The sequence below is a fragment of the Candidatus Saccharimonadia bacterium genome (genome assembly GCA_035544015.1).
Lineage (GTDB): Bacteria > Patescibacteriota > Saccharimonadia > UBA4664 > UBA4664 > UBA5169.
On record DATKIP010000093.1, the window covers coordinates 1 to 55076 of the forward strand.

Sequence of the window (55076 nt, forward strand, 5' to 3'; positions counted from 1 at the left end):
GGGCGCCGTTGAGACCCACGAAGCCGCCCTGCGCCAAGCCCCGGTCGAAAAAGCCCGCAACGACGCCTACAACGCCACCCACGCCCGCGTCAAAGCCGCCGCCATTGCCGCCGGCCGAGACATCAAAGACGCCGAAAAGGAGGCCGCCGAGGCTGGCACGCGAGCCGGCAACGCCGCCTACGCCGCCAAAGAGAAGAAGGTCAAGGACACCCTCGAGACCGGCACCCCGGCCGAAGTCGCCGCCATGCGCGCCGAAATGGAGCAGTCGGCCATTACCGCCCAAGGCACCGCCGCCTACGAGTCGGCCGTCGACCAAGCCGTCGCCGCCGATGCCAAAGTCGCGGCCTTAAACCAAGCCGCCGCCTCCCCCAACCGCCTCGAGGCCGCCCAGCGCCTGGCTGTGAGCACCGAGTCCCAAGTGGCGTCCATCGCCGCCCAGCAAGGCGCCGACCGCGAGCGCTACGAGCTCACCCGCCCCGGCCAGGCGCTCAACCGGAGTTTCCAGCAGGCGGAGGCCGCCAGCCGCAACAAGGCCCGCAGTCAAATCATCGCCACTCGCGCCACCGAGGCAGCCAACGACGACTTCATCGTCTACGATTACGAGCTCGACAAAGACAACAACCGCATCCCCATCTATGAAATCGATACATCCACCGGCAAGCCGGCACTTGATCCCAGCGGTCCCAACGGCTTTAAAATTAAGGGCTACAAAGTAAAGGGCGAAATCCGCGACCGCATCAAGAGCCACGAAATCAACCCCACCACCATACCTCAGCTCGAAGAATTGGTGGAAAAATCCCTCACCGGCACCGAGTTTCGGCCCGATGTCGCCATTGCGGCGATGGATCGCCTCCACTACACCAACGCCGGCCGTGAGGCCCTGCGCCGCATCCAATACCGCGTCTTTGGCCGCACGGCCGACAAAGCCGTAGACGGTAGTCGCTTCGACGGCCTCGCCAGCGAAATTTGGGAACAGGGCATAGCCAATGTTCCCTATTCACAGGCCCCGGACCTCCATTCGGGAACCTCCGGCGCCTACGACGGCATCTCGGCCGAAGACTACGCCGTCGCCGGCTGGACCAGCAAGCGCGACTACCACGACGAGGTGCTCAGGCAGTACGGCAGCAATCCGGAACTCACCCAGGCCGCCATCGATAACGCTATGCAAATGCTCACCAACCAAAAACTCAGCAGTAAACTCGACGCCGACAACTGGCAAGAAATGTACCGCTTCATGCAAGATCCGCGGGTGGCCACCGCCGTCAAGGATTACCAAGGCGAAGATGCGCAAGGCAACAAGATAGAGGGCGTTGATGTACTCGAACGAGTCTACAAGGAGGGCAACAAGCAAAAAGCCGCCACCAAGACCCGCATCCAGCTTGTCACCGATGCCGAAGTGAAAGACTACAATGCCAGATTCACCCCCTGGCCGCCCAAGCGCATCCACGACTGGGTGAATGGCATCAGCGAAGATCAGGCCCGCACCTACAATGCCGCTCACCCCGGCGCCCACAAGCAGGCCGGCGATGACCCCCCATGGCAGCGCGGTCCAGGACCCCGCCGCCTCGATCGTTCCATCGACGAAATTCGCAAAATCCTGGAGACGGCCGGTCGCAAGGTGGCGTAAAATTGGCTACCGGCTGCCTAGTAAACCCGTCCCATTTGTGCTACTGTAGTTGAGCTATGCTACGTAAATTCGCCTTGCGCGTGCTCGTAAACTTCCTGGGCCTATGGGCCGCCGCCGAACTCATGAGCGGCAGCATCGACTACAACGACAAACTCCGCGTTCTCGTGGTAGCAGCGCTCATTTTCTCGATCGTCAACGCCGTTCTCCGGCCCTTGGTTGTCATTTTGTCACTTCCCGCTATTGTGCTCACGCTCGGCCTCTTTACCCTGGTCGTCAATGCCTTCATGCTGTACCTCGTCACCAAGATTTATCCCGCCTTCCATCTGCGGTCGTTCTGGACGGCGGTGGTCGCCACTGTTATTATCTGGATCGTGAACTATCTCTTAACCGAATTGCTGGAACCCAAGCATGCGCAACCTGTTTAATGCCATCACCATCATTTCCGCCATCTTCCTCACGCTGTTCATTCTCATTCAGTCCCGTGGCCAGAGCCTAGGGGCTACCTTTGGCGGTGACACCAATTTCTATCGTTCCCGCCGGGGCGCCGAGGCGGTGGTCTTTAACGCCACCATCGTATTCGGCGTGGTATTTGTGCTGTCGGTGGTTCTGAGCATTCTCCTCAAAAAGTAATGTTTAGTTATGTACGGTTCCGGTATCGGCGGGCCCTGCGCCGCTTGCGCCGAACAGTCCGCACCAGCCACAAACTGACCGCGGCCTACATCGAGCGCCACCTCTGGGGTAAATGGCATCAGCTGCGCGTAGTGCGCCGATTTTTGCTGCTGTGGTGGCTGGTGGCGGCCATCGGTCTGGTAGGTTTGCTCCAACAATTGGGCGCCATCGCTCAGATCGCTCAGATCGCGGTGTCGCTACCAGGAGGAACCTACAGCGAAGCCGCCGTGGGCACGGTTCAGACCCTCAACCCCGTGTTGCCCGAATCCACTACCACCGGCGACATCAACCGCCTCATATTTAGCGGTCTCACGCGCTACAACTCCCGGCGGCAGCTCATTCCCGATCTCGCCACCGCCTGGGAGGTCTCCAGCGACGGCAAGAGCTACACCTTTCACCTCCGCCACGGTGTCAAATGGCACGACGGCGTGCCCTTCACCTCGGCTGACGTCGCCTTTACGCTCGCAGCCATCCAAAATCCCGACTCGCGCTCGCCGCTGGCTTCATCGTGGGACGGCGTGAAGGTAGACGTCAAAGACGACTTTACCGTCACCTTTACCCTTCCCCAAGCCCTAAATTCGTTTCTCGACTCCACCACCGTTGGTATTGTGCCTCGTCATTTGCTCGAGTCTGTAGAGCCCTCGCTGCTGCGCGAGGCCGCCTTCAACCAGAATCCTGTGGGCACCGGCCCCTTCAAAATCAAAACTTTTGCCCCCTCGGCCAAAATCATCGAGCTCGCCGCCAATCCCAAATATTACTTGGGAAAGCCCAAAATAGACGAATTCCAATTTAAACTATATGACACTCCCGCCAAAACGCTCCAGGCGTATGCCCAGCGCCAGGTGACCTCGCCGGGCCGGATTTACCCCGAGCTGGCCGCCGAGGCTGGCCGCCAAACTGGTCTATCCGAGTACAACCTGACGTTACCCGACGCCCAGACTCTCTTTTTTGCTACCGCCGACCCCATTTTGGGCGACAAAGATCTGCGGCAAATCCTTTCCCGCTCCATCGACCGCGAGCTTGTGCTCGATGCCGCTACCGGCGCCCAGGGCACCATCGTGACCCAGCCGCTGCTGCCCGGCCAGCTGGGCTACACCAACAAATACGCGCCGGCCACACTCAGCCCCGCCGCCGCCCGCCAAGCGCTCGATGCCGCCGGCTGGACCCAAACCGGCGGTTCGCGCGCGACTCGCCAAAAAACCGGCACCAAACTCAGCCTCAAACTCGTCACCCTTAGCGGCGGCGAGCTGGAGCAGGCCGCCCGCGAGATCAAACGGCAGTGGGCTGAGCTAGGCATTGAACTCCAGGTGGTGGCTGCCAGCCGCGAGCAGCTTCAGCAAACCTACATGCGCCCGCGCAACTTCCAGCTGCTGCTCTACGGCATGAACCTCGGCTCCGACCCCGATGTCTACTCATTTTGGCACTCCAGTCAGGCCAAAGACCCCGGCATCAACCTCTCGGCCTACACCTCGGCCGACGCCGATCGCGCGCTCGAGGCCGGCCGCATCAAGAGCGACCCCCAAGTGCGCCAGGGCAAATACGATGCCTTCCTTAAGGCCTGGAATACCGACGTCCCCGCCGTCGTGCTCTACGAATCCGGCTACACCTATGCTACCAGCAATACGGTCGCTGGCCTCACCGCCCACCGACTCGTCGTCCCAGCCGACCGCTTTTACGGCGTCGAGCGTTGGACCGTCCGCCAACGCTTCACCCCGGCGCGCTAACCCTTCCGCCCAGGGGCAAATTATGCTAATGTAGTCCAGTTACAAACCCACTCGCGCGAGTGGTGGAATGGTAGACACGCTAGATTCAGGTTCTAGTGCCGGCAACGGTGTGGAGGTTCGACTCCTCTCTCGCGCACCAAGGTCTGATCCAATTTATTCCGTGAATAGAAAAGCCCCAGAAATTCTGGGGCTTTTCTATAACCCTGACGCCAGCGGCGCCCTTGCGCTAGCCGCAATTACCCCATGGACTGGTGTAGCTTGTGCCACCATGGTAGCCAAAGAATCGCACGCATTTACCCTTGCCATACTGCTTAACTGGACCGGCATAGTATTTGTAGTCGCCGGTGTCATAGGCCCAGCTTGAACCACTCGTTTGCAACCCTGCCGTGGTACGGGTTGGGGTGCCGACTTGTGTCGTCTTAATAGTAACCACACAATTATATGAGCCGTTGTAAAGTTGATAAACTACAGCGCCACTAAGTGCATGTGAACGTTGTACGGTGTAGCCAGAACCACAAACCCCTTGAGGCGTGTAGGGATTGGCCGCGGCTTGTGCCGGTCCCGCCAACAAGGCAGCGGGGAGAACAGACATGAGGGCGCTTATACCCAAAGTCCTTAGCTTGGTAAATGCGCGTATCTTCATGGATACCTCCTTTTTTATATTTGCAAAGAGTATGGCAAAACTTGCAGCAAATCATAGTGACTATCTCCAAAAATCTGGCACATCTCACCGAGGCTTGATGTTCGGGTGAGTCCATTCTGATACAATTTAATCATGGCACGCATCCAAGACATGGTTTGGCAGTCGCTCGCCTGGCCCAGCACCGTGGTGCACCGGCAGGTCGTCACCGCTCAGGCGATCGAGGAACACGGCATTGCCGCCGGCAAGACCGATCAGGGCGCCGTGTTCGCATACGAGTATAAATTGCTGCTCACGCCCGCGTGGGAGATCAAGAGCGCCAATATCACGTCGCTTTTGGATGAACGAACCATAGCCCTGCATCACGACGCCGGCACCTGGCGTGACGCCGCGGGCAAAACGCTTCATGAATTCGACGGCATACCCTACATCGATCTCTCTTTTTCGCCCTTCACCAACACGCTGCCCATCAAGCGCGCCCCATTTGTGGACGACGAAGAACTCACCATCGACACGCTCTACTTCGACGAAAACAGCTTCTCGCTCACAAAAGTGCAGCAGCGCTACCGCCGGCTCGGCCCCAAAAAATATCGCTACCAAGACGTCGAAACGCCCGATTTCACCGCCAATATCGATGTAGACGACGACGGACTCGTCACCGATTACCAACACCTCTTCGCCCGAATGCGCTAAGCTTGTCCTCAGATGCTTTTGGTTCTATCGTAATAAGGTTTTATTGAATTGAAAGGAGCCCTCGTGGCCACGTTCCTTGCCCGATGGCGTTCCGCCTTGCCGACCCGTCGATTCCCGGCTGGCAAATTAGTCGCCTCCACCGCCATGCTGTCGCTCCTGCCCACGCTCGCCAGCTTCTTGGGCAACCGCTACCAAGTGTCGGTGCAAGACCTATTCCTGCCGGTAATCGTCGACCTCCTTACGGCTGCCCTGGTGGTGGCCGTATTTTACCGCTCGTGGCGCAAAGACGCGCTGGCCGCCGGTCTCGCGGCTGGGCTTTTGGTGCTAGTGCTGGTTTCAAATTACGACGGCCGCCTGAGCACGATCTCCCCGATCTTTGACGCCGTTTCACCGTTTGTGGGCGTCGGGTGGGTCTACAGCTTGGTGTTTATGGTGCTACTCGGTGCATTGGCAGCGGCGATCGGGCGTCTCGCGAGTCGCCTCGTGCGGCTGCGCGGTTGGTCTTCGCGCGAAATCGTTCGCGCCGCCACCATCGCGGTGAGCGTCACATTCGCCATCCAGGTCGCAACCGTCGTCCAGGAGTTCGCCGTTGAATGGCCACAATTCTTCTACAAAGCCCCGGCCTTAACCACCACAGCAGCCGCCACCCCCGCCAGCCCCAAGCCCGATATTTACTACATTGTGCTCGATCGCTACGCCAGCCAAGACGTGCTAGCGAGCCAGTTTGGCTTCAACAACGACGAATTCATCCAATTTCTCAAAGACAACCACTACTACGTCAACCCGTCCGCTCACAACAATTACCCGTACACCACCATGTCGATAGCCTCCACGATGAGCGCCGACTACAACACATCCATCGTGCAGCAATTCGAAAACTCCACGAAACAAACGGTCATTCCCTTCAATGAAACCATCCGCCAAGCCCCCGTGGCGCAGACCCTGCAAAAGCTGGGCTATAGCTACAATCTCGTCGGCAATTGGTACGAGACCTCAAATGAATCCCCTGTCGCCGATCATACCTACCAGCAAACCGGCATTTTCACGCTACTCGGCCACACGTTTACTCTCGATAATTTCCCCAAGATCATCCTGAGCCAGAGCATCTTCAGCCGGTTTATTCAAGCTAGCCCCAGTATCGGGCAGTTTCAGGCCCTGCGTTACACCAATTTGGGCGATGTCGACATGGCGCACTACCAGCTCCAAACACTCAAGGATCTCGCGGCCGCACCTCCCGGCGGGCGCTTCATTTTTGCGCACATTTTGGTCCCCCACGACCCTTACAACTTTAATGCCGACGGCTCAATCTCCACCACTACCAACAGCGACAACATAGGCGCACCGGTGAAGCAGAAATATCTCGGCCAGGTGCAATACATTAATGGCCAAATGAAGACCATTTTGAGCAACATCCAATCCGCCAGCCGAGGTCAGGCCGTAGTCGTACTGCAATCGGATGAGGGGCCGTACCCCGCGCAGCTCAACGACGAAGATTTCGATGCCAACGATCTGGACGGACTCCTGCAGGCCGGCGACATGCGGCAGTGGTCCGACGCCAACCTGCAGATGAAGTTTGGAAATTTGGCCGCCTACCACATCCCGGCCGCCGATTGGACTCGCGACACCGACGCGGCCGACTCCGTAAACATCTTTCGGCTGATTCTCAATTCATATTTTGGCGCCGGCATGTCATATTTGCCCGATTGCTATTACGCGTATCCCAATGGTCGGGACAAACCACTCAGCTTCACCAGCATCACCACCCGCTTGACCGGCGCGGCCGAGGATAGCCGCTGCGGCGCCAATGGCGGCCTGAAGCCTTAGCTGGTATCATTTTGGCTGATGGTAAGTTTTTCCGGAGATGAACTCCTCACGCTAATCTTTCAGGTGGTGCTGGCCGCGTTATCGATCACACTAATGTACTTCGCGTTAAGGACGGGAAGATCCCTCGCTGTCTACAAGATCAACCTCGGTTTGTTGATAGTTGTCCTATTCGGTTTCGCAGTGCTCGCTCCCGATGATTTTAGTCTGAATGAATGGCCGGCGATACTCGCCTTTATGGCTGTAATTGTATCGCTGTTCGCCATCCTTGTAGGTAGGCGCCGCAAACGTGGAAGCCAACGGCCTTAAATGCTGAAGGATAATAAATAATGTCCGACGGCTTCACATTACCGGTTGCGTTTGCGCTTATTGCGGGCGTACTTGTACCGACGCTATCAATAATTCTCGTATTCGTTTCGATACTTTTCAAACGAGTATGGCCGTACGCAGTATGCCAAGGCGCACTAGTCGTTGCATTAACATACTTGGCCGTATATTGGATGCAAACGGATATTGATCCGTGGAATAAGTATTGGTCAAACGTCTTTGTTTTGGTTGGTTGGATTGCGGTGCTACTAGCAACCGGCATATTTTTTGCCAGAAGGAATCGCCAAACTCGGCATTAGCAGCATGGGAGCAAACTTCACCAATCTCGAATCAGCCCTCTTGCTGGCTATGATTTCCCTGCCTGCACTATCGATGTTGCTAGTGATCGTCGCCCTATTCATCAAGAAGACGCTCTGGCCCTTCGCGGGCACTGCTGGCGTGGTTTTATTGGTGCTTGTATGCTTGGCTTCGCCATGGCAGCAGGATTTTTCAGTAAGTAGCCTCGCATGGCATCAATACTGGACCGCTTGGCCAGTGCAACTGGGCTGGGTGGCTATTGTGCTGTCGATAGCGATAATACTTCGGAGAAAGCCTCGAGCACAGAGATAGTTGAAACAGGATATGGATATCGGTACGTACACATTTATTATTTGGCTCTTGCTGCCTGGGTTGTCGATTCTCTCGATCTATTGCGCCACAATCAGCCAGGTTAAGCTCGTCCCTTACTTTGTCACGGTTGGGCTAACCCTCATTACGCTTATAGGCTTGGGGATGCAGGATGGTTTCGGCCTAGACTATTGGCAGGCCGGGACAACGGTGCTTGGCTGGCTGTCGGTAGGAATTTCAAGTGTTATGGTGCTCGCAAAGAAGTTCCGCGTGCCGCGAAAATGACCCAGAATTTCACTGACCTCGATTGGCTGCTGTACTTTACCACATGGATCTTTTTGCCAGCACTCTCCGCTGCGATGGTGTACTTCGCCTTAAAACCGGGAAAATCGCTTGGTGCTTACAAAATAAATCTCGGTCTCGTAGCGATCATATTGCTGGCGCTAATACCTGCGCTAGATTCAGCCATCGGCTACTGGAACGCGGGCTCGCCAAAACTTGCGCTGCTAGCCATCGGACTGTCTTTGGCTATATTGCTCATAAGAAAGTTCCGCACACGGCACTAATCGCATAGAATCGACCCAAACTGAAGCCGCGGAGGGTTAGATCGTCGGGGTCCAACCCTCCGCCGCAGCCGCTAGTCAGCCTCGGCTGGCCTCGCCGTTACTCGGATGGCGGTTCCGCCGGGAAGCGTTTGATGTAGGTATACGCTCGCTCCCAGGGTAGGTATGGAAAATACTCCGGTGGTCGGTGGTTGTTCTTGAGGGCGTAGCTCGGCAGACCCTCCTCCACTACTATCCGCTCGTACTCCCAGCCAGGGTGTTTTTGCCGATACGCCGCACCGTATACTTCGAGTAGTTCTTCCTCGCGGGTCCAGCCGTTGAAGTCAAACACCCACACCCCATTGCTGGCGTACATATGGTGACCTGGCTGCTCTCCCCTGGGCTTGATATGGATGAGCTTGTAGCCTTCCCCGGTATGCAGCTCCAAGAACATATGCGCCAGAATATGGCATGCCCCGGCCGCAAAGAAAGCCCTATCCTCCCGCTTCCAGGCCAAAAATGGGTCCCGGTACTCTTCGGGAGTACGCTCGTACACGATTCCGGGTTGGTACACGATGTTCCCTCCTTGGTTGGCTGTGAGTTCTCACAAAATAATGTTAGCATAGTCTTGCCAAACATAAACCGAACATATATCATAGACCCATGAAGCAATTCGGCCTCAATCTCGATGATATGATCCAGTTCTCTCAGCTCATGCTGCGGCTGCAGGCTGTCGTGCGGGCCATCCATGTGCCCGGCCGCGACATTAAGGAAAATGACGTCGAGCATAGCTATCATTTGGCGATGATGGGCTGGTATCTCAATATCTCCGGCCGGCTTGGCTACAACACCGACAGCCTGGTGCGCTATGCGCTCATTCACGACCTGGCCGAAGCCTACGCCGGCGACGTCAGTGCCCTCGATGCCGCCGGACGCGTGGGCAAACGGGAGCGCGAAGCCGCCGCCCTCGAGCGGATCGACGCGGAATTTCCGCTCGCCGAAGAGATTATTGCCGCCGTCCACCGCTACGAAACCCTGGCCGACGACGAGGCCAGGTTCATCTACGCCCTCGATAAGCTCATGCCCATGGTCATGGTGTATCTGGCCGACGGCCGTACCTGGCGCGAGGAACACCAGGGTTTCAGCGTGATGCACGAGTGCCAGGCACCCAAAATCGCCGTATCTGAGCCGGTCAGCCAGCTCTATGAGCAGCTGCGCCTGATGCTCGTGCATCGCCCTCAGCTCTTCGGCGCGGCCGCTTAGCCGTAAGCATTTTGTAATTTTGCGGCGGCCACCGTATCATAAGGACATGAAGCAGGCCTACCTCAAAGAACTCGCCAGCCGCCTCCTCGGCAGTGTCACCGATACCGCCGACGCCCTCGAGCATTTTTCCACCGACCAAAGCATTTTTACGGCTACCCCCACAGCGGTCATTTATCCGCAAAACACCGCCGACGTGCGCAAAACCGTGCAATTTTCCGCCGAGCGCGCTGCCGCCGGCCGGCCCTTGCCGCTCGTGCCACGCGGCAAGGGCAGCGATCAGAGTGGGGGAGCAGTGGGGGAGGGCTTGCAGGTAGTGTTTCCCGCGCACCTGAACAAATTGCTGCGACTCGACCGCGACGCCGTTACCGTGCAGCCCGGCATTCTGTTTCAGACCATGCAGCAAACCCTCTACACCCACGGCCGGTTCGTGGCCCAGCAGCCGGCCGGCGCCGAATACTCCACGGTCGGCGGCCTTGTGGCCACCGGCTCGGCCGGGCAGTCCGCGGTCAAGTACGGCTCCCTGCGCGAGGCCGTGCGAGGCCTGAAGGTGGTGCTAGCCGACAGCTCGCTCATCGAGACCAGCCGCATCAGCGCCCGCGAGCTCAATCGTCGCAAGGGCTTCACCACCCTCGAAGGCGAAATCTACCGCCGTGTCGACAGCCTGCTGCTCGACGGCGCCGACCTCATCAAACGCCATCACCTCACCGGCGTGCCCAACACCGCCGGCTACGATCTCTGGTCGGTGCGCCGCCCCAATGGCTCGTTTGACCTCACGCCGCTGTTTATCGGCTCGCAGGGCACGCTCGGTATCATCACCGAAATCACGCTGGCCACGCTGCCCTACGCTCCTCGCACCACGCTAGCCGTGGGCTTTTTCGCCACCGTGGCCGGCGCCGGCGAGGCCGTAGCCCGTCTGCGCAGCCTCGGCCCCTGCGCCATCGAGCTGGTCGACCGCCATGTGCTCGATTACTACCGCGAACTCCGCCCCGATGACCTCACTGGCCTCGTCCCCGACCCCACGCCGGCCATCACCCTGCTCGTCGAATTCGACAACCACTCGCAGCTGGCCCAAAAAATCCGTAGCACCCGCGCCGAGCGCATAATGCGCCGTCACGGTGCCACGGTGCGAATCTCGACCGACCCGGTCGAGCAAGTCGCGCTCTGGAAGATTCGCCGCAGCACCGTCGCCACCTGGCTGTCGCATGGTTCCAAGCACGCGCTGCCGTTTATCGAAGACGCCGCGGTGCCGGTGGAGAAGTTGCCCCAATTCATCGACAAAACCTACAAACTCCTGCGGCAGCACGACCTCGAGCCCGCGCTCTGGGGCCACGCCGGCAGCGGCAACCTGCGCCTCCAGCCTCGTCTCGACCTCTCCAAGAAAAAAGACGTCGACAAACTCTTCACCCTCGCCCGCGAATACGCCGAACTCGTCATATCGCTCGGCGGCACGCCCTCGGCGTCCCATGGCGACAACCTGTTGCGCGCTACCTTCCTGCCCAAGCTCTATGGCGAAGAATTATACGAAATTTTGGCTTCAGTAAAGCATATATTCGACCCCCAAGATATCTTCAACCCAGCCCAGCTCACCGGCGCCACCGAAGACTACGCCCGCGCCCATCTGCGCACCCATTTCACCGCCAGTCAGCTGCACGATTACCACGTTTACACCTAGCTCGTATTAATCACAAGGAGACCCCGCCGTGCTCGTATCAAACTTACTCCGCCGTCACAAAACCCCCGCCCCCACCTTCGCCCCCGGTCTGTTTCTGGGCCTGCTCGTAGTCTTCACCCTGCTCGGCCAAAGCAAGCCGACCGTTGGCCTGGTAGGCATTGGCACCACGCTCATCGTCACGGGCACGCTCATCATCCTGAACCGCCAGCGCATCTGGGACGATTACCGCAAGGGCTATCGCAAAAGTAAAGGCCTCGCCGCCCTCTGGGCCAAACCCAACCCCGTGTATTACACCCTCAACGTGCTCTTTTTATGGCCGTTTATCGTCTTCTTGGGCATCGTTTGCCTGTGGGCCGCCTACATGCTAAGCTAACGCAGTTACAACCCAGCTCTGCGCGAGTGGTGGAATGGTATACACACTAGTCTGAGGGACTAGCGCCGCAAGGCTTGGAGGTTCGACTCCTCTCTCGCGCACCAAGGTCTAATCCAATTTATTACAGATAGGAATGCTTCCGAATTTCGGGGTATTTTTATTTTTTGCCAAGTCCACTTAGCTACAGCTCGCTATTCGCGGGAGCTGTAGCTGCCTTATATTCACGGCGGCCGCCAGTAACTGCCACGATTACGCTAAACGTAGCCAGCGCTAGTACGAGCAAAAGCGCAAAACGATACCGCCCCAGCCCAATGGCGGTGCTACTGGCAAACAAGGAAGCGACGACTGCCAGGATGATGCCGCTGCCAATCTGGAAAGCCGAGAGCACAATGCCCGATGCTAAACCGTGCTCAGACTCACGCGTTTGGGCCAGCCCCTTGATGTTGATCGATGGAAAAGCCATCGCAAAACCTAATCCTATAAATAGCTGAAGGATAGCCACCAATACCAGGTTCGGAACAGAATCGAGCAGTATAAACCACGCAAAGCCAAGCGTTTGCAAGAGTAACCCGGCAATAATTAACGGTATCGTGCCAATACGGAAGCTAAGCTTGGCGAATTTGGTGGCGCTCAGTGCTACAATGCTGCCTCCAAACGCAAACGACAATGCCGACTGGAATGGCGACCAACCGAGTACGTTTTGCAAATATAGTACGGCCACAAATTGAAACGCCACGTAGTTGCCTTGCATCAGGAAGGCCAGCAGTGACGCGTAGCTCAGGCCTGGTCGCCGGAAGATAGCTAGGGGTAGCAGCGGTGCAGCGGCACGCGTATGTTCGTGGTGCAAAAACAATCCGAGCAGCGCCAGTCCTGCGCCAAGCGGCCCAAGTGCGGCCATCGAAATCCAGCCATAGCTGGCAGCCTGGGCAGCACCAAACACGATTAACAGCAGCGCAACCGTGCCCATAACCGAGCCCGGCAAGTCAAACCGCTTACTTTTTTGGCTTGGCTTGTCGCGCTCTAGAGCCAAGGCGCCAATAGCTACTACTACCAGGGCAATAGGTGCCGGCAAAAGCATTGTGTAACGCCAGCTGAGGTTGCCTACCAGCCCCCCAATAACCATGCCGAGCGCAAAGCCTGCCGCCCCGGTAGACGAAAATACACCCAAGGCATGGGTACGCTTAGCTGGCTCCTGATGCAGACCCAGTAGCAGCGACAGCGCCGCTGGGCCGGTAAAGCCGGCGCAGATGCCCTTGATAATGCGTGCCGCTATGAGCAGCCAAGGTTCGCTTGTCAGGCCGGCAACCAGGCTAGCCAAGGCAAACAACAACATGGAAAGCAAAAATACCCGCCGCCGTCCAAACAGATCCGCCACCCGGCCACCCAGAAGCAGGAATCCACCGTAGCCTAGGACGTAGCCAGATACAATCCATTGCAGGCTCTGAGCATCCATGCCCAAAGCGTGCTGAATTGCTGGTAGTACGACCGCAGTGCTTGATATGTCCATGCCATCCAAAAACTGTGCAATACAAAGCAGCGCCAAAATGCCGCCGGTCGACAGTGCCAGCTGAGGCTTAGCCAGAACAGTACTCATACTTTTATCCCTCATTTACATTTTACCCACCTACATATACGCAAAAGCTCTCTTTATTGCAAGAACTGACTAGTTTGTTATATACTAACCAATTAGAGAGTCATATATTTAATGAACAACCCTCAAAACTATAAGCCCGAGTACGCACTCGAATTAATCGGCGGCAAATGGAAGATGCCCATTTTATGGCGGCTCGACCGGCCCGAGCCCTGGCGCTACAGTGAGCTCAAGCGTGATCTGGGCAACGTTTCGCACAAAATGCTATCGCAGCAGCTCAAGGAACTAGAGCGCGACGGCTTTATCACGCGCTACGCCTACCCTGTCGTGCCGCCCAGGGTCGAATATGCACTCACAGATAAAGGACGCTTGACCTTGCCTGCGCTCCAGGCGCTTTGTCAGCTCAATGCAGCTTTGCAAGATAGAGAGTGTAACCCTATAGTCATCGCGCCTTCCGGTGAGGTTGTCCTCGGTTAATGCAAGGCCTGTCGCACGTCTTCTCCGAAGGCTTGGAGAAGTTGGGTATCTGGCCGGATGGCGTTTGCTTCAATAGACATCAATCTTTCAAAAGTAAAGCCCAAATCCGTCATTTTACGGCAGAACAATGTCAAACTTGCCTCTATCGAGTTCCACCTAACGTCGCATTGGCGCACCATTTTTGAATAACAGATAGGAAGGCTCTCAAGATGCGAGGCCTTTTTATTTTGAATCGCATTTCTAATCTGTTGCATTGGTTTGATATACTTTAAAAAATGCAAAGAATACTCATTGTTGGCGTCAGCGGGACCGGCAAGACACGGCTGGCTCGGCGCATGTCTATCAAGCTGCACATCCGGGCAGTTTTACTCGACACGATATTTTGGAAAGAGAACTGGCAAGAAGAAGATCCAAAGGTTGTCGAGTCAAAAATCCGCCGCGTTATTCAAAAGGATACATGGATTATCGAAGGCTACATTGAGCCATTGGGTGCTGAGCGGGTTAAAAGAGCGGGCAAAGTAATTTACTTGGATTATCCAGGTTATATTGCATTTTGGGGAGGCCTGAGGCGTTGGCGTGAATTTCGGGGCAAGACGCGCCCTGAAATGCCTGCGGGAAATATTGAAGCGTTTGGCTGGAAGTTCCTTATGACGCTACTTAGGCGTGACGAGCGACCGGAAATAGAGGCAGCCGTACGAGGGCACGAAGACAAAGTTATCCGCCTAAAATCTTGGCGGGCAACAGAGGCCTATCTTAATCAGGTGGCTTGAAGTCGAGATCCTTTAATTTTGATACAGCAACAAAATACTGGGCTCAATCTGGTTCCACCTAACGTCGCACTGGCGCACCATGGTCTGATCCAATTTATTCTTTTTGTAGTAATTCCATATCTGTTTTTTTTGGTAAAAGAACTCTTAGCTTCGCTTAGGTAGTTTGATAATACTCATCTTGGTACCGATGTAGCGAGAAATTGACATTCTCGTACCATTTTGATACCATTTTGGTACTATGACTACCAAGTTACAAATCCCGATCGATCAAGACGTTCGCGAAGGCTTTGAGCGCCGCGCACACAGCTTAGGCTTTGATTCTGCTCAAGCCTATCTCCGCGTGTGGATGAAGGCCGAAGCCGATGGGCGCAAGCTCGACTTTGATGGCAAAGCCGTGGTACTCAGTCCCGAAGCCAATGCCCGCTACGAGCAAATGATCGTTGATCTCGACGAAGAAAAAAAGTCAGGTAAGGCCAAGGAATTTACCTCTGTGGAAGACTTTATGAAAGACCTGTAGGGCGTGAAGCCTATACGCCGCCACCGTAAGTTTGAAAAGAACTTTCAAAGTCGCATTTCCCCGAATCCAAAGCTCAGAAAGCAATTCATAGCACGTTTAGAGTTATTCAAGGAGGGTGTTCGCGATTATCCCTTGGATGACCATCCACTTGCCGGGACGATGAAAGGGTTGCGTGCGTTTTCAATTGGCGGCGATTTGCGGGTCGTGTATCGAGAGACCGAAGAGCATTATGAATTTCTCGACGTCGGCTCGCATAATCAGGTATATTGAGTAGCTTCTTGTAGGGCAGCAAAAATGCTGTCGTAAATGGTGTTCCACCTAACGTCGCATTGGTGCACCGAGAGATTATTACAGATAAGAAAGCGCCCCAGGAATGGGCGCTTTTTTGTTTGATCTAAATTTCGCATCTGCTGCTATGATGAAAGCATGACTGAAGATTTTACAGACTTGCTAGCGGTTGGCGGTAAAGCAAACTCACTTGGCAAAGTGAACGAAGTTATAGCGCTTGTACTAAACGACCGAAACCGACTCGATGAATTGTATAGTCGTCTATTCAATGAAGACGCATGGATACGCATGCGCGCTGCAGATGCGCTCGAAAAAATCTGCCGCCAGCACCCCGACTGGCTCCTGCCGTATATAGACAAATTCGCCAGCGACCTAGCTACCAGTAGCCAACCGTCCATTCAATGGCATCTGGCGCAGATCTATCGTGCAGTTGACCTAACGACTGAGCAGAAACACTTCGCCATAAACTGGCTTAAGCATTTACTTGCTACCAAAGATGTCGACTGGATCGTTGCAGCAAATGCCATGGATACATTGGCTCAATTTACCAAAGACGGTTCTTGTTCCGTGGCCGATATCGTTCCATTGCTTAAGATTCAGCAAAACCATAAATCGAACGCGGTCATTAAGCGTGCCAACAAACTAATTACGGAGCTGCCAGCGAAATAGTTTGGGCTACCCGGCTAATAACGGGAGCTCGTTGCCCTTCTTGTCCACGATAATTTTATCAAAGCGCTCCTCTTTACCGTCCACGATAACTACGCCGCCGGCGGCCGCATCGCGCTTGATTTGGATAACGCGGCCCAAACTATCCGGCGCCGGCTCCCGGTGATCTGCCAGAAACCGCTCCAGCACCGGCAATCGGTGGGCCTTCTTCGCCTCTGCCGATGCCGCGTCTGCTTGGCTTAGAGCTCCCGGTTGGCCGCATTCGGCGTATCCACCCGTGAGCGAAGATACGCCCAAGACTACCTCAGCGGACGGGCTGGTGGTGTCCGCCCCGCAAAACATTATTGTCCCAAATTCAACACCAGCCCGGTTCACGAATACTTCGGCCAACGGCGCCATGACCAAGGCCGGTTCGCCCTCTGCGTTCGTACCGGTATAGGTGACCTGCGTGTTTGGCAGAGCCCAGGCAAATTCGTCGCCGCCCTGGCGAAACCCCCCTCTGTCTGGCGGGATCAGCTGCTTGCGACCACGTCCGGCCGGCTCCCCAGTTGCTGGTGCGGCGCCAACTGGTTCGCAATGCTCGTTGCACCATTTGGCTGCTCTCCTGAGCGAGTCGCCCGCCCGCTCCAGGAGGCTATCTCCGACGGTATGGCCCTCAATATTGTTCGGCAACGTCAGGTTGCCGAGATCAAAGACACACACTGCCATCCCTGCACCTTCTGGGCTCTCGAACCGAGCTCTCGCCCCCGCAAAGGCATGCGGATTTCCCAGCCCGGTAAGCTTGTCTACCTCGGCTTTTTTTCGCAGATCCTCAGAGTGCTGATCCGCGTCCCCAGTATCTTTCATGATGGCAGTGGTTAGTTGAGCGACGTAATCATTTAGATCTGCAATCTCCACCTTTGCTGAGGCAAGCAATTCCTTAAGCTCATCGGCAGTGAGTTCTCGTTCAGGAGCCTTTAGCTCACCGTGTTCGGCGGCTGCGGGCGCGGGTAGATCAAGGCCAGTAGACCACCCCTCAGCTCCCCGGCTAGACGAAAATGATTCGTCCGGTGGCCGGGACAATGATTCAGATTCAATCATAATAACCTTAAATACCGTAAAGCATCATAGCATTTTATATAGCTCGACTTTTGAGCATAGTGGCGCATTTTAGCTTGAGTTCGCCCTAATCTGGAACAAGGCAATTGAACTACCGTAGCGAAAGCGCTATGGTGACATCACTATGACTGCCTCCCTCACATCGGCACGCAGGCGCAGCAACGGCTTCACGCTGGTCGAACTCGTGATCGTGATTGCCATTTCCGGGAGCCTGTTGCTCATCGCCTTTCTCGGCCAGGGCCAGTTGCGCAACCAGGCGCGTTTCGATTCTAGTATCAATAAGGTGATGCAAGATATCGCCTACGCTCGCAATTTTTCCCTAGCCAACGTGAATGAGTACGGCCTCGGCAATAACCGCACGTCGCAGCTCGCCGGCGCCGTGCTCGAATTCGACAACAACCACCCCGACAACAAGCTCACCGAACTCGAACCCGTTTACGCCAACACTGATCCCGCTACGGGCGCTATCTCCCACTCCAATCTACCCGCCTCCGGCAGCTGCCCGGCCATGGCCGACAACGAATGTTTCGAAATCTTTTTCAACTCGCCCGACCCACTGCAGCTCACCACCGCCACCGCCGGCGAGATAGCCTTCCTCAATACCGACGCCGGCCTTACCGTGTGCAGCCACCTGGGCGGCGGCTTTATGACCATCGACACCATGTGCTCGTCGGCCAACCCGGCCTTTGGCCACCCCATCAATGTCGTGCTGCGCGGCCTCACCGGCCTCACCGCCACCATCCAGATCGACCCCAACACTGGCCTCGCCAAGCGGCTCTAAGCGAGCGCCGGGCTCCGCGCGGCTTGCCGCCCGCCCCGCATTTGCGTATAATTTCGGGGCTTGGGCAATTAGCTCAGTTGGTTAGAGCACCTCGTTTACACCGAGGGGGTCAAAGGTTCGAGTCCTTTATTGCCCACCAGTCTTAATCTGCGCTCAAAAAGTGTTCCAGAAATGGGTGCTTTTTGTTTTATCCCAAATTTACGCCGGCACAGCAAAAACGACTACTCGGAAGCAAGCCCTAACTTGTGGCTCCAGCCTACTGGATGGGGGTCCGATTCATAATACCTTGACAGTCATAGTAATGTGATATACACTGCTCTCATGACAGATAAAAAAATCTCATCAGATCTGCTCCGCGGACACACCGACACTATCATCCTCAAGCTGTTGATGGGTGGCGACAAATATGGCTACGAAATCACCAAACTCGTGCACGAATATTCAAATCAACTCTATGAGCTGAAAGAGGCTACCATGTATTCAAGCCTCAAGCGCCTCGAAAATGACGCCCACATCACCTCCTACTGGGGCGATGAGACGCAAGGCGGCCGGCGAAAATACTACCGCATCACCGGCAGCGGCCACGAGCTCTACCAAGCCAACCGGCGAAACTGGGATTATGCCAAACAAATTCTTGATAAGTTATTGTAAGAAGGAATCATGATGAAAAAGAAACTACAAGAATTTTTAGACAAAGCCTTCGCACCGTACGGTGAATTTCCGGCCCGAGCCGATGTGACGCACGAACTGCTCGCCAATCTCCAGGAGAAGTTTGATAACCTAAAAAGCCAAGGCAAGAGCGACGACGAAGCCTATCAGGCTACGGTTGACTCATTTGGCGATGTTGCCGAAATCATGGAGCATGTCCCGCACGACGAGGTAAAGCACCAGGCCGAGTCCAGCGTACATCGGGAATTCAAACACTCAGTATTGGTGCAGGCCGACCTCAGCAGCACCGAGTTGCCGGGAGCAGATTTTAGCGGCAGCGCCATCACAGAGGCCTCATTTGATGGATCGAACCTGGCGGAAGCCAAGTTTAAAGGCACTGCCCTCAAAGGTGCATCCTTCGCCGGCGCCAACCTCACGCATGCCATGTTTAATGGCAGCGATCTGCACAATGTGCGCTTTGACGGCGCCAACCTCGCGGGCACGCTACTCAAAGGCTCTGCCTTGCAGGGCGCGACCTTCGTAGGCGCCAATCTCACCAATACCGATTTTACCCAGTCCGATGTCACCGGCGTCTCCTTCGATGGCCAGACCCTCGAAGGCGTGAGCTTCAATAGCGCCTCGCTCAAGAAAACCTCGTTCAAGAACGCCGTATTGCGCAATGTGTCATTCCATCACACGGCCGTGAAGCACGCCATTTTCGATGGAGCAACCATGGACAAAATTTCGTACGCTATCTTGAAAGGCGCCAAAGCCACATTAAATAACATCACGGTAATATAAGGATAAGTATGGAAAAACGCCCCACAGCCATAACAGTCAATAACCTGCAAAAATCATATAAAAAAGTCATCGTACTGAGCGACGTTTCGTTCGTCGTCGAAAAGGGAACCATCTTTGCCCTGCTTGGCTCGAACGGCGCCGGCAAAACCACCACCATCAATATTCTCACGACCCTGCTGAATGCCGACGGCGGTACCGCCACAGTCAGCGGCCTTGATGTAGCCACCCAAGCCGATGAAGTCCGCAATCACATCAGCCTCACTGGGCAATTTGCGGCCGTCGACGAAGTGCTCACCGCCAGAGAAAATTTAGTTCTCATCGGTGAACTCCGCCATGTCGACGATCCGGCTCAAACCGCCGCAGATTTGCTGAAGCAATTTGACCTCGTCGACGCGGCCGATCGCCGCAGCGCCACCTTCTCGGGCGGCATGCGCCGGCGGCTCGACATCGCCATGAGCCTCATCGGCGACCCGTCGGTCATCTTCCTAGACGAGCCCACCACCGGACTCGACCCCCAGAGCCGCAACATGATGTGGGAGACCATAAAAACCCTAGCCAAGGGAGGCACCACCGTGTTCCTGACGACCCAATACCTTGAGGAGGCCGACCAGCTGGCGGACAAAATCGCCATTTTGAGCCAAGGCAAAATTGTCGCCGAAGGCACAGCTCAGGAGCTGAAAAAACTCCTGCCGCACGGCCACATCGAGCTCAGGTTTTCGAACCAGAAGCAGCACGACGCCGCCGCCAAGCTACTTGAGAGCTACGACCCAGCGCGAAACGACGATGCCCGCTCGCTTACGATTGCCACCGATGGCAGTGTGGCGCAGATCGCCCACCTCTTCAACCAGATTCAGGCCGCGCACATCGACGTTGCCGAATTTTCCCAAAAGCTACCCACGCTCGATGACGCCTTTTTGAAAATCATTAATGAAAACGAAAACGAGGAGAAGAACTAATGCACGCCCTGCACGATACCCTGGTGATGGCTAAGCGCAGTCTGCGCCACACCATCCGCAGTCTTGATACCATCATCACTGTGGCCGCCACCCCGATCGTTTTGATGCTGCTGTTTGTGTATGTGCTTGGCGGCTCGTTTGACACCGGTTCGGTTAAGTACATCAACTTTGTGACGCCAGGTATCATCATCCTGTGCGTCGTGAGTGGCATCGCCTATGCGGCGCTGCGGCTCAACAACGACATGACCAAAGGCATGATTAACCGCTTCCGGTGTATGCCGATCGCCCCGTCGTCCATCTTGGGCGGCCACGCCGTTTCATCTGTGCTGTCCAACCTCTTTTCGGTCGCGTTGGTGATGATTGTGGCGCTGCTCATTGGCTTCCGGTCCGGTGCCGGCCTCGCGCAGTGGCTGACATTTGGCGGCATCCTGCTACTCTTTACTGCCGCCACCACCTGGCTCGCGATTGTATTTGGCCTCCTTGCAAAAAGTGCTGAGGGCGCCGGAGCGTTTAGCTACATTCTGTTCACGATGATTTTCATCAGCTCGGCCTTCACCCCTACGGCCACCATGAACCCGGTAGTGCGCGCCTTTGCCGAGAACCAGCCCATGACACCCATCATCGAGACCATGCGCTCGCTCTTGGTGAATGGTACCGCCGGAAGCAGCGCCTGGATCGCCGTGGCGTGGTGCGCCGGCCTGCTGGTCGTTTCGTACTTCCTAGCGCTGCGCATCTACAAAACAAAGACCGTCTGAAAATTTTCACCGGGTTGACATCTCCAAACTCCTAATGGTAAAACCAAACTAGATAGTTGTGAGGTGGAGCCTAGTTTGAGTACTGCAGGTACCATGGTAGGTCTCAACGCTATCGAACAAAAACGGGCCCAAAAAGGCCCGTTTTTTGTATCAAATTAGCGCTTCCCAGCGCCATCTCCAAGCCGCTTGTGCTAAACTTCATCCTATGAGCACGCGTGTTAGCTGGGGGCATCTTGCTCCTGCTGGAAAGCCGCATCCCACCACCAAATGGAGCCTGCTCATGGTGCTGTTGGTGGTGGTTGTGCTTGGTGTACCCGCACGCGTGGCGGCGGCGCTACCCTCGGTGCAAAGCCCCACGGGCCCCCAGAGTGGGGGAGTGTTTATCGGCGCCTACACCTTTGGTACCTATATTTCGTGTTCCGGCGGCTTTAGTTTTTCCAGTTCCTACTCCAACTCACTCGACGGCACGCACAGCTTCGGCTTCTGGGGAGCGGCCGACGGCTCGCTGCTCGTGAGCATCGACGGCGGGGGACTGCAGCTCGTAACCTCGTGCGGCGATCCGCTCACGGGGCCCAACACCAATGTGGCCAACTACACCGTGAGCAAAAACACCGCCCCGCCACCCACCCCAACGCCGACCCCTACGCCCACCCCGACCCCCGGCGCCACCCCCACGCCGACGCCGCCGGCCGGCGGCGGACCTGGCGGCGGCTCCAGCGCCGGGGGAGCGAGCAGCCCGGCCGCCACGCCCCACGGCGCCGGGGCTTCGGCTGCCGGTGCCGCGGCGTCGCCGGTAGCGGCCAGCGCGTCCGGAGCCGCCGCCTCGCCCGCCGCCGGCCCGGCCGCCGCATCCGGCGCCAGCCCCGCCCCGAGGGCCGCCGGCCCGCCCGCCATCGTACCGGCGGCCCTGCGCGCCGGCATTCCGCAGCCCGATGCGCGTGTGCTGGCCTATGCCAACCTGGGCTTCGGCGGGCTGTTGCTCCTGGGCCTTGGCGCGCTGTTGTTGCGCTCGCGGCGGGCCCGCGAGGCCGTCGAAGCCGTCTGGCGTCGCAGCGCGGTCCGGCTGGAGCCGTACGTCTTCCGGCTGCATCACCTCACCCGCGGACGGCTGCGAGCGGCCGCGCGCGACGAACCCAAGCCGCCGGGCTTGAGCGGCCATCATCACAGCGGCAAACTCATAGCCCATCACCACACCTCGTACCCGGCGCTGGCCTTTCTGTTGCTGGCGTGTGGCGTACTCACCGCTGCCGCCTCGGTGTCGACGCAAGCCGCCGATTCGCAGCTCTCGCTGACCGTGTTGGGCCCGCCGCCCTCCACGCCCGCCACCATCGACCAGCCCGTCGACGGCGAGCACGTCAGCATCAACACCCAAACCACGCGGGGGAGTTGCCCCGCCGGACTCCTGGTCGAAATCTACCGCAACACTACGTTTGCCGGTAGTACCTCGTGTGATACTGGCGGCCTCTACAATCTCGTCGTCACGCTCGTCCCCGGCGCCAACGACCTCGTGGCTCGCGATGTCGACGCGCTCAGCCAGTACGGCCCCGATTCCGCGCTCGTGACGGTCTACTACGACGCCCCCGCCCCCACGCCTAGTCCTACGCCCACGCCGACCCCTACGACCCCGGGCGCCGCTCCGGCGGGCTCCGAAACCCCCACCCCCAAGCCCACCGCCACCCCCAAGCCCGCCCCGGCGCCCTCTCCCGCGCCGCTGCTGCTCGAGAGCGATACACACTTCTTCCAGGCTGCCGGCCCCGAGGTGGCAATGAATTGGCAACTCAAGCTAAGCGGCGGGGTAGCGCCCTACCGCCTCACCTGGAGTTGGGGCGACGGCTCCCAAGAAACCACCACAACCGCGGCCGCCGGCCTCGTTACGGGCACGCATCGATATGCGCAGGCCGGTACATACCACCCCACGGTACGCGTCGACGATGCCGCCGGCACCGAAGCCGTCATCACCATGCTGGCCCAGATCAACGGTACCGTTCCGTCCGGCATTCTCCGCCCATTTGAAGCCCCCGGCAACTTGGTGCTGGTGTGGCCCGGCCTGGCCGTCACGAGCATCCTCGTGATCAGTTTTTGGCTCGGCGAGCGACACCGGCTATCGGTCAGTCGTGCCTCTCTAGCGCCATAAATTTGACAAGCCCTCGCGTAATGGTTACGCTTAATCCAAAATAAAACCAAAACGACCGTGACAAAATCAAAACGCACCCGCCGCCATCATCAACGAGTTTTTCGCCGCCGCCTTCTCATCGTCGGTGCTTTTATCGTTGGGCTACTGTTGCTGCCTAATCTCGGGGCCCGCGCCGCCACCCTCACGAGTGCTTCGGTAGGTATCTCTGACCCCCGGCCCAGCGCCATCAGCGCTAGTTACACCTTTACGGCTTCGAGCGTCACCACCGGCGCGCCGGGCACCATTAAATGCATCAAAATGCTCTACTCCGACACCGCCGCCGGCAGCACCGTCCCTGCGGGCATGTCCACCAATGGCGGGGGCGTCACATTTGACACCGCCGGCTCCAATTACGTCCCCACCCCAGCGTCGTGGACCCTAAACAAGCCCGCCAACGGCACCCTCACGCTCACCAACGCCACCGGTGAAACCCCCGCTTCGGCCGCTGCGCGTAAAATCATCATCAACGGCATCACCAACTCATCCGCCGCCGATACCAAATTCTGGCTCAAATTCAACACCTACAACAACACCGACTGCGCCTCAAGCCCCGTCGACAACACCACCGTTTTGTTCATTCTCACCAACGCCTCCACCCTGTCGCTCACCGTTGACGACACGCTCAGCTTCACGGTCAACGCCGTCGGCGCCGCGGCGGCCTGCGACGGCGCCACTACCACGGCGGCCTCCACCGCCACCACCATTCCCTTTGGCACCGTCACCGCCGCCAGCAACGGCGTGGTCTGCCAAGACCTCCAGGCTGCCACCAACGCCACCGGCGGCTACACCATTTACGCCCGCTATACCGCCCAGCCCACCAACTCGTTGGCCCAGACCATCGCCAGCCACACCGGCACCAACCCCGCCCCGACCGCCTTTAGCGCCGCCGGCACCGAGGCCTACGGCTACACCACGGGCGACGCCACGCTGGGCACCGGTACCGCCAATCGCTTCACGAGCCCCACCCAAGAATGGGCCGGCCTCACCACCACCAACGCCGAGCTCGCCTACGAGCCCGCCGGCGTCACCGCCAGCACCTACCGCATCGGCCACCAAGTCGGCGTCTCTAGCACCACCCGCCCCGGCACCTACACCACCACCGTCATCTACACCTGTACGCCGACGTATTAGCATGGCGCTGACTCCCACGCCAAGAACCCCCAAGTTTGAACTAGAGAGCTACATAACAGATGATTCATCACAGTACATGGAAACCTACTGCGTTAAGCCTGAAAACCTTAACGAAACCGAACTCACTTGGTACTGCTTCTTAGGCGACATCCGCCTCAAAGACAACTTAGTTGATCTCTCCACGCGCCGGGAAGGGCTGCCGCTCTTGAACTTTGCCTTAGCCATGACTGAAATTGCAGAAGACCTTCGAAGTCATGCCAAAGCTACATATAACTTTACCGAGAACGCTGAGGAGATTAATTTTAGTAAAAACGGAAGCATGATCCAGATAACAGCAACTTACACGCATGGAACGGTTGAAGTTCCTCACCCGGAGTTCAGCAAGGCAGCAGATAAGTGTCTCTTAGATACTTACTCAGGCCTGACCGCGCGGTACCCAGGCCTAAAAAAGAACAATTTACTATCGCATATGTACAACCTAAAGCGCCTGAGCATCGAAGAGGAGAATTCGTAAGGCGAGAACGCTGGCAACCACTTTTCCCCTTGTACAAAGCATAACCACTATGAGACACTACCACCAACTCTGAAGGGAGTGTGTGAGTGAATCGTTTTCAACGAGCGGCTGCGGCGCTGGGTTTGCGCCTGCCGAAGCCGCCAAACCAGCCATTGCGCTATGTCGTAACTCTGGCCTTGTTGGCCTCGGTGCTCCAATCGGGCACCGCCATCGCGGCCGGCAGCCTCAGCAGCGCTTCGGTGGCGCTGAGCGACCCGCGGCCGAGCGCCACGAGCAGCTACACCTTCACCGGCTCATCGGTCGACGGCGCCACGGCCGTGAAATGCGTGAAGGCCGTGTGGGCCACGACCGCGGCAGGCGACACTGCGCCCACAGGCTTTAGCGGCACCGCCGGCACGGTCGCCGCCGCATCGTCCACGCTCATCAACTCGTCCGCCACCGGCTGGAGCCTGGCCCGCAGCGACGGCACCAGCTCCAGCGGCCAAAACAATGTCTTCCAATACACCAATGCCACCGGCGTCACGCCATCGACCACTACCGGCGCCACCTTCGTGCTAGCCGGCCTCGTTAATAGCTCGCTTGGCGACACCACCTACTACCTCCAGCTGCGCACCTTTGCTAATGCCGACTGCGCTTCAAGCCCGATCGACAACGCCACCATCCCGTTCATCAACACCGCCGGCTCCACCGTGTCTCTATCAGTCGACCAATCGCTCACGTTCACCGTCGACGCCGTTACCGCCAGCACGTCGTGCGACGGCACCACCACCACGCAGGGCTCCACTGCCACCACCATTCCGTTCGGTACCATCACTTCCTCGAGCAACGGCGTGGTCTGCCAAGACCTCCAGGCCGCCACCAACGCCGCCGGTGGTTACACCATTTACGCCCGCTACACCGCCGCCCCCACCAACGCGCTCGCCCAAACCATCGCCGACCACGCCGCCACCAACGCCAGCCCCACCACCTTTAGCGTCCCCGGCACCGAGGCCTACGGCTACACCTCGAGCGACAGCAGCCTCGGCACCGGTACCGCCGCCCGCTTCACCACTGGCGGCCAAAAGTGGGCGGCCATGACCACCACCAACGCCGAGCTCGCTTACGAGTCCGTCGGCGTCGCCACTACTACGTATCATATCGGCCATCAGGTGGGTATCTCGGGCACCACCTTTCCGGGCACCTACACCACCACCATTATTTACACCTGCGTGCCGGTTTACTAGCAGAATCGCTTGGCAAACATAAGAAGTTTGACACCCGTTGTGCAAACTGCTACGCTCGACATTAAGAACTCATTAAAAAGCTGTGGAGAAAAACAAGAGTGAAAAGCCGCATCATCCGAGCGGCGGCCGCGTTGGGAGTACGCGGACCGCGAAATATCAAAGCTAAGCTGTCAAAATTTGCAGCTGTCCTGATTGCCCTCATGGGGCTGAGCCTCAACGCTGGCGTCGCCAACGCCGCGACGCTGTCGAGCGCCAAAGTCGCCTTGAGCGATCCACGCCCCAGCACCACCGCGGTCAACTACACGTTTACCGGTTCCACAGTCACCACCTCGCTCATTAAATGCATCAAGCTGGTATTTGCCACCACCGCGACCGGTTCCACTGTGCCTACCAACTTCGATTCCAGCGTTGGCGCCGTGGCTCTCAACAATGCCGGTACCAACTACGTACCAACTCCAGCTTCGTGGAGCTTGAGCAAAGTCACCAATGGTACGCTCCTGCTCACCAACGCCACCGGTGAAACCCCCGCCTCGGCCAGCGCTCGCACCATTTCGTACGACGGCATCACCAACTCGTCCGTCGCCGACACCGCCTACTATCTGCGGGTGAGCACCTTCAACAACATCGACTGCGCCACCAGCCCGGTGGATAACGGCTCAGTTCAGTTCATCAACACCAACGGTTCCACGCTCTCGCTCACCGTCGACAACACCCTGAGCTTCACCGTCAACGCCGTAGCCGGCAGCCAGGGCTGCGACGGCACCACTACGACGCAGGCCTCCACCGCCACCACCATTCCCTTCGGCACCATCACCTCCGGCGCCAACGGCATCGTCTGCCAAGACCTCACCGCCGCCACCAACGCCACCAATGGGTATACCATTTACGGCCGCTACACCGCCAAGCCCACTAATGCCCTGAGCCAGACCATCGCCGACTTCACCGGCTCCAACACCACCCCGACCACCTTTAGCGCCGCCGGCACCGAGGCCTACGGCTACACCACCAACGACTCCACGCTGGGCACCGGCTCGGCCAACCGCTTCACCAACGGCGGCCAAAAGTGGGCCGCCATGACAAGCACCAACGCTGAGCTCGCCTACGAAGCCGCCGGCATCACGAGCACCACCTACCGCATCGGGCACCAGGCGGGCGTGAGTCTCACGACCTTCCCAGGAACCTACACCACCACCGTCATCTACACTTGCACTCCGATCTATTAGATCGTAAGCTAAGGCTCTATGAAGGCTGTTTCCTTACTCCGCCGAACCCTCCTTACTCTCACCGCCGGCGCCGCAGGAGCAGCCTTCGCCGTGTCGGCACCGGCCCATGCCGCCACGTCGCAGAGCTACCAAATCTCACCGCCCACTGCCAATTACACCGGCAACAAGGGCGGCATCCAGAGCGGCACCATCAAAGTCACCAACCTCACCGGCGCGCCGCTCTCGGTGCGCACTGGCAAAGAAAATTTTGTCGCTAAAGGCGAAGAGGGCGAGATCGAACTCGTTGACGCCGCCGACCCGCTCTACTCGCTAGCGCCGTGGTTTTCGCTCAACGCCGCGCAGCTCGATATCCCCGCGCTGGGCACCAAAGAGCTCCATTACACTATCGCCATCCCCACCGATGCCGAGCCGGGTGGCCGCTACGGCTCTATCGTGTTTAGCACCATTCCGCCCAAGCTCGCCAGCGGCGAATCCGGCGCCGCGGTGCAGCAGACGATCGCCGGCATCGTGTTTATGCGCATCGACGGCCAGGCCAACGAACAGCTCGAGGTAGCCTCATTTGGCGCCGAAAAGAGCTTTTACGACTACGGGCCGGTCAAATTCCTCACTCGCATAAAAAATACCGGTACGGTTCATGAAAAAGCCACTGGCACCATCACCATCAAAAATATGCTTGGATTCAAAGTCGCCACCATTCCCCTCGACGAACACTTTGTGATCCCGGGTGCCATCCGCCGGCTGCACAATGACTGGCCTACCGGAGGTCAACACCCATTCCTGTTTGGCCGCTATACCGCCACGCTCGACGCCAAATACGGCAACGGCCAGACGCTTACCGCCTCCGCCAGCTTCACGGTGGTTCCATGGAAGCTTGTCGCTCTCATCGTGGTCGGATTGCTCGCAGTCATCGTGATCTTCTGGCGCGGCCGCCCGCGCTTCGCCCGCGCCTTCCGTATCCTAGCCGGCCGCGAATAGCACCGCCCTTGGCGCTTATATACTTAACGCACCAAGGGCGATGTGATGGCGCGAGTTAAAAAGTTATTTTTACGCTATAGACGTATAATTGAGCATATGAAATCGCTTTATAGGCTCTATAGGCTGACCCGCTATATTGATAATGAATCCCATCGCATAGATAAAAAATTCCCAGATGAGCTGAGGAATAACAACATACGGCGACGACCTAAAAAGAATGACATACTCAAGGGGTACAGCAGGAAGCATAAGCGCCTATCCTATGAAAAAATCGCTGATTTATTTGAGCAAGCCGAGAACGAGGGTTATATCGAAGTCAATTCTTATGATTTAGTGAGGGTGGGTATCCCGCGAGGCACGGACTTTTTAGACTTTTTTATCATACCGTGGGGCTTGCTGAATCCTATGTTAGATAAATATGGCAAATTGGCATCTCTAATCATAGGCTTAGTAGGTGGGGTCGTAGTCACTATCGCTACCACTTTAGCTATTTGGACAGCGAAGTCATTATTGAGTCTAGTTCAATATCTAATTAGACATCTCTAGCTTAGAGCTCGTGTACTACTTTTTTTTCGGCTTCCGCTCCGGCTCCGTCTTTACGATCTTCTCCATTGCCTTATCAAATGACATCGGCAGGCTGAACGGCTGCTGGCGAGTCTGCTTCTCGGGCTGGGGCTTCGGCTGTTTCTCTGGCTTCATGATGTTTATTATACCTCGTTGTGTTTCTGATCGATTCTCGTTCCCGTCTTCTCTTGCGACTATGTTCACGCTCTACCACCACGAAAACTATAGGCAAGATGATGGGAAGTAGGATGATACCCAGAATGAGCTTTAATGCAGCTTTCATAACTTCCTTTGTGGTCCCCAAATAAAAAGGCGGCCACCACTTAGTGCAAGTGTTGAGCCGCACAACGAGTTTTTGCGCCCGCCATCGGTGATGACCGCCTTAGTTAGCGCAAAAACCCACAAGACTTGTGGGAAAACTTGTTATACGGCTCAACGAAGTAATTATGGCTGGTTATTGAGGCTCAGTAAAGCCCCAGAGAATAAATACCGAGTTCTGGACAACCCGCTCAAGCTCTGATATGCCTGTAGGTAAGGTTCGCTCCGAGATCACAATTGCGGCAACCGAATGTTAGTAGCTCGGGAGACCATGTCTCCACGACAGCATTTTGTTGCTACATATTTCCGGTGCGTTCCTACCACTTAAACGGAGGAACCAGAAATGGGAATACTCGATTGGCCGCCTAGACGGCCCGAGCTTCCCCCGATAAAGACAACCTAGTCGGGGTATAGTAAAGGCCCCGTAAGGGGCCTTTACTTACAAATTAATTGCCGTATTGAGTACGGAAATTAATTGTACGCTACCGAGATCACGCCCTTATCATAGCGGGTTGTTTTGAGGTGCGCAAGAACCGTTATTTTGCGATTAGCTCCTTCGCGGTGGTTGCGGAACTGCAAGAGGCTCACTAGCTTCAATGCGTGCAGCCTCCACCGCTTCTCTCCCAGCTTTCTCACTGCGTATCTTCTCCCTAGCAGCTTCTTCTTTGCGCACTTTCAGCTCAATGGTGTCACCAGCAGACGCGTAGTAGAGTATGGCCAAAAATCCAAAAATGAATCCCGACAATATACCTCCAGCAGTACTACGACCTCGCTGACCCGCCATGACACCACAAATGATGGCGAAGAATACACCTATGATAATAAGAATACCGAGCAGTCCAGCCAGGGCTGTTCCGGCGGCTGCACCGACTTCTGTGGCTGCTTGTGCAGTTGCTGGATCGAGAGTTGGGGTTGGGGTCATGGGGATCTCCTTTAGATCGGAAACCGCCTCAATAAAATAAAGAGGCGACTGCTAGTTAGTAGAGGTGTTGACGCTCCACAACGGATTTGGACCCGCTTTCGCTAACAGCCGCCTGTATGAGTCCAAAAAATGCCACGGTGTGGCTAATTCCGATGTAGAGCGTCAACAAGGTAATCATACCTGATATAATAACTGCCTAAAAGGGACCAGATATGCCTGACAATGAAGAGTTGCCTTTGCCCAGTGAGGGCGAAAGCAAAATCGACCTTTTCAAAGGCAAAGAAATCCGTAAAGTTTTACATGAAGGCGAGTGGTGGTTCGTTGTCGTAGATGTTATTGCTAGTCTCACTGGATCGATTGATCCAACTGGTTATGTAAAGGACATGCGGCGTCGAGATAAGGGTCTAGCAGAAGGGTGGGGGCAAATTGCCACCCCCCTTCGCATTGAAACCTCTAAAGGGCCACAAAACATCAATTGTGCCAATATTGAGGGGCTTTTCCGTATAATGCAGTCCGTGCCCTCTCCAAAGGCAGAGCCATTCAAAAAATGGCTGGCAAAGTCTGCATTTGAACGGTTACAGGAAATCGACAATCCCGAGCTGGCAGTCCAACGTGCCATTGCTCTTTATCGGGCAAAGGGTTATCCCGATGGGTGGATCGATACTAGAATTAAAAATAAGGTCAGTCGAGAAATCCTGACTAAAGAATGGTTTGAGCGCGGCGTACAGGATATGGATTACGCAATCTTAACAGATGCAATTTCCATTGAGACTTTCGGATTGAGCACGGCCAAGCACAAAGAGCTCAAAGGACTAAAAAGCCAGAGTCTCCGCGATAATATGACGCCAATTGAGCTAACCCTTACTACATTGGGTGAGCAATCCGCCACCGAGATAACCCGTGCTAATAATGCTCAGGGGAAATGGCAAAATCTTACGGCGGCAAAAGCTGGTGGTAAAATTGCTGGAAACGCAAGAATGCAACTTGAGGAAGCAACAGGGCAAACGGTTGTATCTGATCAAAGCTATCTTACTGAACGTCAAAGACAAAATAATGCCCAAATTGAGGCTACAATTAATGATACTCTTAGCCGGATATTACGCCTTCCGGGGACTGACCCGCTTGAAGCAGGCGAGATTGGTACAGTCAGCTAGCCAATAAGTCCCTTATACGTCAGCCGTTTCCCGCTCGCATATCCGAACCAGTTCTCGAATCGCTCACCATCCTTCATCTCGCGGGTATTGTACCGATAACCAAACTCCCCCGCGTACTTCGCCATATGCTTCCGGCTTACTCCAATATAGATGGCGTCGATACCAGACTTAAGATGGCTCCAGTACCCCTCAATTGTGTTCGTGTGCACCGTTCCGACCACGTATTCTTTGGTGTGATTTACCGAGTAATGCGGATAGCCCATAGCAGTGAGAGCGTGATACGCCTTGAGCTGGTCAGTCATAACCGTAGCCCTTGGGTCAATGTCTTTGATGATGTGAGGCAGAAGATAGGGAGCTGACCCCTTGGTCACAATATGAGTCTTGATGTGGCCTTTGCGCTCCACAAGTCCCATCACGGGTGTCTTGTTCGTAGACTTGTTACTGGCGTTCATGCCAACGCCCTTTTGATGGCCGCCAATATAGGTTTCATCTACTTCTACAATTCCATTTAGAAGTCTGTCACTTCCATCTAAAACCGCATGGCGGATACGCTGGAGCAGGAACCAGGCACTTTTCTGGGTAATGCCAAGATGTTTGCTCATCTGGATAGAGCTAACGCCTTTCTTGTGGGATGTAAGCAAATATATAGCCAAGAACCACTTCTGGAGGGGAAGACGAGACTCTTCAAAGATTGTGCCAATACGAGCCGAGAATTGTTTCATACAAGCCGTGCATTTGAATATCCGGCGAGACTTGAGGGTGTAAACATCTAAGCAGCCGCAGTGGGGGCAAATAGGCTCACCATGCCAACGAGATTCAGCTAGATAGGCGTGGCAGGCATCTTCGTTGGGGAAGCGGTTGTAAAAGGCGATGAGATTGAGGGTTTCCATACATCAAGCTTAGTGCAGGACATTGGTTGCGTCAAGTATATAAGCGCCCCGCCCTTGCATGTTCGCAAAATGTTCGGTATATTGGCATCGCCAGCCAGTATATAGTAGACATCAAGGAGCGCCGATGGCCACCACAGAATTTACCCTCGAAGATATTAGGCAAGTTGTCCGCGAGGAGTCCGACGCCTCGTTCGACCGCAAATTTGGCCCAGCGTTTGATGAAGCCTTTACGCGTTCCTTCGGGCCGGCGTTTGACGCGGCTTTCGCGCGGTCCTTCCAGCCAGCTTTTGACACGGCTTTTAGTGCGGCCTTCAAGCCCGCGTTTGATGCGGCTTTTGAACCGGCATTCAATGCGGCCTTCAAGCCGGCCTTCGACGGAGCCTTCGATCAGGCTTTTGAGCCGGCATTTATGGGAGTCTTCGAGCCCTTCGCCAATGCCATCAAAGAAGATTTCAATCGTATCGACGAGCGCTTCGATCATCTCGAAACCAAAGTCGAGTCCATCGCCCGCGACGTTGACGAGCTCAAGGCCGACATGAAGAGTATTAAGCGTATTGTCGGGCAACATTCCAAGGAAATTGTCGAGCTGCGCGCCCGCCTCGCGTAGTCCCCCGAGCCGCCGCCTGGTATAATTTTGCTAATGCTAAAGCCTAAACGACACCTTGGCTCGATTGCAGCGGCCGCCCTGCTGCTGGCTCCCGCCGTCGCCATGCAACTCCTGCCGGCCGCCGCCTCGGCCGACCTGTTACAAAGCACGCACTTTCGGCTCGATCCGAATGTGGCCGACACCTTCGGCGGCGCCACCGGCTCGGCCTCATACCAGCTCACCGATGCCGGCGGTGAGGGAGCAGTGGGCTCGGGCGCTAGCCAGAGCTACAAACTCACCCAGGGTTATGTCAGCCAGCTGGCGCACTCGCTTTCGCTCTCGGTGCTGCCCGGCTCCACCTATGCCTACTGGCCGCTCGACACCGGCACCGGCACCGTCGCCTACGACGTCGGCACCACTGCCGACGACGGCACCCTCGTAGCCGCGCCGAGCTGGACGACCGGCATCGTGGGCCAAGGCGTCACGCTCAATGGCTCCAGTCAATATGTTTCTACCGCCACCTCGGTCGCCAATCCTACGACCTTCACGCTCGAAGTGTGGTTCAAATCCACGAGCTCCAACGGCGGCGAGCTCATGGGCCTGGGCAGCGCCCAAACCGGCTCCAGCGCCACCGTAGACCGCGTGCTGTACCTCGATAATGCTGGCCACATCGTGTTTGGCACCAAGCCGAGTGCCTTCAAAACCGTCGCCACCGCCTCTACCTACACCGACGGCTCGTGGCACCACGTGGCTGCCACGCTCGGCGCCACCGGGTTGCTGCTCTACGTGGATGGCCTGCGCCAGGGCACCGACGCCAGCACCACCACGGTGGCCAACTTCAGTGGCTACTGGCGCCTCGGCTTCGATAGCCTCGCCGGCTGGCCCTCGGCGCCCACGAGCAATTTCCTGGCCGGCACCATCGATGAAGCCCGCGTCTACACCCGCGCCCTGAGCGACGCCGAGATCAAAAACGACTACACTGCCGGCGCCAACGCCCTCAAAGGCGCCTTCACGCTGCCCAACATCACCCCTGGCCAGTCCCAAACCTACTCAGCCGACGCGGTAGTGCGCACCGACGCCGCCGGCTACGACCTTTACATGCAGGCGCTCACCCCACTCACCCACACCGACACCGTCACTACTATCCCCAATGTCTCCGGCACCATTGCCTCACCGGCCGCCTGGACCGAAGGCACCACGAAGGGCATTGGCTTCACGCTCACCGCCGGCACCTCCCTGGAAGGCAAATGGGGGACCAGTCCGGGTTACGCCTATGCCGGCCTGCCCAGCACCGCCACCGTTTACCACTCGCGCACCGGCCTCACCGCCGGTGTCCCCGAGCTCACCACTATCCAATACCGCGCCGACACCACCAGCAGCCAAAAGCAGGGCACCTACTCGGCTACCATTGTTTACACGGCGACCGTTCGGCCATGAATGCCCCATTGCGCCTGCTGCTGGTCAGCCTCACCCTGGCGACCGTAGGGCTCGCAATGCCCGCGCCGGCCCGCGCTGACGCCCCCGGTTTGCAAGCCAGCCCGCTCGAGTACATCGACACGCTCACCCCGGGCCATATCAAAAACGGTTACGTTGACGTTTCCAACCCCGGCGACGGATCCCTCGCCATCCGCACGAGCGTGCGCGGTTTTCGCCAAACCGGCACCGACGGCCGCCTCGAATTTTTCGACGACCCGGAGCTCATCGGCGGCATCAGCCTCGGCCTGAGCAGCTTTGAGCTAGGGCCCCGAGAAGCCGTGCGTGTGGTGTTTCACGTCGACCCGTCCAAGCTCCCTGCCGGCGGTGTGTATGCCGCCCTCTTTTTCCAAACCGTCCCTCCGTCGCAATCTCCCAATAGCTCGTACGTAGCCGAAAGCGCCCGCATCGGCACCTTGCTCGAGCTCGTAAACGGCCCGGCCACGCCGCATCACGGCGCTGTCGCCAAACTCGATCTGCCGTTCCTGCAGCTCGGCCGCGGCCTCACCGGCACACTGCAGTATCAAAACACCGATCGTACGGCCCACCCCGTCGGCTACCGTCCGGCTCTCACGCTGAGCGTGCTGCCGTGGGCGGCTCACCCCAAGCTCGCCACCGGTCTCGTCCTGCCCAGCGCCACCCGTGAGTTCGCCATCGAGCGGCCAGGCTCATTTTTTGGCCTGTTACCCGTCACCATTACCGACACCGACACGCATCAAACCACCACGCGCTGGGTATTGGTGTGCACCGCGTGGTGCCAGTGGCTATTGCTGGTAATTGCCACCGCCCTCACGCTCGGAGTAGCGCGCAAAATCGGGCCCAGCCGGAGATCTACGTTAAAGTGATCACAGCCGACCTCATCGTGATTCCGCCGCTGGCCTTGGTGGTGTGGGTGGCGTATGGTAGCCAAAAGCACATCCTGCGCCCCAGAGACAAACGTCTCGCCATCACCTGTGTCATGGTAGCGCTCGGCGTATGGTGGCTGACTGGCCTCGGTCACCTAGATTGTGGGCGCACGTGCTCACCATCAGTCACAGGCGACGATCGGCTCTCGCTCGTCGTCAATCTCCTGATCTGCTTGCTGCCAATCGCCCTCTCCTATGCCCGTAAGCGCACATAACCAACACCAGCATTGACTGTACGGTTTTTGTTCCATATATTCAATGGCATGCCCGCGATAAACTAGCAGTAACGGAGAGTCCCATGCCAGAGTACGCCACCATCCAAGACGTTCGCACGATCATTGCCGAGGCCCTCGTGCCGGTAACGGAGCGCCTCAATAAAATAGACGGCCGGATCGATGACGCGGACGGTCGGTTCGACAAAATAGATAACCGGTTCGACAAAATGGAGCTACGCCAAGACCGTATGCAAGTTAGCATTGACGATATCCAAAACAATTACCGCGCCATACTAGTCCAAAACGAGGAGACCAACACAAAGCTCGATGCGATCCTCGAGTACGTTGCCGATGTCCCCGACCAAAACGCACGCATCGGCCGCCTCGAAGAAAACGCCGAACACGAAAAACTCAAGTCTGAGCTGGATCGCTCCCACATCGACGCCCTGCGCAGTGACATCGAGGCGCACCGGCGTCGCCCTCACCCCACCAATTCATAAAAGGCTTACCGCAAGCCACAGTCTTGCCCAAACCATAAGCACGATGTTAAAATGCTTATGTAACAAAGGTTGTGATGGAGTTACGCCGCCGGCTTCGCATAGGGAGAATCATTCTCCTGAGCACAGCGGCTCAGCTCGTAGCGACTATTTTTGGCGTCTCCGCAATTTTGGCGCCCATGCCGGTACAATCCGCCCAAACCGTTCCCTACATGGTGAACTTCCAGGGCCGCCTCACCGACAATTCCGGCAACATCTTGAGCGACGGCCTATACAACGTCAAATTTCGCCTCTGGACCCTGGCTTCGGGCGGTACCAACGCCTGGGAAGCCGACCGAGTGCGCGGCGCCTCCGACCACCGCATCCAGATCACAAATGGCCTCTTCAACATCCAATTTGGCGACACTACGCTCGGCGATCCCGCGCTTGGCCCCACGCTGTTTAGCAGCGGCACCTACCCCCTGTATCTGGAGGTTGAGCTACCCACTCCCGCCACCGCCACCTGCTCCACCAACGGCTGTGCGAGCTTCACCGAAGGCGCCATGACCCCGCGCCAGCCGCTCGCCTCCACGCCCTACGCCTTCAGCGCCGACACCCTCGACGGCCTCGATTCGGCCGCTTTTGGCCAGCTCTCGGCCAGTAACACCTTCACCAGCGCCAATATTTTTAGCCCCAGCTCCGGTGTCGCCATCACGATCAAACCCGCCGCCGCCACTCACTCGCTCGACGTCAAAGACTCAAGCAATGTAATCCAAGCCTACTTCGATGCCAGTGGTATTCTCAATGTTGGGCAAACCATTCAGGCCACCACCTCTACCGTCGATCTGGGGACGAGCGGCTCCACCTTCCGTACCGGGTACTTTGGCACGAGCGTCCAAACCCCCACGCTCAACGCCGCTACTTCCGGCGCCACCATCACCACCAACGCTGGCACCTTGCAGCGCACCTCCTCCGGCGGCCTCACTATCGATCTCAAAGACGCCGGCGCCACCACACTCACCGTCACCAACTCGGGCGGGGGAGTGGCAGGCATCAGTGCCACCGGCGGCCTCACCATCGGCACCGGCAGGGTCATCACTGTGGGCGCCACCGCCGGCACCGGCGTTACCTGCAGCTCTGGCCAAATCCTCGACGCCATCACCGTCGCCGGCGGTGTCGTCACTGGCGGCAGCTGCATCGCGGCCGGCGGCGGCGACAAATTCCTCGCCGCCTGGACCTCACAGCAGGCTACCACCGCCACCAACACCCAGACCACGGTGCAGTTCACCGGCGCCGCCAACTCCGCACCGAGCTTCAATAATGGCACGCACGTGCTCACCCTGCCCTCGAATGCCTCCCGGCTACTCATAGAATCCAAGGCCGGCGGCGGTGGTGGTGGCTCAGTGGGCACCACGAGCGCCGTGAAGGCGGCCGGTGGTGGCGGCGAAGGCGGCTTGTCGCAGCTATTCGTCGGCGGCAGCCTGGCTGCCAACTATTATTTCAAAGTTGGCGGCGGCGGCGCGGGCGGCGCCTCAGGCGGCACCAACACCGGCACCACCGGGAGCTCCAGCTGCCTCGGCACCAACTCCGGCGACGCCTGCACCACGCCGGCGGTCAACGCGGTCGGCGGCACCGGCGGCACTGGGGTCACCACCGCCGTGCCCGCCACCGGCGGCGCGGGCGGAGCGGCCGGCTCGGGCGCCGGCGACGTGAAGCTCTCCGGCGCGCCCGGCTGCACCAGCACCGCCACCGCCACCACGGCCATCGTCAGCGGCTGCGGTGGCGGCCAAGGCGGCGGCGCCAGCCAGGCCGGAGCCGCCGCTGCCGCAAACGGCATCGCCGGCACCTCGGGCGGCGGCGGGAGCGGCGGCATCCAGGGCACCGCCGCGGTCACCTCGCGCGCCGGCGGCAACGGCGGCGACGGCTACGTGAAGATCTCCGTCTACGTCACGGTCGCCGGCACCGGCAACCCCGCCACGCTCCAGTCCGCCTACGACAACGCCACCAACCCCGAAATCACCCTCTCTGGCAACGGCCTCACCGTTCGCGACTCGTCCGGGGGGCTGGGCAGCAACCTGTTTGAGGTCCAGGACAACGCTGGCGCCACCACCTATCTTGGCGTCACCACCTCCGGCATCACCACCAGCGGCACCGTCACCGCCAGCACTACCGGCACCATCAACGGCCTGTCCGTGAGCGCCGGCGCGCTTAGCGGCATCACCGGCTACACCCAAGCCTCGGGCACGTTTAGCCAAACCTACGCCACCGCCACCGCCGGCACCTCCGGCCAAGTTCTTGGCTTCTCCAACACCAATGCCGGCGCGGGCGTCACCGTCCAGGGCACCAAAATCACCCCCAGCAACGCCACCCCCGGGTCCGGCACCAACACCCTCAACGTCCTCGACTTCGCCGCCGGCAACTCGCTTGGTGCCGGCGCGCTCACCAACGGCATCAACTTCGAATCCGCCACCGGCTACACCGCGTTCATCAACACCCCCACCTACAAGCTCGAATCCGACGGCGACCAAACCGCCGCCTTCACCGCCCTCGACGGCACCTCCACCGCCAACGGCGCCGGCACCAACGCCACCACCCTCATCCTCACTTCGGCCGCCAACTTCGACATCGGCAATTACGTGCAGGTCAACTCGGCCAACTGCGGCGGCACCGGCGTCAACCCGTGCTATGCCAAAATCACGGCCAAAGCCACCAACACGCTCACCATCACCCCCGCGCTCACCTGGGCCAACGCCGCCGTCGTGAATGAATACCACCTGCCCGAAATCGGCGGCACCGACACCGCCCAAACCCTCGCAGGCCGCTACGGCCGCGGCTACTTCATCGCCGGTGTCGCTACCGGCAACGGCACCACCTATTACAATGAGGACTCCATCGACTCCAGCCTCACCTCGTTCAACCTGCTCACCTCGAACGTCACCACGCTCAATATCGGCACCGCCGCCACTACACTTGCCATTGGCTCGGCCAGCACCAGCGTCAGCGTTCCCGGTACGTTCACGGTTGCCGGCCAGTCCATCGTCAACGGTTCCGGCCAAATCAACGGAGCCCAAATCCAATCCGGCACCATCGCCAACGCCGCGCTCGCAAGCCCCAGCCTCACCGTCGCCGCCGGCACCGGGCTGAGCGGCGGCGGCAGCGTGGCGCTCGGTGCCGGCACTAGCCTCGCGGTGGTGTACGGCAGCTCGAGTACCTCGGCCGTCCGCGGCGACACCGCGCTCACGTGCCCGAGCGGCTCGGGCAACCTCTCGGGCGGCGGCACCGCCATTACGCTCGGTACCGGCGGCACGTGCGGCGCCATTACCATCTCAAATGCCCCCACCTTCACCACCAGCGTCACGAGCCCCACTATCAACGCTACCTCCGGTTTCCAGGCCAACGGCACCCCCGCGGTCGGCAGCACCTGCGGCGCCGGCGCGGCGATCACCGGCGCCACCTTCACCACCGGCATCCTCACGTCGGCCGGCACCTGCACCACCTTCCAGACCGCCGGCAGCTACCTCGTGCAAGCCCCGGCCTCTTCGGCCGCCAATACCGTCACCGCGCCCACCGGCGTGGTGGGCCTGAGCGTCAAAGGCACCACTGGCACCGCTGCGCACCTCCTAGATGTCTACAACTCGGCGGTCAGCCCCACCGTTCAATCGTTCTTCGATCTAAACGGCGCATTCAACACCGCCCAGGCCATCGTTGCCCCCACCAGCACCAACTCCATCAACGGCCTTGTCATCAACGCCGGTGCGCTCACCAGCGTCGGCAACATTACCGGCGCCGGCGCCGTCACGCTCCAGTCGGCTGCCGCCACAGCGCTCACCATCGATTCCGGCACCACCGGCGCCATCAACATCGGCACCGGCACCACGTCGGCCAAAACCATCACCATCGGCCCTAGCGCCACTAACACCAACGCCACCACCTACAACCTCGGCGTCAATACCGCCGGCACCCAAGACATCAACATCGGTTCCGCCGGCTCCGGTGACGCCGCCGCCGGCACTACCGTGAGCATCCAGGCCGGCACCACTGCCGGCACCGCGCTTATGCTCGGCACCAACGGCGCCGGCGGCATCACCATCGATTCCGGCACCACCGGCGCCATCAACATCGGCACCGGCGCCAATGCCAAAACACTCACGCTCGGCAACACCACCACCACGGCCGTCACCAACATCCTCGGCGGCGCCACCGGCGCTATCAACATTGGTACCGTGGGCAGCGCGGCCACCGCCTCGGCGGTCCACGTCGCCGACACCAGCGGCAATGCCGTCCAAGGCGTCACCATCGGCTCCATCGGCAGCACCAGCAGCGCCACCACGCTCCAGGCCGGCGGCACGCTCACGCTCAAGGGCGCCAGCTCCTCCGCCACCGCCGTCCAGATCCAAACCGCCGCCGGCACCAACCTGCTCGTCTTCGACACCAGCGCCAGCCGCCTCACCGTCGGCGTGGTCGACGGTACCGGCACCTTGCTCGTCTTCGACTCCAAAAACACCACCGGCGACCCCACCGGCGTGGGCGGCGGCGAATACTACAACTCCAACAACAACAAATTCCGCTGTTTCCAAAACAGTGTTTGGCAAGATTGCATCTCCCACACCGTCCTGCGGCTCGCCGCCGACGTCATCAACAACAACGCCACCGCCAACACCATGGCCGACGTCACCGGCCTCACGTGGAGCGTCACCTCCGGCACCCTCTACACCTTCAGCTGCACCATCTCGTACACCGCCGCTGCCACCACCACCGGGTCGAGGTGGTCCATCAACGGCCCGGCCACCCCAACCGCGCTGTTTTACAAATCCCAATACTCACTCACTACAACCACCTACACCACCAACGACCCCGTAAACGCCTACGACAGCCCGGCCGCCTCCAGCGCCTCCTCGGCCGCCATCACGGGCAACAACATCGCTACGGTCAGCGGGTTCATCCGCCCGTCCGCCAACGGCACCGTAGCACTGCGATTTGCCTCCGAGGTGTCGAGCTCGGCCATTACCGCCAAAGCCGGCAGTACCTGCGAATACTGGTAGGCCAGGCTCCTTAGCGCGCAGTCGATACCGAGCTATAGCTCGTTACCCAGTCGTAAATCTGCTTCGAGGTGTCGGCCATTTTTTGGCTTACCATTGCGTCATCGCCTTGCATCATCACGCACAGCAAATACGGCCGCTTCGGCACATAAAAAATACCACAATCACTATGCACATTGGCCGGGTTAAATACCCCAATCTTGTGGGCTACCGTCACGTCCTTGGGGGTATATTTCGTGATCCGGCCAGTGAACGCAGTTTTTGACATCAGCGCCAAAATCGCCTGCGAACTATCGGGTTTGAGGTAGCACGACAAATACAAGCACTTCAGGATCGAAGAATACCCCCGCGAGCTAATCACCGCGTCGCCGGTCTTCGTGGTGTCGTGGTCGATGTCGAGCGCCGGGAGCGATTGCTCGTTGGCCGCCAGCATGCCCCGCGTCAGGCGGTTAATCAGCCGCGCGGCCGTATTGTCGGATTGCGTGAGGGCCAAGTTGGCCGCCTCTTGCAGCGTCAGCGAGCCGCCCGCACCCTTTTTGTACAAATCGCCAAACGAGGCATCAAGGTCATCGGCGGTTAGCTGCGCCGTGTCGCCCAGATGAATCCGGCCCAGCTCGACCGCGTGATACAGATCCATCACGAGCGGCAGCTTCACGAGCGACGCCGCGATCAGCTCGCTTTCACCATTAATACGGATCGTCGTGCCCGTCGGCAAGTACTCAAAATAAAAACTAAACGGCTCCGTCTCGGTCCCAAATCGCTCGCGCAGCGCCGCCCGCAGCGAGGTGAAATTGATGATGGTGTCGTTGGGATTATCGGCAAACACCCGCCGCGCGAGCAGAGGATGCTGCGCCGATTCGCTCACCGTCTGAGCATTGTTCACCCCCACCATCGCCGCCCAGGCATACCCCAGGCCCAATATCGACAGCCCCACAACCCCCAGTAGCACATAACGTCGGTATTTCATGTCATCCCATGATAGCCCATTCGAGAGCCTCAATCCAGATGGTAGCCTTGAAAAACCCCGCCCTCTCGTGTATTATTTGCCAGTACCTTTTCCGATCAAGCATAATGAAACTCGGTCGTGGCGAGATAGCTCAGTTGGTAGAGCAGTGGCCTGAAGAGCCTCGTGTCCTCGGTTCGAGTCCGAGTCTCGCCACCATATATATGCGGGTGTAGCTCAGTTGATAGAGCGCCTCCTTGCCAAGGAGGAGGTCCAGGGTTTGAGTCCCTGTACCCGCACCAAAAGAAACACACCTTCCGCCGAAGGTGTGTTTCTTTGTGTATCACCCTATGGGGATGAACTTTCTTCTCGCAGTGAGGCACGTTCTCGCGGCTTCATTCTGCTACTATAAAACGCATGACCCAAGCAGAAATCATCCTCAAAACCCAAGCCTTTTTGAAAGACAAATTTAGCACCGAAAGTTCCGGCCATGATTACTGGCACATGTACCGTACTTGGAAGGTTGCCAAGCACATTGCCGCGAGTGAGCCGGATGCGGACATGGTTACTGTTGAGCTGGCTGCCCTCCTGCACGATATTGCCGACTGGAAATTCCATGATGGTGACGAAGAAGCTGGCCCGCGAGCAGCGCGGAAGTGGCTCGAGAGCTTGGAGGTGAGCAATGATATCATCGAGCACGTTCAAGACATTATCCGCAATGTATCGTTTAAAGGCGCAAATGTTGAGACGAAGCTTAATACAATTGAAGGCAAAATTGTCCATGATGCCGACAAGCTTGATGCCATTGGCGCAATCGGCATCGGCCGGACGTTTGCGTATGGCGGTGCGAAAGGTCGACCCATGCATGATCCAAACCAAGCTGCGGAACAACATAACACGTTCGAGGCTTACAAAAACAGCAATAGTCCAACCATTAATCATTTTTACGAAAAGCTCCTCCTCCTGAAAGATCGCATGTTTACCAAAACCGGCAAAGAACTGGCCAGGCACCGTCATGAAGTTATGGAGCAATTCTTGAAGGAGTTTCTCGAAGAATGGGAAGGCAAGGGCTGAACTCTGGTCCATTGGGCTCTATTATCCAATTTTGCTATGATGAAATGCAGCAATAGGAGGGTGGGCCATGAGAAAATTAATTGTCCAAGAATTTATCACCTTAGATGGCATCATGCAGGCACCGGGCGGACCCGACGAAGACACAGCCAGCGGTTTCAAATACGGCGGCTGGACCGCACCGTATTTTCGCGAAGCCGACGATGCGGCCGGCGAGTTCATGGCGGAATGGATGCGGTCGACCGATATTCTGCTGGGCCGAAAGACGTATGATATCTTTGCTGCCTACTGGCCCAAACACGCCGATATGTGGCCCGGAATCAATGACGTTACGAAATACGTTATGAGCACTACTAAGACCAAGTCAGACTGGCAAAACACCGTGTTTCTGAAGAGCGTCGATGATCTCAAGCAGTTGAAGACTGGCGAAGGCTCTGATATCAAAGTCCACGGGAGCGGCAACCTGGCCCAGACGCTATTCAAGCATGATTTGGTCGATGAGCTGCATCTCATAACATACCCGATCACGCTCGGTACGGGCAAGCACTTGTTTGATAAGGGCGCGATTGCCGCGGCCTTCACGCTGATGGACAGCCACGTGGCACCCAACGGCGTAATTTTCGCGAGCTACAGGCGCGCGGGTGAAGTTAAGACAGGTATTGTCGGAGCTTGAGGGGGACTATAAATCGTATATGAGTATATAAAGCCAAAGTCCCAAGGCGGACCCATAGACCGAATATTATGGCAAAATTAATATACCTGATGACGACGTCGCTAGACGGCTATGCCGATAAAAATGGCAATTTTGATTGGGCGATGCCCAGTGAAGAAGTCCGCGCTTTCGTAAATGAGATTGTCCGGCTACAAAAGGTCTGGTGACATAAAAACCGGTTCATTTGTCTAAGACGCGAGTCTAAAGTTTGTAGTGTGATGGTCTACGATCAACAACCCTGTTAAAATAGGGTTTATGAAGAACGCATCCATGCGTACGCTCCGCATCATTTTTGCCCTCGGTCTGCTGACCGTACTGGCCCTGCCCAACGGCAGGACCTCTATATTCGCGGCTCACGAAAGCGTGGCAGAACACGATGACGACGGTGCTGAACATGCCGCAAATGACCTCGCAAGCACGCCAATCAGCGAGATTGAGCTCAGAACCGCGCAAAACAAGGGGCAAGTTATACGCGAGACGGGGGTTGAGCCAGGTGCGGCTAGGTCCACAAAGGTGGGCGCCAGCGAGCCTACCTTTTCCGCCGCGGCTGTGAGCGCAGATCCCGGGCAATCCGGGCAATGGAGTTCGGTGTTTGGAACGGAAGTTATGCCGGTGTTTGAGGCAGTATTACCCAACGGCAAGGTCTTGATGTGGGACTCAGTCGGCGACAACGCCGCCGAGACGTATCCGGATCAGAGTTTTACGCGGGCGATGGTCTGGGACCCAACCAACAACTCGTTTAGGCGCGTGGATCTTCAAGGCTACAATATTTTCTGCGCCGGTTTCGCCCATCTCCCGAACGGCAATGTGCTCGTCGCCGGTGGCAACGCCAATCAGGCCCTAGCCGGCATCGTGCAAACCCACATCTTCGATTGGCAAACCGAGACCTGGACTCGTGGTGCCGACATGGCAAGCGGACGCTGGTATCCGTCGGTGGCGACAATGGCCAACGGCGAACACGTGATTGTCGGTGGTGGACCAGCAATCGCCGAGGTTTACCAAACGAACGGAGCGATACGGGCCCTCACAGGCTTTACCAATGCGACCTACGGCGGCCGCGCCTATCCGTTTATGATGTCCCGGCCAGACACCCAGCTCGGTCTCTTTGGGCCCTACGACGCCATCTATACCCTCATTACTTCCGGAAACGGAGCCATCACGGGCACGGGCGCCCGCGACGGCAAGTTTCGCGACTACGGAAGTTTCGCGACCTACGACATCGGCAAATCACTCGTAGTAGGCGGCGGCAAGCTGACGGAGGGCGGGGTCGCGAATGTCCCCACAAAGACCGCCGTTGTCGTAAACAGCAATGCCGGACTTGTGCCGACCACTACCGCTACCGGTTCTATGTCGACCGGACGACGGCAGTTCAACGCCACCGTGCTCGCCGACGGTTCGGTATTGGCGACTGGCGGCCTCACCAGTGGCGCGCCTAATGTTGACTTGAATCACGCCATCACATCGGCCGAACGCTGGGACCCCGCGACGGGTGCTTGGAAAGTGCTCGCTAGCGCCAGTCGCATTCGGCAATACCACTCGACCGCGGCTCTGCTGCCCGACGGCCGAGTCATGACGGGCGGGGGAGGTATCTGCGGCCCGTGTATGGACGTCGGCTATCTCGAAAAGAACATTGAATACTTCACGCCGCCGTATCTGTACAAGAAAGACGGAAGCGGCCAACTCGCACCACGACCGGTGATCCAGACGGCACCAACAGCTATCGGCGTTAACACCAACTTCTCCGTCTCATTCAGCGGGGCTACAAGCATCCAGAAGGTTGGACTCATCGGGCTAAGTGACGTCACTCACGACGTAAATCAAGGACAGCGGTATGTGCCACTGAGGTTCCAGGTCTCGGGCACAACCTTAACCGTCACCGGTCCACCAAACAGTGGAGTAGCCCCTCCGGGGTATTACCTGCTCTTTATCACCGATTCTGCCGGCGTTCCATCAGTTGCGAAGATCCTCCAAGTTGCTGGGGGACCAACGCCATTGATGAGTCCCGTGAAGAACACCGGGGCCGGACGCTGTGTCGACATCCCCGCTTCGGCTCTTGCGATCCGCACCTACACTCAGACATACGCCTGCAACAACACGAAAGCGCAAGCACTGACCCGGCTGCCGAATGACAACACGCTGCGCGTACTTGGCAACTGCATCGACATTCCGGGGTCCAACTTTGTTTCCGGTCAGAAGATTTGGACATACACCTGCAACGGCACCAGCGCGCAAGCCTGGCAATTCGGCGCCGACGGCACGATACGGCCTATCGCAAAAACTACGCTGTGCCTTGCCACCGCCTCGACCGCCAATAATGCCGCCATATCGGTCGCCACGTGTAACGGCAGCACCCTCCAGAAGTGGACCTGGTAGGCTCGTCTCGCTATTGAGTTTTGGTGAGGTACTCGTGCAGAGCCTTGCCCACACTCAATGCTGAAGCGGGATTTTGGCCGGTTATCAGGTTTTTGTCGACCTCAATATTTTCTTGCCATAGCGGGTGCTTGGTGTATTTGGCTCCGCGTGCCACGAGCGCGCTTTCTAGCAAAAATGGCATTACCTTATCGAGATTGATGGCGCGCTCTTCGTCGTCGCTGAAGGCCGCCAGGTTTTTGTCTTTCACCAAAAAGCTGCCGTCACTCAACTTTACATTAACCAGTCCGGCGGGCCCGTGACAAACAGCCGCCACCCCTTTGCCGTCCTCAAACATTTTTGACGTTATGTGCTGGAGCGCGAGATTATCCGCAAAGTCCCACATCGTGCCATGACCGCCCACGTAGTAAATCGCCGCGTAGGTGTCCGGGTCAATATCCGCTGGCCGCAAGGTGTCAGCCAGCTTGCTCTGCAATTCGTCGTCTTCCATGAGTTGTTTTTGGAGCGGATCAGCCTCATCGTACCCATCGGCTCGAACAGCCCCACCGAGCGGGCTCACAAAATCAATTGCATACCCGTTGCCTCTCAAAAAAGCGTAGGGCTCGCCCATTTCGCTAAAGTGAAAGCCAGTTTTGCGGCCTGTCGAACCAAGCTCGGTGTGGCTCGTAACGACAAAGAGTAGTTTTTTCATGATCATCCCGCTTTCATTTACTGCTCAAAATAATATATCATTGCGAGTATACAAATAATAAGTACACACTTTTATGTGGTATAGTACCCATATGGATACCATCAAAAAAGATCACCTCCAACAGTGCCCCATAGAAGCAGTCATGAGCGTTTTGGGGGGCAAATGGAAAGTGGTCGTTATCGATCAGCTTCTGAGCAATAGCGTAATGAGATTTAGCGAACTTCGGCGAGCAATGCCGGGCGTGACCCAGAAGATGCTTACTCAGCAGTTGCGGGAGCTCGAACAATCTGGAATTGTTGAGCGCAAAATATACCCGGTAGTTCCGCCAAAAGTAGAGTATCGTCTGACCACAAAAGGCAAAACCCTAGAGGATTTGTTGGTATTAATGAAGCAGTGGGGGGTGGATTTTATCAATTCTGATCGGGCAGTAGAACCTCTGGCGATGATACAATCAAAAAATGCCTGATACCCCCTCCAGAGTTAATGCATTCACGGCCAACGGCCGCAATGGCAATCCGGCCGGGGTAGTGTTGGGCGCTGATGCGCTCGATGAGCGGCAAATGCTAGCGGTAGCTTCCGGGCTGGGACTGTCCGAAACGGCGTTTGTCAGCCAGAGCGATCGCGCCACCCGTAAGGTTCGATTTTTTACACCCACCACTGAGGTCGACCTTTGCGGCCACGCGACGATAGCCACGTGGTCTCTGCTTCACAAACTAGGTGAACTCTCGGTGGGCACATACACGCAAGAAACCAAGGCCGGCTTGCTGAAAGTGGAGATTCAAAATGAGGGGCTGGTCTTCATGGAGCAAACGAGGGCCGCATTTTTCGACAAAGTCGAACCCCCCGAGGTTGCGGGCATGCTGGGGATAAAAGCCAGCGATTTCCACGCGTCGCTCCATCCCCAAATCGTTTCCACTGGCATCAGAGATTTGCTGGTACCGCTGATCGACAAATCGGTTCTGGCGCGGCTCCGTCCCAACCTTGACGCCATCGCTGATTTTAGTCGGCGGCATGACATTAGCGGCTTTCATGTATTCGCGCTTTTGGAAAACGAGCAATCCTTAGCCAGCGCCCGCAACTTCGCTCCCGCCGACGGCATTCCCGAAGAGTGCGCCACCGGTACATCCAACGGAGCGTTGCTTTGCTATCTGAAGAACGAGCGTACATTGCCCCAGCGGGAAATATACCGCGTCGAACAAGGCGAGGCGATGGGCCGCCTATCCTACATTTACGGTACATTCAAAGACGAGATCGTCTGGATCGGCGGGCAGGCGGAAATCATAGATCGGCCGGGCCTATGACAAATTCGCCCTTAGCCCTGCAGCTCGTCGGCCCCACCGATCCACTGCTCAACCAAGTCGCCCAAAAAGTTACCCGCGATGAGATTAATGCTGATGGTATCCAGGCCGTCATTGCTGGAATGCTGAAATTGTCCGCCGGCAAAGGACACACCAAAGCAGACTCTCGCCAAATGGTGGGACTTGCCGCCGTACAGGTAGGCGTGGATAAGCGAATCATCTCAATTGATCTGGCGGCGGATGGTTCGAACAAGCAGCAGGACCTTTTGATAGTCATCAACCCTACCATTGCCATCCGTTCTGCGGCCACGATGCCGGGCCGTGAAGGCTGTTGGTCGTGCGGCGATATTTGCGGGAACGTAGAGCGTGCGAAGGAGGTTACACTTGAGGGCTTAGATCGGCACGGGAAACCTCTCAGGCTTCACCTTGTCGATTTCGCCGCTCGGATCGCCCAGCACGAGACCGACCATCTTGACGGTATTCGCTTCCCGGATCGCATCCCCAAGGACCATCCAGAGCGTCTTCACCTCGTCCGTCCAGCTGAATTTGAAGCATACCGACAGAACTGGCAAAATTGGCCCGTTGTATGTCCGCGCGAGACATGGGAGTCGATGAAAGCTGGAATGTAGCCAATATCAGTTGCTTCTCAGCTTGAGACAATTAGTATAGTAAGCACATGAACACAACTACTACCCCCGAAGCCCCTACCAAATCCGCTGACCGGCCCGCTCTGCCGCCGCACCAGCCGCATAGCGAACAATTCTACACCGAACTCATCCGCATCATCGCCGGGCTGTTCGTGGGGCTCATTGCGCTTATGACCTTCTTGCTCACCGTTGGTTTTCAGCACCCGCACAGCGGGTTTTCGTGGGCGCTCTACGCGTCGATCATCACGCTGGCGCTCAATCTCGTGGCGTACGTGGCCGGACATTACTTCCGGACCCAATGCGGCTTGCAGCGCCGGGCCTTTGACGCCGCCGCCGATGAGGGCCAAGATCTGGCCGCTCGCAAGCGCACCTGGGAACAGGCTCGCAAGCGCCTCAAGGTCGTGCGCGCCCTGCAGCAAGTGCTGTTCATTGCTGCAGTCGTCGCCATGACCTGCCTGGCGCTCGCCACGGCCAACTTCTTCTTTACCATCGCGCCGCCCGCACCTTCGGCTGCGCCCGTCCAGTAGCGCTTTGCAGCCCCGCGCGCTTTAGCTTTGCGCCGCCACCGAGTATAATCAAGCGGTTACCACGATTGCGGCACCTTGGCGGAGTGGTTACGCAGCGGTCTGCAAAACCGCGTACACCGGTTCAATTCCGGTAGGTGCCTCCAGGTATTATAGTTCGACATTCCGCGACAATTATTGTAGAGTAGTGAGCGCGCCCAATCTGGGCCGTGTTCCATCATGGCCTGCCGCCAGCACCACCGAGCCCCGAGGGAGGGGACGAGAATGTCGGTCTTGATCAAGCTCGATGCCCCACCCACCGTGCCGCGCGATCTCCTGGCGCACCTCGCCGGACGGCTCCTCCATAAGCTGGTCGAAGGTCTCGATCATAGCCCCCTCGGGCCCTCAGAGTCGCCGGTACGGCAGCTGCCGTACCGAAAGCTCCTGCAAGCCATCGGCTTCGAGCTCGGACGCCAGCGCTTCAACGCCGACCGTCGCAACCCGGACCGCCCCTATCTTCGCTACCTAGATTATGTCAAGGAGCCTTCGGAGCTAAGCTCGGCCGAATTCGGCCACGAGGTAATCGAGGCGCTTAGGATAGCAGGGGAGCAAAAGCTCACCCTCTCGACGAGCGGCGCGATCCGGGTGCGGGAGACGGAGATCATCGATGACCGCTGGTTCCGCGACCACCCCAAGCTCGTGCGATTTGCCGACCGCGCCATCACCCTCTCGGTCACGAACAATTTTCTCCCGGAACCGCTCTTGCGGTTCATCGAGAACAGCCGGGCGAGGGTGATTGTCACCGATATACCGTCGCTAGGGCTGCGGGGAGCGGGCTTCTGGCTCAGCCCCAACGCTAAACCGTCAACCGAGTTCCTTGACCCGCCGTTCGGTTACGTACGCGTCAGCCTCGCCGACCGTGAGGTTGACGATGTGGTCGACGTCATCATAGAGCAGCTGGAAAACTGGCCCTGGTTCCAGCGGCAACTTGCTCTAGCCCAATTCTGACACCCTCAATCTAGGGCCACCCGGCCCGCAGAGCTAGGCTCGTACCGCGCTCTGCGGGCCTTCTCTGTGTCAATTTCAACTGCTATCATTACTCCAGTCACCCTGGGCGGGTGGTGGAATGGTATACACGGAGGACTTAAAATTCTCTGCCGCAAGGATTGTGGGTTCGACTCCCACCCCGCCTACCAGTAATTATCGCTCGATTGATCGTAAAAACGCCGTAAACTCCGAACTGGCCATCAGCTGGTCGTACTGATCCCTGGCCCAATACGAGTAATCCGCGCCGGCCACCGCGGCGCCATACTCATCCCACCGCAGCCAGGCATAATCTCCGACCTCTTCCGGATTCGGAGCTGGCTGCCCGTCCGTACGCGCCACAAACACTGGGCAAATCTCGTTTTCAATAATCCCGTTAAACGGAGGAGTCATGTAGCGATAATCCGGCAGCATCACGCGGATATCACTCACTGCCAGCCCCAGCTCGTACTCCGCTCGCCGCCGGATCGCGTCCTCGAAGCCTTCGCCCGGCGCCGGGTGGCCGCACACACTGTTGGTCCACACGCCGGGCCACACCTTTTTGCTCGCCGCGCGCTGTGTCACCAAAAATCGCCCGGTCTCGTCAAACACGTAGCACGAAAACGCCCGGTGCAGCGGCGTGTGCGCGTGGTGCGAAGCCAGCTTGGGGGCCGTGCCGATCTCCCGGCCGCGCTCGTCTACGAGGACAATCATTTCCATGTTGGTCATCATAGCAGACGCCAAAAACCAAACGACCCGCGTTTCGCTCATGCAAAACACGGGTAGATAATGCGCCTAGAGCGCGTGGGGGCGGCCGAATCAGTGCTTCGAGCTCGCCCCCGGTGGAGGGATTATTGGGTTACGCCGACGCGACGACGGACAGCCGCGGCTCGTGGGCGAGAAACTCGCGCAGTTGCCGCTCGATCTGCTCGCTGATCGAGTGCTTGGCGCACGTCACCACGACCTGGTCCGTCTCCGAGACGTATCGCACCCAGACCAGTTCCGCCACCTCTCCCTCCAGACAGAGGGCCAGATCCGGCAGGGTGAGCAGGTTGAAGTGAACGCGGGAGGGCAGCATCTGCAAGCGGACACCCCCACGGTCGGGAGTCACAATCGGCATGAAGCCGATCTCGGCCACCACATGCAGGTACAGCTCTCGACCGTACCCGAATTCCCGTTGCCGCCTCACGCGCTCCAGCTGGCGATGCCGGTACCGCCAGCTGCCGATTTCGTAACAACCAGCGAGCACGAGTAACACGAGTAAAGCGATGACCCAGTGTGGCATGACGACCTCCGCGTCTCGAGCCGACAGAACATGAACAAGGTACACTATAACATAGATATAATATATTTCAAGTCTTCCCACCTAGCGTCGCCTACCCACAACTATCCAAAAATAAGGCGGTTTTGAGCCGTATTATTTGTTACGAGTGATCGTCCACTTTCGAGCGCGTCAATGAGAAGATACCCCAGCACTGTCATTCGACCGTAGTTCAGAGAGGACAATGCATGAGACGCACTCTAGCTCGGCTAGGAGTGATGCTGGCCCTGGTTCTGCTCGCGGCGGGATGCGGCGCCCCAGCGCCCGACACCGCCTCCGTGCGAAACGACCAGCAAGGCGCCCTGATCAACCTGGCTTTGGCCGCCGGCTATAAAATCGCAGGCATACCGTCGTATGAAGTAATGCGGTGGACGACGTATGTCTGGATACCCGACTGCAAAGCGAAAATCACGATCGACGGCAACACCGCACCGGCAGCGGAGAATCCAACGTCGTTTACGGTGAACAGCATTGGTGGAGTTCCGCTCATCGTGAGCAATCCCGGAACCGACACCACCAACCTATCGGCCGCCGCTCTCAAGTCCATCGACGGGATGCGCCAGAGGCTCGGATGCACCCGGTAAGACAGTGACAGTGAACCCCGCGGCGCCGGTGCGGGCCGCGGGGTTCACATCCCAGTGGCAATTATTGCTCAAAAACCAAAACACCCGCGTTTCGCTCATGCAAAACACGGGTATACTACGCTCAGAGCGCATGGGGGCGGCCGAATCAGTTCTTCGAGCTCGCCCCCGGTAGGAATTGAATGCAGCTCGGCCTAGCCCAGCTGCACCTCGTACCGAGCCTCTTCCCCCACGTTCGCTGTCAGGAAGTTCGCAACGTCGTTGCAGAGGGTCGGCGTGAAGCACGTTACGATCACCAACCCGACCCTCCGAACATACTGCACCCGCACCGCTTCGCTGTCTGTGCCCTCCAGGCGGAAGGTGAATGGCGGAAGGAAGCGCAGCTGCGCGGTGCGGGAGCTGTCCACGAGCTCGAGTCGCCGGCCCGGGCCGGACGCCGACTCGGCGCTGCTGAACTGAGCCCCGAGCACGAACAGAATCTCGGTATACAGCTGCAAGTCGGCGGCTTCCTCGAGCCGGTCCTGGCCGAACCTTCGCAGTGCGACGCAGCGGATGCGAGTCCAGATCAGCAGGGCTGCGACTGCCACGCCGCAGGCTATCAACCAAGCGTAGCCGGGGAGAGCAAACATTTTGACCTCCAGAGGAGAGAGTACGGACGAGACCAAACTATTATAGCATTAAAACTAAAAAATTCAAGACCGCAAACGCCGCGCTCGCCGCACCAGCGCCCACAGCCCCACCCCCAGCAACAACAACACCGTGCCGCCCACAATCACAAACGTCACCCGCGGCATGAGCAGCATCCACCGCGACACCTCCTCGGTGCGGCCGAGATATTTCACCGTCGCCGTCACCTTATACAGACCAATCGGCGCCGGTGCCGGCAGCGCCAGGTCAAAGCGCCGCGTCGTGCCGGGCAGCACCTCGCCTTTGAGTGGCACCGCCTTGCCCGCATCAGCGCCAAACGGGCCCGTCAGCCGCGCGGTGCCCTCGGCCAAAAAGTGCAGGTTGCCGTCGTTGTGCAGCCGCAGCGCGCCCCGCACCGGCCCCACCGATTGCAGCCGCGCCACCTCCAGGGGCATCACGCTCCCGTCTTGGCGCACTTCGCCCCGCACGTTCACATAAAACAGCGTGCCGATGCGCTCAATCCGTGACACAAACGCCCCGCCGCTGCCCGCCGGCGGAATCGTCTCCACAAACACCGCCGCATAATGCCCGCCGATCGCCGCCGTCCGCGGTACGTTCACCGTGTAATCGAAGGTTTGCTCCACCCGCGCCTTCACCGTGAAGCTCCCGGCGGGCAGACTAAACCACGACACTGGTGACACATCCGCCGCCTTGCCGCTGCTGTCAAAATTCCCCACGTAGGTCTCACCGGTCACGCGATAATCCGTGGCGTACACGCGGTAATTCACATCCGTCGCGCCATCGTTGATCACGGTAATGTGCCCGCGGTACGTGCCACCCGGATCCAGCGCCACCTCCTGGCTCGTCGGCGACACCCCGATGCCCTGCACCGCACCCCAAGCCCCGGCCGGCCACCCCGCAACCAAAAACAGCCCTAACGCTAGCCCAAATCGCCGCACAAGCTTAATTCGTCGTAATAGTATACGTAACGGTGGTAGAATACGTCCCAATCGGCTGACTGCTGCTTACCCGCGCACTATACCACACGGTCGACGACGCCGAGCCCGTGCTCGCGGTGGTCTTGATCGTAAACGGCGACGCATTGGTGGGGATCCCCGCGTAGGTCAGCGAGCTCGGCGCCGCACTCGAAATCGTAGTGGTCGGCCCGGCGCCAAATCCGCCCAAGCTGTCGATGCGCCAGCCCCAATGGTTGTTGGTGAGCGTGGCCGGCGACCCTGGTGTGCCCGCGCCGGTCGCAATCGTATTGGCGCCGCTCACCATGTCGGTCACGCTGGCGCTCGTCTCTTTGAGCGTCACCGTAAACCCAGCCGTATCATTGGTGTCGGCGGTCACCGTGTCGCTCGCCGCCGACTGCTTGCCGGTCGAATCCGGCGTGATCGCTCCCAGCGTCACCGTCGGCCCCGAAGAATACGAAATAATCACCGGATTCACGGTGAGGTTGAGCGTGGTATCGGTGGTTTGCGTGTCGGCACTCACCGCAAACGGCAGCGTCACCGCCGCCAAATTTATTCCCAGAATTCCGAGCGCTAGAGTTTTGTTTCGGCTAAGCTTAAGCATTACCCCAACAATAGGGCAAATCCTTTACCAAAGTCAAATAAAGCCCCCATATCGCCCCTCCGCAAAGCGCACAACATTTGCTATACTATAGTCAACAAACCAAAGGGTACCGCATGAACACAACGATCATTATATTAATTGTAGCCGCAGTGTTGGCTGGGGCACTCATTGCGGTCTACAACGGGCTCATCCGCTCGCGCGTCCGCGTCGACGAGGCCTGGAGCGACATCACCGTCCAGCTCAAGCGCCGCTACGACCTCATTCCCAACCTCGTTAACACCGTCAAGGGCTACGCCGAGCACGAGTCCAAAGTGTTCACGCAGGTCACCGAGGCTCGCACCCAGGCCATGAACGCCACCGGCCTCACCCAAAAAGCCGAAGCCGAAAACATGCTCGAAGGCGCCCTCAAGAGTCTGTTTGCCGTCTCTGAAGCCTACCCCGACCTCAAGGCCAACCAGGGCTTTCAGCAGCTCCAAGGCGAACTCGTAGACACTGAGGACAAAATCCAGGCTTCGCGCCGCTTCTACAACGGCTCAGTGCGCGATTACAACATCAAATTGCAAGTCTTTCCCACCAGTCTGCTCGCCGGCATGCTCGGGTTTACTCACCGCGACTTCTTTGAGGT

The 55076-nt window shown here is 57.9% G+C and carries 62 protein-coding genes and 7 tRNA genes (1 of these 69 running past the window's edge); 53 read left to right on the top strand and 16 right to left on the bottom strand.

Annotated elements, in window-relative coordinates; genetic code table 11:
• From VMT30_06320 to VMT30_06340, 5 genes are all read left to right on the top strand, one after another.
• Window positions 1–1627, top strand: a 1627-nt coding sequence (locus tag VMT30_06320; GenBank protein HVQ44554.1) for a hypothetical protein, incomplete at its 5' end; no start/stop codon positions are given.
• 56 nt (window positions 1628–1683) lie between these two features.
• The gene (locus VMT30_06325) at window positions 1684–2052 is read left to right on the top strand and encodes a phage holin family protein (GenBank protein HVQ44555.1); all 369 of its coding nucleotides are present in this window, start codon (window positions 1684–1686) and stop codon (window positions 2050–2052) included.
• On the top strand, window positions 2036–2257 hold the full coding sequence (gene secG, locus VMT30_06330; protein HVQ44556.1) for a preprotein translocase subunit SecG: 222 nt from the start codon (window positions 2036–2038) through the stop codon (window positions 2255–2257). Before VMT30_06325 ends, secG begins: the two co-directional genes overlap by 17 nt.
• A complete protein-coding gene (locus VMT30_06335; protein ID HVQ44557.1) occupies window positions 2257–4020 on the top strand; it encodes a peptide ABC transporter substrate-binding protein in 1764 nt (587 codons plus the stop codon). Before secG ends, VMT30_06335 begins: the two co-directional genes overlap by 1 nt.
• A 53-nt stretch (window positions 4021–4073) precedes the next feature.
• A tRNA-Leu gene (locus VMT30_06340) sits at window positions 4074–4159 on the top strand.
• Between the two features lie 87 nt (window positions 4160–4246).
• Here VMT30_06340 and VMT30_06345 read toward each other — a convergent pair.
• Complete coding sequence (locus tag VMT30_06345) at window positions 4247–4663, bottom strand: hypothetical protein (protein ID HVQ44558.1); 417 nt, start codon at window positions 4661–4663, stop codon at window positions 4247–4249.
• A gap of 132 nt (window positions 4664–4795) precedes the next feature.
• On the opposite strand from VMT30_06345, the gene VMT30_06350 reads away from it, so the two are divergent.
• The 4 genes from VMT30_06350 to VMT30_06365 all read left to right on the top strand — a co-directional run bounded on the left by VMT30_06350 (window position 4796) and on the right by VMT30_06365 (window position 8673).
• Window positions 4796–5353 carry a putative glycolipid-binding domain-containing protein gene (locus VMT30_06350; protein ID HVQ44559.1) on the top strand — a complete coding sequence of 186 codons (558 nt, stop codon included), beginning with the start codon at window positions 4796–4798 and terminating at the stop codon, window positions 5351–5353.
• A gap of 63 nt (window positions 5354–5416) precedes the next feature.
• The gene (locus VMT30_06355; protein HVQ44560.1) at window positions 5417–7177 is read left to right on the top strand and encodes a hypothetical protein; all 1761 of its coding nucleotides are present in this window, start codon (window positions 5417–5419) and stop codon (window positions 7175–7177) included.
• A gap of 945 nt (window positions 7178–8122) precedes the next feature.
• Complete coding sequence (locus VMT30_06360; GenBank protein HVQ44561.1) at window positions 8123–8392, top strand: hypothetical protein; 270 nt, start codon at window positions 8123–8125, stop codon at window positions 8390–8392.
• On the top strand, window positions 8389–8673 hold the full coding sequence (locus VMT30_06365) for a hypothetical protein (protein ID HVQ44562.1): 285 nt from the start codon (window positions 8389–8391) through the stop codon (window positions 8671–8673). The genes VMT30_06360 and VMT30_06365 overlap by 4 nt, the downstream gene beginning before the upstream one ends.
• 97 nt (window positions 8674–8770) lie before the next feature.
• On the opposite strand, the gene VMT30_06370 is transcribed toward VMT30_06365, so the two are convergent.
• Window positions 8771–9223 (bottom strand): hypothetical protein, encoded by a 453-nt coding sequence (locus VMT30_06370; protein ID HVQ44563.1) that lies wholly within the window; start codon window positions 9221–9223, stop codon window positions 8771–8773.
• A gap of 89 nt (window positions 9224–9312) precedes the next feature.
• Here VMT30_06370 and VMT30_06375 point away from each other — a divergent pair, with 89 nt between their 5' ends.
• The 4 genes from VMT30_06375 (at window position 9313) to VMT30_06390 (ending at window position 12061) form a co-directional block, all read left to right on the top strand.
• Window positions 9313–9912 carry an HD domain-containing protein gene (locus VMT30_06375; protein HVQ44564.1) on the top strand — a complete coding sequence of 200 codons (600 nt, stop codon included), beginning with the start codon at window positions 9313–9315 and terminating at the stop codon, window positions 9910–9912.
• 46 nt (window positions 9913–9958) lie between these two features.
• Entirely contained in the window at window positions 9959–11584 is a 1626-nt protein-coding gene (locus tag VMT30_06380; protein ID HVQ44565.1) for an FAD-binding oxidoreductase, read from the top strand.
• A 28-nt stretch (window positions 11585–11612) separates the two neighbouring features.
• The gene (locus VMT30_06385) at window positions 11613–11957 is read left to right on the top strand and encodes a hypothetical protein (protein ID HVQ44566.1); all 345 of its coding nucleotides are present in this window, start codon (window positions 11613–11615) and stop codon (window positions 11955–11957) included.
• A 20-nt stretch (window positions 11958–11977) separates the two neighbouring features.
• Window positions 11978–12061 (top strand) — tRNA-Leu (locus VMT30_06390).
• 77 nt (window positions 12062–12138) lie between these two features.
• On the opposite strand, the gene VMT30_06395 is transcribed toward VMT30_06390, so the two are convergent.
• Window positions 12139–13551 (bottom strand): MFS transporter, encoded by a 1413-nt coding sequence (locus VMT30_06395; protein HVQ44567.1) that lies wholly within the window; start codon window positions 13549–13551, stop codon window positions 12139–12141.
• Between the two features lie 111 nt (window positions 13552–13662).
• Here VMT30_06395 and VMT30_06400 point away from each other — a divergent pair, with 111 nt between their 5' ends.
• Window positions 13663–14025 (top strand): helix-turn-helix domain-containing protein, encoded by a 363-nt coding sequence (locus VMT30_06400; GenBank protein ID HVQ44568.1) that lies wholly within the window; start codon window positions 13663–13665, stop codon window positions 14023–14025.
• Here VMT30_06400 and VMT30_06405 read toward each other — a convergent pair.
• Window positions 14022–14279, bottom strand: a complete 258-nt coding sequence (locus tag VMT30_06405; GenBank protein HVQ44569.1) for a hypothetical protein — start codon at window positions 14277–14279, stop codon at window positions 14022–14024. The genes VMT30_06400 and VMT30_06405 overlap by 4 nt on opposite strands.
• 21 nt (window positions 14280–14300) lie before the next feature.
• On the opposite strand from VMT30_06405, the gene VMT30_06410 reads away from it, so the two are divergent.
• The 4 genes from VMT30_06410 to VMT30_06425 all read left to right on the top strand — a co-directional run bounded on the left by VMT30_06410 (window position 14301) and on the right by VMT30_06425 (window position 16269).
• The gene (locus VMT30_06410; protein ID HVQ44570.1) at window positions 14301–14795 is read left to right on the top strand and encodes a hypothetical protein; all 495 of its coding nucleotides are present in this window, start codon (window positions 14301–14303) and stop codon (window positions 14793–14795) included.
• 238 nt (window positions 14796–15033) lie between these two features.
• Entirely contained in the window at window positions 15034–15312 is a 279-nt protein-coding gene (locus VMT30_06415) for a hypothetical protein (protein HVQ44571.1), read from the top strand.
• Window positions 15313–15315: 3 nt separating this feature from the next.
• Window positions 15316–15582, top strand: a complete 267-nt coding sequence (locus VMT30_06420; GenBank protein HVQ44572.1) for a type II toxin-antitoxin system mRNA interferase toxin, RelE/StbE family — start codon at window positions 15316–15318, stop codon at window positions 15580–15582.
• A 156-nt stretch (window positions 15583–15738) separates the two neighbouring features.
• Complete coding sequence (locus VMT30_06425) at window positions 15739–16269, top strand: hypothetical protein (GenBank protein HVQ44573.1); 531 nt, start codon at window positions 15739–15741, stop codon at window positions 16267–16269.
• Window positions 16270–16275: 6 nt separating this feature from the next.
• Here the strand turns inward: VMT30_06425 and VMT30_06430 are convergent, their stop codons facing one another.
• Window positions 16276–17346 carry a GGDEF domain-containing protein gene (locus VMT30_06430; protein HVQ44574.1) on the bottom strand — a complete coding sequence of 357 codons (1071 nt, stop codon included), beginning with the start codon at window positions 17344–17346 and terminating at the stop codon, window positions 16276–16278.
• A gap of 142 nt (window positions 17347–17488) precedes the next feature.
• On the opposite strand from VMT30_06430, the gene VMT30_06435 reads away from it, so the two are divergent.
• The 13 genes from VMT30_06435 (at window position 17489) to VMT30_06495 (ending at window position 29090) form a co-directional block, all read left to right on the top strand.
• Window positions 17489–18145, top strand: a complete 657-nt coding sequence (locus VMT30_06435; GenBank protein HVQ44575.1) for a prepilin-type N-terminal cleavage/methylation domain-containing protein — start codon at window positions 17489–17491, stop codon at window positions 18143–18145.
• A 62-nt stretch (window positions 18146–18207) separates the two neighbouring features.
• Window positions 18208–18284, top strand: a tRNA-Val gene (locus VMT30_06440).
• A 182-nt stretch (window positions 18285–18466) separates the two neighbouring features.
• Window positions 18467–18796, top strand: a complete 330-nt coding sequence (locus VMT30_06445) for a PadR family transcriptional regulator (GenBank protein ID HVQ44576.1) — start codon at window positions 18467–18469, stop codon at window positions 18794–18796.
• A gap of 9 nt (window positions 18797–18805) precedes the next feature.
• Window positions 18806–19594 carry a pentapeptide repeat-containing protein gene (locus VMT30_06450; protein ID HVQ44577.1) on the top strand — a complete coding sequence of 263 codons (789 nt, stop codon included), beginning with the start codon at window positions 18806–18808 and terminating at the stop codon, window positions 19592–19594.
• A gap of 8 nt (window positions 19595–19602) precedes the next feature.
• Window positions 19603–20550: an ATP-binding cassette domain-containing protein gene (locus VMT30_06455; protein ID HVQ44578.1), complete on the top strand. Its 948-nt coding sequence runs from the start codon at window positions 19603–19605 to the stop codon at window positions 20548–20550.
• The gene (locus VMT30_06460; protein ID HVQ44579.1) at window positions 20550–21305 is read left to right on the top strand and encodes an ABC transporter permease; all 756 of its coding nucleotides are present in this window, start codon (window positions 20550–20552) and stop codon (window positions 21303–21305) included. Before VMT30_06455 ends, VMT30_06460 begins: the two co-directional genes overlap by 1 nt.
• Window positions 21306–21510: 205 nt before the next feature.
• Window positions 21511–23439 carry a PKD domain-containing protein gene (locus VMT30_06465; GenBank protein HVQ44580.1) on the top strand — a complete coding sequence of 643 codons (1929 nt, stop codon included), beginning with the start codon at window positions 21511–21513 and terminating at the stop codon, window positions 23437–23439.
• Window positions 23440–23496: 57 nt separating this feature from the next.
• Window positions 23497–24609: a hypothetical protein gene (locus VMT30_06470; protein ID HVQ44581.1), complete on the top strand. Its 1113-nt coding sequence runs from the start codon at window positions 23497–23499 to the stop codon at window positions 24607–24609.
• 1 nt (window position 24610) lies between these two features.
• Window positions 24611–25123, top strand: coding sequence for a hypothetical protein (locus tag VMT30_06475; protein HVQ44582.1), 513 nt, complete (start codon window positions 24611–24613; stop codon window positions 25121–25123).
• 86 nt (window positions 25124–25209) lie between these two features.
• Window positions 25210–26346 (top strand): hypothetical protein, encoded by a 1137-nt coding sequence (locus VMT30_06480; protein HVQ44583.1) that lies wholly within the window; start codon window positions 25210–25212, stop codon window positions 26344–26346.
• A 98-nt stretch (window positions 26347–26444) separates the two neighbouring features.
• A complete protein-coding gene (locus VMT30_06485) occupies window positions 26445–27569 on the top strand; it encodes a hypothetical protein (protein HVQ44584.1) in 1125 nt (374 codons plus the stop codon).
• Window positions 27570–27587: 18 nt separating this feature from the next.
• Window positions 27588–28544: a hypothetical protein gene (locus tag VMT30_06490; protein HVQ44585.1), complete on the top strand. Its 957-nt coding sequence runs from the start codon at window positions 27588–27590 to the stop codon at window positions 28542–28544.
• A gap of 96 nt (window positions 28545–28640) precedes the next feature.
• Window positions 28641–29090, top strand: coding sequence for a hypothetical protein (locus VMT30_06495; GenBank protein ID HVQ44586.1), 450 nt, complete (start codon window positions 28641–28643; stop codon window positions 29088–29090).
• Between the two features lie 15 nt (window positions 29091–29105).
• Here the strand turns inward: VMT30_06495 and VMT30_06500 are convergent, their stop codons facing one another.
• From VMT30_06500 to VMT30_06510, 3 genes are all read right to left on the bottom strand, one after another.
• A complete protein-coding gene (locus VMT30_06500) occupies window positions 29106–29243 on the bottom strand; it encodes a hypothetical protein (protein HVQ44587.1) in 138 nt (45 codons plus the stop codon).
• 730 nt (window positions 29244–29973) lie between these two features.
• Window positions 29974–30348, bottom strand: a complete 375-nt coding sequence (locus VMT30_06505; GenBank protein HVQ44588.1) for a hypothetical protein — start codon at window positions 30346–30348, stop codon at window positions 29974–29976.
• A gap of 55 nt (window positions 30349–30403) precedes the next feature.
• On the bottom strand, window positions 30404–30526 hold the full coding sequence (locus VMT30_06510) for a hypothetical protein (protein HVQ44589.1): 123 nt from the start codon (window positions 30524–30526) through the stop codon (window positions 30404–30406).
• 34 nt (window positions 30527–30560) lie between these two features.
• On the opposite strand from VMT30_06510, the gene VMT30_06515 reads away from it, so the two are divergent.
• Window positions 30561–31502: a Bro-N domain-containing protein gene (locus VMT30_06515; protein HVQ44590.1), complete on the top strand. Its 942-nt coding sequence runs from the start codon at window positions 30561–30563 to the stop codon at window positions 31500–31502.
• Here the strand turns inward: VMT30_06515 and VMT30_06520 are convergent.
• Entirely contained in the window at window positions 31499–32392 is an 894-nt protein-coding gene (locus VMT30_06520) for an IS1595 family transposase (GenBank protein ID HVQ44591.1), read from the bottom strand. The two genes, VMT30_06515 and VMT30_06520, sit on opposite strands and share 4 nt — an antisense overlap.
• Before the next feature lie 124 nt (window positions 32393–32516).
• On the opposite strand from VMT30_06520, the gene VMT30_06525 reads away from it, so the two are divergent.
• The 6 genes from VMT30_06525 (at window position 32517) to VMT30_06550 (ending at window position 41089) form a co-directional block, all read left to right on the top strand.
• On the top strand, window positions 32517–32999 hold the full coding sequence (locus VMT30_06525; GenBank protein ID HVQ44592.1) for a hypothetical protein: 483 nt from the start codon (window positions 32517–32519) through the stop codon (window positions 32997–32999).
• A gap of 33 nt (window positions 33000–33032) precedes the next feature.
• Window positions 33033–34415, top strand: a complete 1383-nt coding sequence (locus tag VMT30_06530) for a LamG domain-containing protein (protein ID HVQ44593.1) — start codon at window positions 33033–33035, stop codon at window positions 34413–34415.
• On the top strand, window positions 34412–35296 hold the full coding sequence (locus VMT30_06535; protein ID HVQ44594.1) for a hypothetical protein: 885 nt from the start codon (window positions 34412–34414) through the stop codon (window positions 35294–35296). The genes VMT30_06530 and VMT30_06535 overlap by 4 nt, the downstream gene beginning before the upstream one ends.
• Window positions 35293–35571 (top strand): hypothetical protein, encoded by a 279-nt coding sequence (locus VMT30_06540; protein ID HVQ44595.1) that lies wholly within the window; start codon window positions 35293–35295, stop codon window positions 35569–35571. Before VMT30_06535 ends, VMT30_06540 begins: the two co-directional genes overlap by 4 nt.
• Window positions 35572–35654: 83 nt before the next feature.
• Window positions 35655–36071 carry a hypothetical protein gene (locus tag VMT30_06545; GenBank protein ID HVQ44596.1) on the top strand — a complete coding sequence of 139 codons (417 nt, stop codon included), beginning with the start codon at window positions 35655–35657 and terminating at the stop codon, window positions 36069–36071.
• Between the two features lie 176 nt (window positions 36072–36247).
• Window positions 36248–41089 carry a hypothetical protein gene (locus VMT30_06550; protein ID HVQ44597.1) on the top strand — a complete coding sequence of 1614 codons (4842 nt, stop codon included), beginning with the start codon at window positions 36248–36250 and terminating at the stop codon, window positions 41087–41089.
• A gap of 10 nt (window positions 41090–41099) precedes the next feature.
• On the opposite strand, the gene VMT30_06555 is transcribed toward VMT30_06550, so the two are convergent.
• Complete coding sequence (locus VMT30_06555) at window positions 41100–42053, bottom strand: serine hydrolase (GenBank protein HVQ44598.1); 954 nt, start codon at window positions 42051–42053, stop codon at window positions 41100–41102.
• Between the two features lie 119 nt (window positions 42054–42172).
• Between VMT30_06555 and VMT30_06560 the strand changes: the two genes are divergently transcribed.
• The 6 genes from VMT30_06560 to VMT30_06585 all read left to right on the top strand — a co-directional run bounded on the left by VMT30_06560 (window position 42173) and on the right by VMT30_06585 (window position 46185).
• Window positions 42173–42248: transfer RNA gene (locus VMT30_06560), tRNA-Phe, on the top strand.
• A gap of 7 nt (window positions 42249–42255) precedes the next feature.
• Window positions 42256–42331 (top strand) — tRNA-Gly (locus VMT30_06565).
• A 115-nt stretch (window positions 42332–42446) separates the two neighbouring features.
• On the top strand, window positions 42447–43103 hold the full coding sequence (locus VMT30_06570; protein ID HVQ44599.1) for an HD domain-containing protein: 657 nt from the start codon (window positions 42447–42449) through the stop codon (window positions 43101–43103).
• A gap of 67 nt (window positions 43104–43170) precedes the next feature.
• Complete coding sequence (locus tag VMT30_06575; GenBank protein HVQ44600.1) at window positions 43171–43773, top strand: dihydrofolate reductase family protein; 603 nt, start codon at window positions 43171–43173, stop codon at window positions 43771–43773.
• 68 nt (window positions 43774–43841) lie between these two features.
• The gene (locus VMT30_06580) at window positions 43842–43979 is read left to right on the top strand and encodes a hypothetical protein (GenBank protein ID HVQ44601.1); all 138 of its coding nucleotides are present in this window, start codon (window positions 43842–43844) and stop codon (window positions 43977–43979) included.
• 88 nt (window positions 43980–44067) lie between these two features.
• Complete coding sequence (locus VMT30_06585) at window positions 44068–46185, top strand: galactose oxidase-like domain-containing protein (protein HVQ44602.1); 2118 nt, start codon at window positions 44068–44070, stop codon at window positions 46183–46185.
• Window positions 46186–46195: 10 nt separating this feature from the next.
• On the opposite strand, the gene VMT30_06590 is transcribed toward VMT30_06585, so the two are convergent.
• The gene (locus VMT30_06590; GenBank protein ID HVQ44603.1) at window positions 46196–46873 is read right to left on the bottom strand and encodes a type 1 glutamine amidotransferase domain-containing protein; all 678 of its coding nucleotides are present in this window, start codon (window positions 46871–46873) and stop codon (window positions 46196–46198) included.
• Window positions 46874–46964: 91 nt separating this feature from the next.
• Between VMT30_06590 and VMT30_06595 the strand changes: the two genes are divergently transcribed.
• From VMT30_06595 to VMT30_06625, 7 genes are all read left to right on the top strand, one after another.
• The gene (locus VMT30_06595; GenBank protein ID HVQ44604.1) at window positions 46965–47339 is read left to right on the top strand and encodes a helix-turn-helix domain-containing protein; all 375 of its coding nucleotides are present in this window, start codon (window positions 46965–46967) and stop codon (window positions 47337–47339) included.
• Window positions 47332–48174: a PhzF family phenazine biosynthesis protein gene (locus tag VMT30_06600; protein HVQ44605.1), complete on the top strand. Its 843-nt coding sequence runs from the start codon at window positions 47332–47334 to the stop codon at window positions 48172–48174. Before VMT30_06595 ends, VMT30_06600 begins: the two co-directional genes overlap by 8 nt.
• Window positions 48171–48800, top strand: coding sequence for a peptide deformylase (locus VMT30_06605; protein ID HVQ44606.1), 630 nt, complete (start codon window positions 48171–48173; stop codon window positions 48798–48800). Before VMT30_06600 ends, VMT30_06605 begins: the two co-directional genes overlap by 4 nt.
• Before the next feature lie 47 nt (window positions 48801–48847).
• Window positions 48848–49345: a hypothetical protein gene (locus VMT30_06610; protein ID HVQ44607.1), complete on the top strand. Its 498-nt coding sequence runs from the start codon at window positions 48848–48850 to the stop codon at window positions 49343–49345.
• A 69-nt stretch (window positions 49346–49414) separates the two neighbouring features.
• A tRNA-Cys gene (locus tag VMT30_06615) sits at window positions 49415–49488 on the top strand.
• 118 nt (window positions 49489–49606) lie between these two features.
• Window positions 49607–50329, top strand: a complete 723-nt coding sequence (locus VMT30_06620) for a hypothetical protein (GenBank protein ID HVQ44608.1) — start codon at window positions 49607–49609, stop codon at window positions 50327–50329.
• 104 nt (window positions 50330–50433) lie between these two features.
• Window positions 50434–50517: transfer RNA gene (locus VMT30_06625), tRNA-Leu, on the top strand.
• A gap of 4 nt (window positions 50518–50521) precedes the next feature.
• On the opposite strand, the gene idi is transcribed toward VMT30_06625, so the two are convergent.
• Together idi and VMT30_06635 are read right to left on the bottom strand one after the other, a co-directional pair.
• Window positions 50522–51064 (bottom strand): isopentenyl-diphosphate Delta-isomerase, encoded by a 543-nt coding sequence (gene idi / locus VMT30_06630; protein ID HVQ44609.1) that lies wholly within the window; start codon window positions 51062–51064, stop codon window positions 50522–50524.
• Between the two features lie 139 nt (window positions 51065–51203).
• Window positions 51204–51629, bottom strand: coding sequence for a hypothetical protein (locus VMT30_06635; GenBank protein ID HVQ44610.1), 426 nt, complete (start codon window positions 51627–51629; stop codon window positions 51204–51206).
• Window positions 51630–51853: 224 nt separating this feature from the next.
• Between VMT30_06635 and VMT30_06640 the strand changes: the two genes are divergently transcribed.
• Window positions 51854–52249: a hypothetical protein gene (locus tag VMT30_06640; GenBank protein ID HVQ44611.1), complete on the top strand. Its 396-nt coding sequence runs from the start codon at window positions 51854–51856 to the stop codon at window positions 52247–52249.
• A 191-nt stretch (window positions 52250–52440) separates the two neighbouring features.
• On the opposite strand, the gene VMT30_06645 is transcribed toward VMT30_06640, so the two are convergent.
• The 3 genes from VMT30_06645 to VMT30_06655 all read right to left on the bottom strand — a co-directional run bounded on the left by VMT30_06645 (window position 52441) and on the right by VMT30_06655 (window position 54451).
• The gene (locus VMT30_06645) at window positions 52441–52875 is read right to left on the bottom strand and encodes a hypothetical protein (GenBank protein HVQ44612.1); all 435 of its coding nucleotides are present in this window, start codon (window positions 52873–52875) and stop codon (window positions 52441–52443) included.
• 63 nt (window positions 52876–52938) lie between these two features.
• Window positions 52939–53832, bottom strand: a complete 894-nt coding sequence (locus VMT30_06650) for a hypothetical protein (GenBank protein HVQ44613.1) — start codon at window positions 53830–53832, stop codon at window positions 52939–52941.
• Between the two features lie 4 nt (window positions 53833–53836).
• Window positions 53837–54451, bottom strand: coding sequence for a hypothetical protein (locus VMT30_06655; protein ID HVQ44614.1), 615 nt, complete (start codon window positions 54449–54451; stop codon window positions 53837–53839).
• Window positions 54452–54564: 113 nt separating this feature from the next.
• Here VMT30_06655 and VMT30_06660 point away from each other — a divergent pair, with 113 nt between their 5' ends.
• Window positions 54565–55076, top strand: partial view of a LemA family protein gene (locus VMT30_06660; protein ID HVQ44615.1) — the 5' portion only. It continues 46 nt past the right edge of the window; only the first 512 of its 558 coding nucleotides appear in the window; it begins with the start codon at window positions 54565–54567; its stop codon lies off the right edge, out of view.

Bases quoted from the DNA above. Each gene is read 5' to 3' on its own strand.
- VMT30_06525 (HVQ44592.1), top strand. From the start codon at position 32,517: ATGGCCACCACAGAATTTACCCTCGAAGATATTAGGCAAGTTGTCCGC.
- VMT30_06465 (HVQ44580.1), top strand. From the start codon at position 21,511: ATGAGCACGCGTGTTAGCTGGGGGCATCTTGCTCCTGCTGGAAAGCCG.
- VMT30_06640 (HVQ44611.1), top strand. From the start codon at position 51,854: ATGAGACGCACTCTAGCTCGGCTAGGAGTGATGCTGGCCCTGGTTCTG.
- VMT30_06505 (HVQ44588.1), bottom strand. From the start codon at position 30,348: ATGACCCCAACCCCAACTCTCGATCCAGCAACTGCACAAGCAGCCACA.
- idi (HVQ44609.1), bottom strand. From the start codon at position 51,064: ATGGAAATGATTGTCCTCGTAGACGAGCGCGGCCGGGAGATCGGCACG.
- VMT30_06435 (HVQ44575.1), top strand. From the start codon at position 17,489: ATGACTGCCTCCCTCACATCGGCACGCAGGCGCAGCAACGGCTTCACG.
- VMT30_06445 (HVQ44576.1), top strand. From the start codon at position 18,467: ATGACAGATAAAAAAATCTCATCAGATCTGCTCCGCGGACACACCGAC.
- VMT30_06475 (HVQ44582.1), top strand. From the start codon at position 24,611: ATGGCGCTGACTCCCACGCCAAGAACCCCCAAGTTTGAACTAGAGAGC.
- VMT30_06580 (HVQ44601.1), top strand. From the start codon at position 43,842: ATGGCAAAATTAATATACCTGATGACGACGTCGCTAGACGGCTATGCC.
- VMT30_06545 (HVQ44596.1), top strand. From the start codon at position 35,655: ATGCCAGAGTACGCCACCATCCAAGACGTTCGCACGATCATTGCCGAG.
- VMT30_06430 (HVQ44574.1), bottom strand. From the start codon at position 17,346: ATGATTGAATCTGAATCATTGTCCCGGCCACCGGACGAATCATTTTCG.
- secG (HVQ44556.1), top strand. From the start codon at position 2,036: ATGCGCAACCTGTTTAATGCCATCACCATCATTTCCGCCATCTTCCTC.
- VMT30_06380 (HVQ44565.1), top strand. From the start codon at position 9,959: ATGAAGCAGGCCTACCTCAAAGAACTCGCCAGCCGCCTCCTCGGCAGT.
- VMT30_06425 (HVQ44573.1), top strand. From the start codon at position 15,739: ATGACTGAAGATTTTACAGACTTGCTAGCGGTTGGCGGTAAAGCAAAC.
- VMT30_06605 (HVQ44606.1), top strand. From the start codon at position 48,171: ATGACAAATTCGCCCTTAGCCCTGCAGCTCGTCGGCCCCACCGATCCA.
- VMT30_06410 (HVQ44570.1), top strand. From the start codon at position 14,301: ATGCAAAGAATACTCATTGTTGGCGTCAGCGGGACCGGCAAGACACGG.
- VMT30_06455 (HVQ44578.1), top strand. From the start codon at position 19,603: ATGGAAAAACGCCCCACAGCCATAACAGTCAATAACCTGCAAAAATCA.
- VMT30_06405 (HVQ44569.1), bottom strand. From the start codon at position 14,279: ATGCAACAGATTAGAAATGCGATTCAAAATAAAAAGGCCTCGCATCTT.
- VMT30_06415 (HVQ44571.1), top strand. From the start codon at position 15,034: ATGACTACCAAGTTACAAATCCCGATCGATCAAGACGTTCGCGAAGGC.
- VMT30_06590 (HVQ44603.1), bottom strand. From the start codon at position 46,873: ATGAAAAAACTACTCTTTGTCGTTACGAGCCACACCGAGCTTGGTTCG.
- VMT30_06400 (HVQ44568.1), top strand. From the start codon at position 13,663: ATGAACAACCCTCAAAACTATAAGCCCGAGTACGCACTCGAATTAATC.
- VMT30_06530 (HVQ44593.1), top strand. From the start codon at position 33,033: ATGCTAAAGCCTAAACGACACCTTGGCTCGATTGCAGCGGCCGCCCTG.
- VMT30_06500 (HVQ44587.1), bottom strand. From the start codon at position 29,243: ATGAAGCCAGAGAAACAGCCGAAGCCCCAGCCCGAGAAGCAGACTCGC.
- VMT30_06620 (HVQ44608.1), top strand. From the start codon at position 49,607: ATGTCGGTCTTGATCAAGCTCGATGCCCCACCCACCGTGCCGCGCGAT.
- VMT30_06460 (HVQ44579.1), top strand. From the start codon at position 20,550: ATGCACGCCCTGCACGATACCCTGGTGATGGCTAAGCGCAGTCTGCGC.
- VMT30_06645 (HVQ44612.1), bottom strand. From the start codon at position 52,875: ATGTTTGCTCTCCCCGGCTACGCTTGGTTGATAGCCTGCGGCGTGGCA.
- VMT30_06490 (HVQ44585.1), top strand. From the start codon at position 27,588: ATGAAGGCTGTTTCCTTACTCCGCCGAACCCTCCTTACTCTCACCGCC.
- VMT30_06360 (HVQ44561.1), top strand. From the start codon at position 8,123: ATGGATATCGGTACGTACACATTTATTATTTGGCTCTTGCTGCCTGGG.
- VMT30_06535 (HVQ44594.1), top strand. From the start codon at position 34,412: ATGAATGCCCCATTGCGCCTGCTGCTGGTCAGCCTCACCCTGGCGACC.
- VMT30_06610 (HVQ44607.1), top strand. From the start codon at position 48,848: ATGAACACAACTACTACCCCCGAAGCCCCTACCAAATCCGCTGACCGG.
- VMT30_06585 (HVQ44602.1), top strand. From the start codon at position 44,068: ATGAAGAACGCATCCATGCGTACGCTCCGCATCATTTTTGCCCTCGGT.
- VMT30_06375 (HVQ44564.1), top strand. From the start codon at position 9,313: ATGAAGCAATTCGGCCTCAATCTCGATGATATGATCCAGTTCTCTCAG.
- VMT30_06345 (HVQ44558.1), bottom strand. From the start codon at position 4,663: ATGAAGATACGCGCATTTACCAAGCTAAGGACTTTGGGTATAAGCGCC.
- VMT30_06395 (HVQ44567.1), bottom strand. From the start codon at position 13,551: ATGAGTACTGTTCTGGCTAAGCCTCAGCTGGCACTGTCGACCGGCGGC.
- VMT30_06365 (HVQ44562.1), top strand. From the start codon at position 8,389: ATGACCCAGAATTTCACTGACCTCGATTGGCTGCTGTACTTTACCACA.
- VMT30_06350 (HVQ44559.1), top strand. From the start codon at position 4,796: ATGGCACGCATCCAAGACATGGTTTGGCAGTCGCTCGCCTGGCCCAGC.
- VMT30_06655 (HVQ44614.1), bottom strand. From the start codon at position 54,451: ATGCTTAAGCTTAGCCGAAACAAAACTCTAGCGCTCGGAATTCTGGGA.
- VMT30_06575 (HVQ44600.1), top strand. From the start codon at position 43,171: ATGAGAAAATTAATTGTCCAAGAATTTATCACCTTAGATGGCATCATG.
- VMT30_06325 (HVQ44555.1), top strand. From the start codon at position 1,684: ATGCTACGTAAATTCGCCTTGCGCGTGCTCGTAAACTTCCTGGGCCTA.
- VMT30_06635 (HVQ44610.1), bottom strand. From the start codon at position 51,629: ATGCCACACTGGGTCATCGCTTTACTCGTGTTACTCGTGCTCGCTGGT.
- VMT30_06600 (HVQ44605.1), top strand. From the start codon at position 47,332: ATGCCTGATACCCCCTCCAGAGTTAATGCATTCACGGCCAACGGCCGC.
- VMT30_06515 (HVQ44590.1), top strand. From the start codon at position 30,561: ATGCCTGACAATGAAGAGTTGCCTTTGCCCAGTGAGGGCGAAAGCAAA.
- VMT30_06495 (HVQ44586.1), top strand. From the start codon at position 28,641: ATGAAATCGCTTTATAGGCTCTATAGGCTGACCCGCTATATTGATAAT.
- VMT30_06335 (HVQ44557.1), top strand. From the start codon at position 2,257: ATGTTTAGTTATGTACGGTTCCGGTATCGGCGGGCCCTGCGCCGCTTG.
- VMT30_06555 (HVQ44598.1), bottom strand. From the start codon at position 42,053: ATGAAATACCGACGTTATGTGCTACTGGGGGTTGTGGGGCTGTCGATA.
- VMT30_06550 (HVQ44597.1), top strand. From the start codon at position 36,248: ATGCCGGTACAATCCGCCCAAACCGTTCCCTACATGGTGAACTTCCAG.
- VMT30_06570 (HVQ44599.1), top strand. From the start codon at position 42,447: ATGACCCAAGCAGAAATCATCCTCAAAACCCAAGCCTTTTTGAAAGAC.
- VMT30_06595 (HVQ44604.1), top strand. From the start codon at position 46,965: ATGGATACCATCAAAAAAGATCACCTCCAACAGTGCCCCATAGAAGCA.
- VMT30_06450 (HVQ44577.1), top strand. From the start codon at position 18,806: ATGATGAAAAAGAAACTACAAGAATTTTTAGACAAAGCCTTCGCACCG.
- VMT30_06520 (HVQ44591.1), bottom strand. From the start codon at position 32,392: ATGGAAACCCTCAATCTCATCGCCTTTTACAACCGCTTCCCCAACGAA.
- VMT30_06510 (HVQ44589.1), bottom strand. From the start codon at position 30,526: ATGATTACCTTGTTGACGCTCTACATCGGAATTAGCCACACCGTGGCA.